Genomic DNA, 56,293 nt, shown 5'->3' with positions numbered 1-56,293 from the left:
CACGTGGGCTGGGCATCGGCAAGATGCTGACGGCCGGCGTCGTGGAGGACCTGGAACCTCTCGGCCTGAAGAGGGTCTTGTTGTCTACCGGTGATGCGCATGGGTTGTATGCCCAATATGGCTTTGCCCCCTTGGCTGAGCCGTCCAAGATGATGGCCCGCGTTCAATAGGGCATCCGCTCTCGCGCGTGGAGCTTGTCAAGCGGATGCTTCGCCAGTGACAGTGCGTAAGCAACTCCTTTACTTGTTAATTCACCTGAGAAGGGGAGTCGCTTGGGTCAGCTGCTGGTGAGGTCGATGTTCATCGTGGAGACAACCGTGGGATTTCCCGCAGTGCCACGTGGCTGCATATCCACGAGAGCAAGCTGATTCAGGTAGATCAGTGCGCCCGGTTCGGCGTGTTCCGCCCGGGTGACAGTTATATGCGGGCGGTAGCCGGCGCGGAAATACTGCGGATTATCCAGCGTCAGCCCACACCGTTCCTCGAGCGTCGTGAGTAGTCGATTGTGAAGCCGAGTGAGCGTGCCGGATTCATCCAGCACAATGTTGGCAGGAATAGACCCTGAGCCGCCAAACATTTCCTCTGCACCAACCCGCACACAAAGCCCGAGTGGCCGTGCGACTTCGATGGTTTTTTCAATCTCGGCAGATGTCGAGCGCGTGTGGAAGTTCGGTACGAGGGTCACGTGCAGAGGCCACTGGTCAACGGGGAATCCTTCTCCGACGGAGAGCGGTTTCACGGGGAGGACGACAACGTAGTGCTGCATGGGTTCACCGTAGCGCTTCACCACAGCACGCCTCTATCGTCCTCCCTCGTCGCGAAAACTTAGTTTGAAAAGCGGGGGTAGCAAACATCCGTTTGAAGGAGCTCAGCGGATGCTGTGAAGCCGTTCCGCACGTATGCGCGTATCGCTCGCGGACTTGAGTGCACCGTGACCCGCTCCAGGTTCATGCCCCGCGCCAGCTCAAGAACGCTGGAGATGAGGGCGCTCCCCACTCCGAACTCACGATTTTCCGCTCGCACATAGACCCCCTGTAGGTCTCCAGATGCACGGATCAGTAATCGTGGGCTCGGGACCCGTTGCACAATTGCCAGCCATGCCATCCCGATGACGGCGCCGTCCCGCAGAGCAACAGTGCATCGGTGGCTTGCACCGTTTTCACCTGCCCAGCGCGTGAAGGATTCGATAAATTCCGGGAGAGTCGTCGTCGGTATTCCGTCCTTCTCGAGAATCGACTCCCAGCGCAAGAGGGCTACCTGAGCCAGTTCAGACGGATTAGCGAGTCGCACCTCTAAATCAATCATGACCTCATCCTGACCCATCACCACGTAAGGTGCGTGGTCTCCTCCGCGGATCCCGCGATGCGAGCAGGTAGTGCAGTGTTTCGCTGCCGCGAGCGACAGAACCCGGTCGGGGGGATTCACCGGAACTTGCTGGAACTGTGAAACGGTCAACGCGATGACCGAAAGCTTCTTCGCAACCTTGAAAACCGAGTTTTACTGCCGCTGACTCCATGTTCACAAACCTGGGGCATGGGCGCTGGTGGCGGTCTCGTAGCCGTCGAGCCCTCGAAACAAAGGAGTTCCGAAATGAAGCGGTGCCGCAATCGCACGCGGGAAGCAGCTTCGTCCCGGCGTGAAAGTGCCCAACCATCGCGACACCGATGGTGTGGCGTCGCCCGCTGCTAACACCCGCGTCACGGCCATCACCGGCATCGTCCTTGGCGTCATCCCGCTGCTGTCCTGAATCGGACTGATTCTCAGCATCGTCGCCCTGGTCGGCTACCGTCGGGCCGGAGATGACGAGCGGCGGGGCAGTAGCGTCGCCACACTCTTGGTAGAAGAGCATCGACGTCTCGAAGGTGACAGGAGGCATGCATTTTCTCCTTCGCGGACCAGGCAACCCGATCCACAAGGATGTTTGCGGTCTGGGCAGGCGCCTGCACAAAAGAAGTGATGTGAGCACCCGACGACCGCGCCGAATCGACCACCCGAAATAAACAGTCGTGAGGGGTGGTTGTGGCTACAGATAACTATTGAGAACCAAACCCTGTTGGGACGAATTTATGACGCAGCACAGAGACACGGCAACCGCCTCCGAACTCATCGACGGTGAGTCTGCGCCCGAGGCGCTGGTTGATGCGGAGCGCAGCCAGCGCTCTCGGGCTGTTATCGCTGGCCAAGGAAACCTGGCACTCGTCAATACCCAGTGGATAACCGGGGAGGTTGAGGCGAGCCAGCCGATCTGGGGAGTTCCCGGCTTGTGGTCGCCGCTGCCGCTCGGATCGTCGGGACTGCTGCTGAGTGCGTCCGCATCGGACGGGATCTTTGTGGACGGTGAGCTCGTTGACGGCGCTATCGTCGTGGCTGGAATGGACGCTGTGTCCCCGTCCCGCATCCGGTTCAGCGAGACCCTCACGGGAACCGTCATCGCGAGCGAGGAGGATGACTATGCCCTGCGGGTGTGGGATGCCGACTCCGAGGGCATCCGGGACTTCGGCGCAATCGACGCGTTCCCCTATGACCCGGCCGCAGTCGTCGAGGCGACATTCACTCCGAATGCCGGCACGTGCGATGTCAGCATTGCCTATCTCAAGGAACAGGGTAAGACCCAAGAGAAAACCCTGCCGGGAGAAATCACCTTTACCCTCGGCGGAGAAGAGCACCGTCTGGTGGTCTACGGAGACGGTCCGAACTGGCTGCTCATTTTCGCCGACGCCACCACCGGGGACACAACCTACAGTGTTGGCCGGTTCCTGAGCGTGGCCCCCGACGCCACGGGGTCGCTGATGTTGGACTTCAACCTGGCCTATCTTCCCCCGTGTGCCTTCAGCTACAACTTCAATTGCCCCATCCCGCCGAAACAAAACCGGCTGGCCATCGCTGTCACTGCGGGGGAGCGCAACGTACTCGCGCGAAACGATGACCTGCTCCACTAATAAGGGGGCAGAGGGGCCGACGTGCCCAGCCGGGACGAGTAGTCGCCAGCCTTAGCGGGCGGATGACGTCCCGGCCGCGGTGATGGCGGAGGTTTGGCCGCGGACACACAACGGCGCAGAACCGAGGCTAGGTCGGTTCTGCGCCGTGGGGGATGGAATCAGATGTCGCTGGCGGTCTCAAACTGTGAGACGTTCGGAGCAGCAGTGAGGAGGTATCCGAGTTCGGTTGCGCCTTCTCCGGTGACGGCCATGACTGCTCCGAATCGTGTGGGTGGGGTGGGGCTTAGAAGTTGATGATCTGGTAGCCCTCGGTCACGAGGTTTCGGACGCTCGCCTCGCCCTTGTAATCGGTGAGTAGGTCCCAGCCGCCCAGGGCAACAGCGTCGGAGACTCCGTGCGAGGCGACGCAGAACCCGCAGGCGCCCCGGATGTTGTCCTTGAGCGCAACGGCAAGAGGGTTCATCTTGTGCGTGGGGTCGGTGATTGCAGCCAGCGTTTCGACGCCCGATCCGTCGAAGACGACGGTGACGTCATCGCCGGCCTGCTTGAATTCGAGGGCGGTCTTGAGACCGCGGTACACGCGTGAGACGTCGGAGGTGATGGGCTCGTAGATGACGACGGCGATCTTAAGGTCTGACATGATGTCCTGCTTTCTGGGTAGACCGATCTGGTCACTATCTACTATACCGATCGGTCTGGTAAAGTCCAATCATGGAAACCATGACCGTTACTCCGGTGCCAAGCGCTCGGGCGCGCCTTCTGGCATCCGCTCGTCGACTGTTCCACGAACACGGCATCAACGCCACGGGAATCGATCTCATCGTTCGTAGTGCGGGGGTGGCCAAGGCGAGCCTGTACAACAACTTCGCCAGCAAGGAAGCGCTTGTGGTGGCGTATCTGGAGGACGAACTCAACGGATGGGTTGATCACGCCCGTGCCGTGGACGACCCCCGGTGGTCGCGGCAGGAGCGCATTGCGACACTTTTCGAGGTGCTCGCGCTCTCTGTGGAAGCGAACACGTTCTTCGGGTGCCCCTTCACGAACGCGGTGATCGAGCTACCGGAATGTGTCGCGGTGCGGCAGATGGCAGATCGCTACCGCGATGAGGTTCGAGCACACATCTCGGTGCTGGTGGGCGAGGCTCCGGGCTCGACGGTTGTGTCCCGCCTCGTCCTTGTATACGACGGTGCGATCACGGCCGCGAAGGTGGCCCGTGACGCTGGCCTGGTTCGCCAGGCTGGAACGCTCGCCCAAGATCTCGTTTAGAGCGTTCAGAAGAACCCAGACAGAGCAGGTGGCACGTCGGGGGAGGCTCGCGTCACCACCGTGTCGTGTGCCGTGCGCGCTGCACACGTCGCAGGGCTTGAATCGCGACCCGCGCGACGCCGGATCCCAGCCGGTAGCGCACGTCGGCGACAGCCACATTCCAGAGGCCATCGTTGTAGGTGGGATACGCATGCGTCGTGCCCGCAATGGCAGTCGTGCTCAGCCGGTTTTTCACCGCGAGGGAAATCTCGCCCAGGGTCTCCCCGGCCCGTGGACCCACGACGGTTCCGCCGAGAACACGTCCGCGTTTGTCGACGATCAGTTGCGTGTAGCCATCGGTGTGCAATTGCGTCACGGCCCGGTCCACGTGTTCGTGCGCACAGGTCACAATGCGGTACCCGGCTTTGACAGCGTCCGCGGCTTGCAAGCCGACAGTCCCCACCTCCGGGTGCGTGAACGTGACCCGGGGAACAGCGGTGGCGTCCAAGCGGCGCGTCAGGCCGAGAACGGCATTCATAGCCGCGACGCTGGCGTTCACGCCCGCAGTGTGGGTGAACTGCGGCAGGCTGGTGACGTCGCCAGCCGCCCAGATACGCGCATTGGAGGTGCGCAAGAGTGAGTTCACCACAATGTTTCCGTGGGCGTCTTGGCGCACCCCAACCCGGTGCAGGTCGAGTCCGGCAGAGTTCGGGCGCCGACCCAAAGCGACAAGGACCCGGTCAAATGGTACGGTTTCGCCGTCGTCGAGGGTGAACGTTCCTGACAGCCGGTTGGCGGAGGTGACCGCCGTGACGGTGGAATTGATGCGCACATCGACTCCGTCAGCGATCAGCGCGGCATGGATGATGGCACTGACCTTGTCGTCTTCTTTGGGGAGCAAACGTGGCCCACGGTGCACCAGTGTCACGGCAGATCCCAGACGCGCCATTGCCTGCGCAATTTTACACCCGATGGCTCCGCCTCCCAGCACTACGAGGCGCGGGGGAAGCACCCGCAGGCTCCAGAACGTTTCGCTGGTCAAGATATCGACTGTGTCGATCCCGGGGAACTCCGGTGCAGCCGGGGATGCCCCGGTTGCGATCAGGGCCTGCCGAAAGCGCAGTTCCCGGCCATCGACATCCACTGTGTTCGGGCCGGTAAATCGGGCCCGGCCGATCATCACCTCAACGCTGTCCGCCTCCAAGGACTCCGCAGAGTCGACGGGAGCGATCTCGAGCATCGCATCCTGCACGTGAGTCATCACCTGCGCGAAATCGATGATGACATCGTGTGAGGTCACGCCGAGGCGCGCCGATGATCGGGCGGTCGTTGCGGCATCAGCTGCGGCGATGAGTGACTTGCTCGGTACGCAGCCGGTCCACAGGCAATCCCCACCGAGCAGGTTGTTCTCGATCAAAACGACTCGAGCACCGAAACCGGCGGCGGTGCGGCTGGCCACGAGACCGGCGGTTCCGCCGCCGATAACAACCAGGTCCCATACGTCTGTTTCCCTCATGACTGTGAGCGTAGACGCTCTTCCTGATGCATCGTTAGGTGGGCGATCGTTAGGCTGACGGGAACGAAAGGCCGCACCATGGCGAACGTGTACGAGACCGGGGCGCGCTTCTACGACGCTCTCTCCGGTGAACGCATCATCTATCGCGCTGGCCGCGAGCGTGGTGTGGCCCTTCTGAACCTCCGCCCCGGGGATACCGTCTTGGACCTGGGCTGCGGCACCGGCCTCAATTTCGATCTGCTCGTTCGGGCCGTGGGCCCGTCGGGACGAGTCATCGGGCTCGATCGCAGCCCGCAGATGCTGAAGGTGGCACGCCGTCGCCTCGAGGTGAAAGGGTGGTCCTGTGTACGCCTGATTGAAGCGGATGCTGCGAGCTTCGATCCCCAGCAGGTCGCTGATCAGCTCCCGGCAGATTCAGGCGACCGTGTGGACGCGGTTTTCTCGAGCTATGCCATGAGCGTCTTTGATGACTGGCGCCCGGCGTGGGAGCGGATGCGCGCAGTCCTCCGCCCGGACGGCCGGGCAGCGATCGTGGATATGCAGTTGCCCAGTGGTGCAGCGCGTGTGTTCAGCCCCCTCGTTCGATTCGTTACTGCGGTGGGCGGTGCCAACCTGGAGGCTCGCCCCTGGACCGTGATTGAACGTCACGCGGTCGACATCCAGTCGTCCTCCCTGCGTGGCGGGCACATTCGCGTCGTTGCGGGAACAATCCCCTGAACCGCAGGGAGAACGCGGTGCGTTCGAGGCCACAGAACCTGTCAGGTTCGGCCTTTAGGCTGAAACCTGTAACCCCATAACTGAAAGGTTCACGCCCATGAAGGCAGTACTCAACGGCACGGTCATCGCCGAAGCCCCCCAAGATGAACTGGTGAAGATCGAAGGCAACTGGTACTTCCCACCCGCCAGCGTCAACTCCGACCTGCTCGTACCCAGTGCCACGCCGTACACCTGCGCGTGGAAAGGCGAATGCCAGTACTTCAACGTGAAGGACGGCGACACCCTGCTCCAGGATCGCGCTTTCAGCTACCCCACGCCGTACCCCGCCTCCTTCGAGCGCGTGGGCCGAGATTACAGTAACTTCGTCACGTTCTGGAAAGAAGTACAGGTCATCAACTAACGACCACGCAGGTGAGGGCGGGGTGGTCACGGTCCACACGTGTCCCCGACAGGGCCACCCCGCTACACCATGCGCATCCGCCACGCCGTGAAATCCCCGAGACGCTGCCGGACATACCTCAGTATGAGAGTTGTGACCGACACCGACCGTGAGAAGCGGATGCGTGACCTCGTTGCGCTCGTCGCCGACCCGGTGCACCGCTATCTGCACCGCCGCGCCGACGCCGCGACGGCCGACGACGTGCTCGGCGACACCCTCCTCGTGTGCTGGCGTCGCCTCGACGAGGTGCCCGCCGACGCCCTCCCGTGGGCGATCGTCGTCGCTCGGCAGTGCCTGAGCAACGCCCGACGGGCCGAGCGCCGCCGCACGCGCCTCATCGGTCGCATCATTGCCATCGACCCGCCACCGGCCGCGGTGCACGACAACACCGCAGCATCCACTGTTGACACTGTCGCCGTGACCACCGCCCTGACCCACCTGCGACGGAACGACGCCGAGATTCTGCGCCTCTGGGCGTGGGACGAACTGACGAGTCCGCAGCTGGCCGTGGTCTTGGGCATCAGCGCGAACGCAGCGGCCATTCGCTTGCATCGGGCGAAAGCGCGCTTCAAGCAGGAACTTCTGAAATCTGACGGCCCCACCGGACATGTATCCCATGACGAAGGGATCACCGATGCGTGACGACGACCGTGCGCTGCGTGATCAGCTGCGCTCCACCGATCCGGCCCGCGAGCTGCTCCCACCCTCGTCAGCCTGGCTCGACCTCAGAATGGAGCAGATCATGACCGACCGACCCGCCACTGGCACTGGCACTCGCACTGCGAAGGCGTCGCGACCTTTCTTCCGCTGGTGGATGCCGGCGGCCGGCATCGCCGCCAGCCTCGCTATCGCCGCCGCGATCATCGTGCCCCTCACCCTCGGGGGACCGGAACCGAGCGTCGAGGTACTGAAGGCTCCCCAGGGCGGAGACCTTGCGAGTGGCAGTTGCCTCATGCTCGAGCCGGCGACCGTCGCCGCGCAGGAGCAGGCATTCGCGGCGAGGGTCCTGCAGATTCAGGGCGACACCGTTGTGCTGGAGGTCACGGAGCGCTTTATTGGTGACGTCGCCGACCGCGTCGAGGTGACGCAGGTCGACGCTCTGACCTCCGACTTCTCCGGTGTGCCTTTTGAGGTCGACCAGAGTTACCTCGTTGGCGCCCTCGACGGAACAATCACCGGCTGCGGCGTCACCGGAGCCGACAGTGCCGAACTCCGCGCGGTCTACGCCGCAGCGTTCCCCGACTGAGCCACGCAGGACGCTTCGTGCCGTGCCGCTCTGAAGCTGCTCCAACATCCAGATTCCGACCGACACGGGGCATCAGGGTTCACTTGGCTTGCCATTCGACTCTGTACTGAGCCGCATGGACGGTGGCCTCTGGGCGTACTTTCTGGGATCCCAGCTGGGCTTGATGAGCCGTTTGGCCACGTCGACGCAGAACTTATCCAGATCGTTGTAGACCTGTGAACGCGTCTCCTTGTACGAGTCTCGGGCGCACGTGCCGGCTCCCCTTCGCCAGTTCTCCTCCTCCCCATTCTCTTGTGCCTGGTCGAAATCGCGGTAGAAATCCTCGGCCTGCTCTAGGGCATGACGAAGATGCAACACCACTTCCCAGGACAAGCCAGCGGCTAGCGAGTTGGGGTGAAGCACTAGCCACACCGCTGCCCGAGCCGACCTCACGTCATCTACCGTCATGCGGCAGCTCTTCATGCGCTCTTGTCTCTCTGTGACATTCGCGAGCAACTCCTCGTTGCGGTGCGGCTTCTCACGCTCGGACACTGAGGGCGGGGTCACATATCGCAGTGCGGCAAGAGCGGCGTGTGCAGCGCGGACGAAAGTCGCGGCCGGCTCCAGGAGGATCGGGCGCGCCTGCTGTTGGCGGTCGTGCCGCCTCGACTCAAGCGCAGCGAATAGTCCAACTGCGAGGCCGACGAGAGCAACGAAGACAGTGACGTTATCACCGACGCTCATCGGGACCTCTTTTCGCAAGGTTTACCTGCTCTACGCATTCTTGCGGTCAGCGTACAACTGGCGTCTCCATTCCGATAGCACGCACCGTCAGCCGCGAAGGAATCACGTCCGAGTGTTGATTTTGTAACAGTGTTCAGTCCTGCGAGCATATTGGTATGGTCACAGAGTCTTTTCTCCCCGAGTTCAGCGCCAGCCGGATTAGCGAGGTGGCCGATCGGCTTTCCGAAGCCGGCGTCGGTATCATCGCAGGAACGCTGGCGAACGCAGCCGGCATCTACCTGGCCAAGACCATCCCGGTTGATCGACTGGCAACGTTTGCTTCCTCTGGTCTCGGTGCCCCGCCGGTGTGGAACATTTTTTGCATCGACGGCGGTATCGCATTCACCCCCGACCTTGGCGTGGTGGGCGATATGCGGCTTCGACTCGATCTTGATGCCCTTCGGATTCTGGATGGCGGTCTGGCCTGGGCGCCAACGGAGATTTTTGACCAGAACGGCGCACCGCTCGCCATCGATCCGCGGGGGCGGCTCCGCCGCATCCAACGCGACATCGAAGATGCCGGGCTTGAGGCGCTCGTGGGGCACGAACTCGAGTTCACCATCACCGCCGCGGATGGAACCCCGCTTCCCCGCGCGAATTGGACACCATACGGGCTCGGCTCGGTACTGGACCACGAGGCCTTTCTCACAGAATTACTCTCCGCCACTACCGCCGCCGGTATCCCGCTCGAGCAACTGCACGCCAAGTTCTTTGCCTCCACGGTCGAGTTCTCGCTGCCACCGACCACACCGCTTGAGGCGGCCGATGCCGCAGTCCTTGCCCGCCTGATCACCGGCAGGGTGGCGCGCAAGCACGGCCTGCGGGCGTCGTTCTCGCCCTTTCCGATCACCGGGGGCGGCGGGAATGCGGCACACGCGCACTACTCGTTCAGCCGCAGGGGGGAATCCCTTTTCTCGGGTAGCGACGGACCCTACGGTATGACCGCCGAGGGAGCCTCGTCCATGGCCGGGGTGATCGCCGCACTACCCGGCATCCAGGGTATTCTCGGCGGCTCGATCCTCTCGGGGATACGGTTGCGGCCTCGACTCTTTTCGGGCGCTTACGCCTGTTGGGGGAGGGAGAATCGCGGGGCGGCGGTTCGTTTCCTCGAGGCCACCCGCGGCAATCCGCATGGCGCCAACGTCGAAGTCAAGATCGTCGATCCGTCGTCAAACCCGTACCTGACGACGGCGGTTATTCTCGGTGCCGCCCTCGAGGGCATCCGGTCATCGACGGTGCTTCCCGCGGAGGTGACCACGAGCCCGGCCGACCAGACCGCCGAGCAGCAGCTCGCCTCGGCAACGGTGATCCTTCCCTCCGCGCTGGGCGAGGTGCTCGCAGCCCTAGCCGCGTCCGAACTCGCTGCCCACATTCTCGGTCCAGACATCATCCAGTCCGTACTGGCAGTTCGCCGCTGGGAACTCGATCACTATGGGTCGAGCGATGCCGACCAGCTTCCAGAAAAATTCCGGTTCGCCTGGTCGATCTAACGGGACGTTCGTCAGGTCTGGCTTCAGGATTAGTCTCGTTGTCCGCCGCATTCGGTTCGAAGATTAGTTCGAACAATGCCTCAAGGTGATGGCGACGATTTCGGCTCAATGACGAGGGGTTGGTAAAATGAGAGGGAGGCCAGCGCGGCACAGGTCCGCGGGCCGGAGGAGATCCCATGAAGATCAATGCCGCTGTCGCCCTGAAAAAAGGCGAACCACTCGTTTTGCGTGAACTCTCGCTCGATGAGCTTCGATCTGATGAAGTTCAGGTTCGACTCGTCGCGACGGGAGTGTGTCACACCGACGCGATCGTGCGCGATCAGGTCTATCCCACTCCACTTCCCGCAGTCCTCGGACACGAAGGAGCCGGCATCGTCGAAGCCGTCGGTACGTCGGTGACGAGTGTTGAGGTGGGCGATCATGTCGTGTTGAGCTTCCCCAGTTGCGGAGTCTGTTCGTCCTGTCTCTCCGGCTACCCCGCTTACTGCCTCGATCTGAACGCTTTGGCATTTGGAGGTGCACGCACCGACGGGTCCACCGCGTTCTCTGACGAAGACGGGTCCCCGGTGTCGTCCCACTTCTTCGGCCAGTCATCGTTCGCCTCGGTATCCAACGTTGCCGAGCGAAGCGTGGTCAAGATTTCCAAGGATGTGCCCCTTGATATCGTGGGGCCTCTCGGCTGTGGCATTCAGACCGGTGCGGGAGCGGTTTTGAACGTGCTCGAGCCCGAAGCTGGCAGCAGCATTGTTATCTTCGGAACCGGAGCGGTCGGCATGTCCGCCCTTCTGGCGGCAGTCCTCGCAAATTCCACCACGATCATTGCCGTTGACATCGTCGACAGCCGACTGGAACGGGCGATGCAGTTGGGAGCTACCCACACCATCAACAGCAAAACTGAGGATGCCGTCGAGCGGGTGAGAGAGATCACTGCCGGTGGTGCCAACTACGCTGTCGATACGACCGGCAACGCCAGAGTGTTTGCCCAGATGACCAAGTCACTTGGAACTTTAGGGCATGGTGCACTCGTGGGTGCGGCCGCACCGGGAACGGAGTCGCCCGTCGACATCGGCAGCTTGCTCCTCACTGGCATCACGATCAGCATGGTCATCGAGGGCGACTCTGTACCACAAACGTTCATCCCGAAGCTCATTTCGCTGTACCAGGCGGGGCGGTTCCCGTTCGACAAATTGGTGAAGAAATACGACTTCGCTGACATCAATACTGCGTTCGCCGACAGCGAGAGCGGCGAGACGCTCAAGCCTGTCGTGGTGTTCTGAGCGAAAAGACCGTGAAGGATGACCTCAAGATCGTGCGTGTCGTGGTTGATGCCACTGATGACTGCACGACGACTTCTAGGGTTCGCGGCTACCGAGCGTATTCCGTGAGAAAACGATCCCGGAATTCATCCATCTGCCACAGGGGTGCGCTCGGCGAGGGGAGCATTCCAGGGTCCCAGCCCCACGATGAGATCCGGTCGATTACCGCGGGGTCTTTGGAAATGATGCTGATGGGGACGTCGTGGTTGGCGTCGTCTCCACTGACCACGGAAGACGGTTGGTGGTCGCCGAGCACAACCACAACCAAGTTGGGGTTGTCGTATGTCGTGAGGAATGAGAACAGGGTACTCATGGAATACTGCACGGATTGTCCGTAGAGCCGCTGAGTATCCTCCCTGCTCTGCAGGACACTCCGCGCGTCCCCCTGAGCTGGCTGCGGATCAAAGATGGAGCCGTCGCCAATAGATGCCCAGGGCACTTCCTGAGGGAGTGGAGTCCACGGTGTATGTGATGAGACGAAGTCGATCTCCGCCATCACCGGCGCATGTGGTTGAGCCAGTTCCTTTTTCTGAAAGTAATCCCACGTGAACTGGTCCGGAATGCGCGCATAGCTAAACTTCGGCCCCTGGTACCCCATGTTCTGAGAGTCGGCCGTGAAGTCGAGATCATAGAACGATTCGCCGATCGACCAGGATCGAGTATTGGAGGGTACGACGTTGAGGGTGCGCCAGCCCGCCTTGTTGAACGCCGAGCTCAGGGTAAGACGGCTACCCGAGGTGACCTGATCGTACTTTGCTTGTGAGTCAATCCACAGGCCGGTCTGGAGGGTTGCATGTGCCAGCCAGCTCACTCCGCCAAAGGTGGAGGACGTGAGAAACGCGCTGCGCTCCGAGTAGCCCTGCACAGCAAGATCCGTGGTCCCTTGCCGGAGCACTTCTGTGACGCCCTCGGAGAAGGCGGTGTCCTGCACAGCAACCTGTCCGTAGCTTTCGATGAACGCGAAGACAACATCTTTCCCCTTCAAACCTCCCAGAAGATCCGCTGCGGGAACCGTCGCGAAGTCGTCGCTGGTGATAGCACTCTCAAACGCAGCTTCCTCCGCCTTCGCGGATGTCACTTCGCCGATTTTCGTCAGGGTCGCACGAAGAGTATCCGCTGCCGCGATCGGTTGTCCCGGCACGACGTGGGCACCAACGAGAGCCAAAACAATCCAACTTGCTGCAACTGCTGAAGCTCCGATGCGGGCCGCGCGGGCATTCTGACGAATGACCACAGCAAGGTGCAGCAGCGCCAAGGTGAGCAAAACAACGAGAGCGGCGGCGATGCCGAGGAGCAGGCCAACGATCACTACTGCGAGCACCGCGCCCGTCGAGTCGCTCAGTACTCCATACCCACTCGCCAATTCCGGCCAACCCGTTACAACATTGAACGGGCGACCCACAGCAGATACGAATCCGCGATCAAGTGCGGCGCTGAGGATTGTGGCGACAAAGAGCACGGCAACTACGCTTGCAGTCACCCGGCGCGCGGCAACCCAGGGCAGACCGGACAGAATCAGCAGAGCGACGAGCGCTTCGAGCGGTACCCGTAGGAGCGCGAGAGCAGAACCAGAACTGATCAGACCGGGTGCGATCACACCGACACACAGAATGACGGCAGACCAGAGCGACCACGTTGACCCGCGTACCGATCGTCGGCGGTTGGCCTTCGAGTCGAGGTTCGTCGACGACGCAGAGGAGGCGTTAGACGCTATCACGGCGTTCTGACTGTAATCGGCGGTCCGGTGAGGTGGTGCCGGCTGTTGGCATTGTGCACGGCGAATCGAGCAGAGAGCGCGTACCGAAGAAGCACAACATCGCCGATCTGTTGCACGTTGGCGAGAGTGGCACGCCGGTTACTGGTCCACGGGAACGCGGCGTCACCCACAAAGCGCGGAGCGCGGGAATCGCCGACGAAGAATGGCGCCACGACTAAATGCAGTTCATCCACAAGATTTGCAGCCAAGAATTGGGTGTGAACGGTCGTGCCTCCTTCAACCATGAGCGCACGAATGCCACGATCAGCAAGGTCAACGATTAGGTCGGTCATGGCGACATCTTCCCCGAGACCCACAACCAGCGCGGCGTGCCCCAGGCGCTGCCGGATGCGTGTCGCCACCGAGGCGGGGCAGTACACCAGCTTGGGTGCATCACCGGTAGTGAAAAAGGCTGCGTTCGGATCCAGATCGCCCGTTTTCGTGACCGTCACTTTCCACGGCGACGGAGGCAAACCCGCAACCTTTCGCTGCGTCTGAAGATCGAGGCTACGGACCAAGAGTCGCGGGTTGTCCCGTCGCACCGTGCGTGCACCAACCAGAATCGCGTCGTTCTCCGCACGCACGACATCCACCCGGTCGCGGTCCGCCTCATTGGAGAGGGTGAGGCGCGGTGGGTCTGTCGTGTCGAGGTAGCCGTCCAGAGAGGTGGCGCTGCTGAGAGTAACGTAAGGCAATTTGCTCACGAGGTTGTCTCCAGATCTTTCGCGATGAGCACCGGGCGTGTGTCTTGCGGAATCGGTCTCTGTCTGCGGGCGGCATAAACGAGTGTCACGACCGCGCCCGGAGCCACGGCGATGATGGTCAAAATACCGAACAGCGCGGAGGCTGCAACCCCCGTCGAGGCGCCAAATCCGGCCACAGCAAAAGCCCAACCTGCGACGCCCTCGCGCGGTCCCCATCCGCCGATGCTGAACGGGATCGACGCACCGAGCAACACCAGCAGGGTGAGAACCAGGAGTTGTCCGGGGGGCACGCTTGCTCCGATCGCAGCGGTCGCAATGGCGAAGGTTGCCACATGGCAGGAGATCACGACGATGGACGCAAGCACGACCTGTACCGCAGTGCGAACTGATCCGATGCCCGAGCGGAGCTCTTGCAGTTCACGACGAATGGCCGCGCCGACGCGCGGCCATTTGGCACCGGCCAGCCCCATCGTGACAGCACCAAAGCCGACAACGCCGAGCCCGATCGCACTCACCACGAGGAGATGGCCGCCAAACTGCGCACCGAGGAATAGACAAATGATGAGCGTGAGCACTATCTGTACAATTTGGCCTGCGGTGCGTTCCAGCACGACGGCACGCGCACTGAGCGCGACACTGCCAGCGCTCTGCCCGTGCGCAACGGCACGGTGCACGTCTCCCACAATTCCCCCAGGGGTGACCGTGTTCAGGAATTGGGACTGGTAGTACCTCCCAATCGCCGTGTGCCAGGAGAGGGGAACTCCGAGCCCGGTGGCAATGATGCACCAACGCCATGCGGCGGCAACGGTCGCGACCGCAGAGAGGAACAGTGCTGCCGCAATTGCCTGCCCATCCACGCTCAGGATGCCGTGAATCAGCGGCCCCGTGCCCACATACGCAATCACACTGGCTAGCAACGCACAGCCGACGACAAGCCGCACAGCCACCTTCACGGAGCGTGAACGCAGGATTTCACGTATTCTCGAGAGTTTCGCTCGGGTCACGGACGAGGCCACGCCAGAACGTCCATATGCTCAACACGCGCACTGAGAGTGCCGAGCTCGATCTGGTTGAGGCGGATCTGCCGGTAGCGGTCGGCTTCAGAACGCAGGTCAGGTTGCGCTTCCACAGCCGCATCAACCCAACCAGAGAACCACTCGCTCAAGAGGCTGGGCTGACGATGGTCGAGCTGCCACACAGTGCTGCTCTGACGTACGTCCCAGCCAGCGGCGGTGAAAAGCTCACTCACCATCGTGGGGGCGTGCCGACCTGACTGCTGGCGACCGTGAGCATTGCGCACCTGATGAGCGTTGAATGCCCCCTCGAACGCCGCATCGTGCTCGTCCTGTGGGGCCAGCTTCACGCCACCGGTCACGCTGAGTGATAACAGCACGGGAACGCGCGTTGCCACACAGGCAGCGACAACGGCGTCAATCTCCTCTGCCGTCAACACGTCGAGCAGCGCGGACGCTGTCACGAGAGAGGCGCCACCGAGGTCGTCCGGGCTTAGATCACCGAGATTACCGGTGCGGCCAAAGACGGAGATGTGGGCGTTGTCGCGGTCGGATGGAAGCACCTGGCTGATGGCCTGTGCGGTGAGGTTGGCGCTCCAGTCGTGGAGAAACCACGTTTGCGGCCCCGGAAGCACAGGGGCGAGCCACCGCATCATTGACCCGGTCCCACTGCCAAGATCGTGCACAACGAGAGGACCATCAGCAAGCAGATCGGCGGCGGCGAGCGCGAGGTCGAGTGAACGAGCTGCAGCGTCCTCGGGTTCGCGCAGCGCCAGCCAGTCGCCGCTCACTTCGAGTATTTCGCTCATGCCCAAACCTTTGTTCCTGTGTGCGTCATTTCGTGGAGCACCAATTCGATCGTGGAAATGGTCGAACTCCATGATCTCACGGTGGTTCGTGCCTCTCGCGCTGCCGTTACCAGGTCGTCACGCAGGGTCTGATTCGACCACCAGTCGCGCAGAACAGATTCGAGTGCGGCGGGATCGTCTGCGGGCACCAGAATTCCCGCCTCGGAACTCGACAACGCCTCGGGCACGCCACCAACGCGGGACGCGACCACCGGGATACCCCGTGCCAGGGCCTCGGCGACCACCATCCCGAAGCTCTCGGCGCGTGACGGCACCACGACGAGGTCTGCTTGACCGTAGGCCTCATCCAAAGCTTGTCCCGTGACGGGGCCAAGGAAACGTACTCGTGCGTCCAAGTGCGCGGCGTGAACGGTGCCCGTGAGGTCGGCAACAAAGTTCGGTTCCGTGGTGAGGGATCCGACGAAGGTGCAGGTCCAATCGCCGACCCCACTGAGGCGTGCTAGAACCCGGACGAGCACGTCTTGACCTTTGTGCGGTGCGACGACTCCAACGCACAAGAGTCTGCGGCCACCTCGGGACACCGTCGTGATCGCTGCTGAATCCGTTCCCGGCTGGGCGATAACAAGGGTTTCCGGCGGCACGAGGAAGCGCCTAACAAGCTCGGACCGAGTCCATGCGCTCGTCGCGACGACACGGTGTGCCGATTTCAGAGCCGCGGCCTCGCGGTTGGCTACATCGTCGAGGTCAGTTCCGTCGGGGGAGAGGCCCGTCGCAAGACTCGCGACCATGTGTGCCAGCACGATCACTCGCAGCCTGTGTGAGTGCGCCGCCAACGCTCCCGGTTCACGCACGGCGATGAGCCCATCGACCAGCACGAGGGCGCCGTCGGGTAGCTCTGACAACGCCCGCACCGTGAACGACTCGCTCCCCGTCGGGGTCTCGACCATCCGCACGTCCCACCCGGTGTTCCGGAGACCGTCTCGCACGTGGCGGTCGTAGACGTTGCCGCCGCTGACTCTCTGTGGGTCGTCGATCGCATCAGGAACGACGAAGTAGAGCGTCTTGTCCGCCGCAACCCTCATAGAGATCTGGAGTAGCTCGCCCATGCAATATGCGATTCATGGAGGGTGACGGAGAGTGCATTCAGCTGCTGACCGCCCGCGAGAGTTCCGTCGCCCACCCGATCGGCCAGGCGGTCCGCAATCACTTGGCAGAGCACTTCGGTGGACGTGTTCCTACCCTGAAAGTCGGGCTCGTCATCCAGGTTGCGATACGTGAGGGCTCCCGTGATCTCGCTCAGGATCTCGGCTGCACGACCAATGTCGACGACGACACCGGACGCATCAAGACCCGGTGCGCTGAATGTGGCATCCACGATGAAGGTTGCTCCGTGGAGCCGCTGGGCCGGGCCAAAGGACTCGCCAGCGAAGCTATGGGCGATCATGATGTGGTCTCGTACGGTTACCGTGAACGTCATTCGGAATCTTTCCAATCAATTGTGTGGCACAGGTCATTAAGGGATCCGTCGGCGAGGCTCGCCATCACCTCAGGCAGAGCTCTCCACGAGGACTCGCCCGTGAGAACCGCATCGAAGGCCGGGTCGCGGAGGAGTTCGAGGGCCAACGTGAGTCGTTCGCGAGTGGTGCGGCTTCCGCGTCGCCCGGCGGCGACAGCGCCAACCTGACTGGACCGGATCGTCAGACGTCGCGAGTGAAAATCGGCTCCGAGCATCAGTGTTGCGGGGCGGTCTCCGTACCAGCTCGCTTCGATCACCGTGCCATCCGTCACCACTGTTTCAAGAGCACTCTGGAGCCCCGAACTCGACCCGCTGGTATTGATGACAATGTCTTGATCGTGAGGCGCGGTCGACACGTCTGAGAAATTGACGCCGAGTTGCCCGGCAACGACCCGTCGGGTGGGGTCGAGGTCGATGAGCGTGACGGTTACTCCGGGAATACCGCGTGCGAGGCGCGCTACGCAGCACCCAATCATCCCCGCGCCGATGACGGTGACTCGGTCGCCGATCATCGGTGCGGCATCCCAGAGCACGTTGATGGCCGTTTCGACCGCACCCGCGAGAACTGCACGCCGAGCTGGTATGCCAACGGGAACGGGCAGGACGGCGTTGGCGGGCACGACAAATGCTGACTGGTGGGGATAGAGCGTGAAAACAGTTGTTCCCACCAGAGACTCTGGACCAGATTCCACGACCCCTACGTTGAGGTAGCCGTACTTGACCGGGCCGGGGAAGTCGCCGTCCTGGAATGGAGCACGCATCCGCTCGCGTTCACTCTCCGGCACGAGCCCGTTGAAGACAGATGCTTCGGTGCCGCGACTCACGCCGGTGTACAGGGTTTTCACCAACACGTCACCCTCGCCCACAGACGGGATCTGCTCGTGGCGTAGGCTACCCACTCCCGCTTTCTCGATCCAGAACGCGGTGGCGTCGAGCATGGGACTCTCGCTTTCGTGAACGCGAACCTCACGGCTAACGTGTCAATAGTCAATGTATAAATTTCTATAAGAACGAGTCACGGATGCCGAGAATTCACGTCGTACCAATTTATCTCGCCGTGGGCGGTGCCATTGTCGTCAGCTTGCTCGGGGCGGCCGCAACTCGGTCGTTGCCGTCGTGGATTGTGGTGGTCGGTTGGGTGGCGACGCTCAGCTATCTGGTGGTTTCGAACATCCTGTTGGTTCGCGGCCTGCGCAAACGAGCTGTCACCCGATTCGGACAGGCCAACATCGTGACGGCGGTGCGGTCAACTATGGTCGGGGTGATTAGCGGCATCGTCACAGCATCTTTTTTCGCGCCCATGCCGGTGTGGATCGTGCTCGCTCTGGTTGTGCCTGCCCTCCTCCTGGACGCGGTCGACGGTTGGGTCGCCCGGCGGACCGGTTCCTCGAGTGAACTCGGCGCGAGTTTTGACATGGAAGTCGACGCCTTCCTGCTGCTGGTGCTGAGTGCGTATGTGTCCCAGTCCCTGGGCATCTGGGTGCTGGCAATAGGACTCATGCGATACGTCTTTGTCGTTGCCGGCTGGATCTTCCCCTGGATGCGTCGACAGCTCCCGTTTCGGTACTGGCGTAAGGTCGTGACGGCCGTGCAAGGCATCGCGTTGACGATCGCTGTCCCCGAGGTGCTGCTCGTGGTCGAAGCCATCGCCGTCGCACTTGCGCTCGCCCTTCTTGTCGAATCTTTTGGTCGCGATGTCGTGTGGTTAGTAGCGCGGCGGACAGCAGAGCTCAAACTCACGTAAGCCGTCGCGCGCGGAACGCAAGCACCGAGGTGCTGGCGAGCACGACTGTGCCGATGCCTTCGATCCAGAACGTCTGGGGCACAAGGGTGAAACTCCACGGGACAGATATACCAAATAACCCAACGGTCAACGCGAACACCAGTGAGAGGAAACTGGCAAGAATAAAGAGCAGGCTGAGAAGTGACGTGAGTTGCAGCAGCTTTCCCCGGGAAACGAGCATTCCGATCCCCAGCACAATGCCCGCAATGGCATTCAGGACGAAAAGCACTCCCACAACCCCTCCGACACCGTCAAAGACCAGAAAGAGATGCAGACCGCCGGCCGCGATGAGCACGAAGGCGCTCAGGATTCTCTTCACCCAGAGAAGGCCGTGTGTTTTATCGGGCATCTGCGTCACCACCTGCTGCGATAGTACGCCCGAGCGCGTCACCCGAGGCCCATGCCGTTGCGACCGACGAGCGTTGCCCCCACGCATCCCCGCATACACCGATCCGGTCGGACAACCAATACGGTTGAGGATGCTGGGCCGCGGGCCGTGCAAACGTCCACCGGTGGGCAAACGCGCGGGTGGGAGCATCGGAAAGGGAGAGCAGGCGGCGCACGGCGGCGGTGACCGACGTAATCGCTCCGTCGGGGTCATCGAGATGCTGCCGGGCCAGTGCTGCTGTGGTGTGAGCGACGAGCACCGGCGCGTCATCACCGCGTCGATCGCCGTCGTCGGCCAACGTCGTGATCTCCGCCACGTCGTTGACGAACGCGGTATGGAAGGACTCCCAGTCGCGCGCTGCCCACTCCAGCACGACGGCAATGCTGGGCTCCCAGTTGGCGTCATCGTTCAACTCCGTGTGTAGAGCGGATCCAACGGTGAGCAAACGCCGCGCCTGCGGGTCGGGCATGGCAAGGACGACCGTGTCATAACGTTCGGTGTCTGCCTCGCCAGCCGTCACGTGCTCTATGGTGACACCCTGATGGATATCGAGATCATGCCCGAGATCTGCGACGAGCCTCTGCAGTCCAGCCGGGGCTGCGTACCTCATCGGACCTGTGCTGACACGGTTGATGCCGTCGGCGCCGGCCACCGCCACGGTATCCGTCCACGGCCGCGCCAGTCCACGTGCCACCCAATCGGACACAACGTCAGCAAACGGTGTCCCAGGCTCAGCGGTGAAGTAGGACGCACCCAGATCAACGGTGCGCGAGTTAATCGTGCGGCTCGTCATTCTGCCGCCGGGCCGACGACCACGATCGACGACGCGGGCTGGTATTCCGGCGCTTTTCAGTGCCTGTGCACAGGCCATTCCCGAGATACCGGCACCGATGATAAGAACCTGAGGTTGCTGCATCCTCCCATCATGTCAGACGGTTATGACGGTCTCCTGGCCGGGCGCTTCACCATCACACCACGGTCCAGCCTCGAGCCCGTGCGACCTCTGCTTGCCGGCCATCGTCTGCCCCGAATCCGCGCTTTTCCTCCGGTTCCGCGAGGAACGCGAAACACATTTCGGCAGCAGCCAGGTGCCAGGAATGCTCGGCCGGGAGCCGCTCGATGGTTGCGAGCGCTGATGCGTCCCGGTCAACCTGGTCGGCATCCTGTTCGACAATTTGTACGAGACCCGTCTGGGCATCGACCAGGTCGGCCAACGCTATCAGAGCCCCCTCGGCCGTCATTCCCCGGTCGAGGCCGTCAGCCACCGCGTCAGCGGTGCACTCAGCAAGAGCCTGCGCGGTGGAGACGAGCTGAACTTCGATCGAGTCCCGAAACGTGTCGGCCTGTCGAGGTTCGAGTAGGCGCACGCAGTGAGGGACCGGCGTAAATAATCACGGGGAACAGATCAGAGGTCGGTGGATGTCAGGTCCTTCGCCCACTCTTCGCTCGGCGCACTAGCAGTGGCCGTGGCGTTGCTATCGGCCGGTTTGGGACGCCGTTGATGAATGGTTTCGACTTCTGGCAGGTAGACGACAGTGGGGATTCCGGCGTCGGATTGCTTGATGGATGAGATCCAGATTGCTTCTTGGTGGATGTCGACGCCAACGCGAACGTCTTCGGCTGTTCGCAATTTGGCCACCCGGTGGATCAGACCGCTGAAGCCGAGTTTGACGACCAAATCGGTGGCACACAACAGAATATACATGGTTGTTGTGGCGGCTCCGCCGGAGAAGAGCACTGGAATCAGATAGGCCACCGGGTACAGTGCCCACCCCGACAGCAGCAAGATTGTCGCATTCCGAAGCAGTACTGCCGCCTCCGGAGTGAGCTGGGGGAGCGACTGGCGGATTGCGCGAATGACGATCGCGGTGGTGATGATCCAAAAAACTGTACTAACGGCACCCCAAAGGAGCAACGACTCCAGGCTGCGGCCATCGCCGATGACAACCGCGCCGAGAAAACCGGTGAAAATCATCAGAAAAGCGCCGGTTACGGCTGCAGCCTCGGTGCGCCTGGCACGACGTCCGATCAGTGCCGATACGGACAACAGTTCGATCGTGAGCAGCGGGACGGCAATAGACCATTCCACATAACGCGGCGCCATGGTCATAATGGCGTGTGAATTTGGTACCCACAGAGCGCCGACCTTGTCATACCCAATGCTGAAGGCTGTGATCAGGAGAATGTACGACAGAACAGCCACGAGCATGATGCCCACTCGAGCGATGACCGCCGTGCGGTAGCGAACACCCACCTCACCTCGGCTGATCCAGGTGCGAACAAACCCAAATGCAAGAGCCGAGCCCGTGAGACCGAGGAAATAGAAAATAAGCGAATGCTCCGACTGAGTCAGAGAGGCTTCCCACGGTGCGGAGATCATGTGGTTCATAGTCGATTCTTCACGAGACTCAGTGACACCGGACAACGTGAACACCTGAAGCTGGTGCAGCTTAGAGACAAGGCTCTCGGCGACAGACTGTTCACGGTCAGCACTGTCTCTACCGTGCTGTCGTCAAGACATCTGGTTCGGCGCTGAAAAACAGTCCGCTGGTGCTGTTGGCCGATTTCATCAGGGCCTCGATCCACTCCCGGTTGATCACCGGGGCTCGGGTATCGGCGTAGCGAAAGGAGAGAGTGCTGCTGGGGTCTAACCAGATACTGATTCGACCGCTGCCACCATTTCGATCAACGACCCAGCTGAAGGTGAAGCTCTCCCCGCGTCGCAACTTTGCCACAATCACGACCTGCAAGTGATACAGCGCACGGTCATCAAAATTTATATCGGTCGCTGACGCGCCATAACGTAAGCTTCCCATGCGCACAGCTTAGTGGCATCGTCTGCCGCCAAAAACGGCGCGTTATCTCGTGGTCTAGACCGCCAGTTTAAGCTGGCGGTCTTCTTCCTCCAGCGCGCGTTCCGCTTCCACTTTGTGATGCGCCACTTGAGCCACATTGGGGAGGAGCATGCTGGCGAGTGCAGCCAGGCTCAGGGCAACAATGGGTACCCAAATGCCCGCAAGGAAGGCATCTCGAAGAACAGCCGGTGTGAAGGTCATTCCCACAACGCCAAAGAAGACAACGCCGACAACTGCGATACCGATTGCTCCGCCCACCTGTTGGAAGGTACCGAGCACACCGGATGCCGCGCCAGCGTTCGAAATGGATGTTTGAGCCAGGGAAACATCTGTCAAGGGAACGACCAACAGGGTGAGTCCCAGACCCGCCACCGCCATCATGGGAACAAGGTCGAAACCAACGAGGGAATCGGCCTGGGCGGCGACAGTGTTCCTGACCCAGACGTAACCACCGATCTGAGTGATGGCACCGACGAAGATCAACCCTTTTCCCAAACGCGGGCCGAAGCGAACCGCGATTCCGGTGCCCACGAGGGCAGCGAGGCTGAAGGGGAGCGTGGTGAGGCCGGCCTCGATTGCCGAGAAGCCGAGTCCGATCTGCAGGTAGAGCACAAGGATGAGGAAGAACCCACCAATAGAGGCACTGAACGAGAACGAGGTGAGTACACCGGCCGAGAAACCGCGACTGTGAAAAAGAGACGGGGGTACCAAGGCGGAGCCAGTCTTCTTATCGAGCCAGTTCTGGTACCAGATGAAGACCGCTAAGAGCACAGGGCTGGCGCCAATCATGAGCCAGATTCCCACAGGCCAATCGAGGGCACGTCCCTCGATCAACCCGAAGACCAGGAGGAACAGGGCGGCCGAGATGAGGACGACACCGACCACGTCCAAGCGCACCCGCTTCGCGGCACGCGACTCCGGGATGCAGAGTGCTGCCGTAATGAACAGGGCGATACCCACGGGCACGTTGATAATAAACACACTGCGCCAGCCGAGGCCGAAAGCGTTCTGTGAGACGAGTATCCCGCCTACGAGGGGCCCCGCGACGGCCGCTAATCCCGTGATCGCACCGAGGGCGCCGAATGCTCCGGCGCGCTCCTTCGGACCGAAAAGCACCTGAATAATGGACAGCACCTGGGGAATCATGATTGCTCCGAAGGCCCCCTGAACCAGACGGGAGATGACGAGCATGTCTCCGCTCGTTGCAAGGGCGCACGACGCCGAGGCCACGGTGAACCCGGCAACCCCAATCAAGAACAGTCGCTTTCGACCGAAGATATCTCCCAGCCGTCCGCCCGTGGTGAGGAGGACCGCGAAGGTGAGCACATAACCCGACACGATCCACTCCAGCTGCTCTGGAGTCGTGCCCAGGTCCTGCTCAATGGCGGGGAGGGCCACGTTCACGATTGTTGTGTCGAGCAGGTCCATAAACGATGCAAAAAGCAGTACCAGGACGGCGAGCCAACGAAGGCGCATAGGTGTTCTCTTCAGTTAGGTGGGCGGCGTGATTGCCCGGTTCCAGGCCGTGAAACTCGTCATCGAGCCCGCGTGAGGTTCGACCAGCCACGGCCAGGGGTGAAGTTCAACAGCGTGCTCAGCATACTTTGCAAAGCTGGGCACGGGGGCCCAGGTCATGGCAGCAGCAAGTTGCGGAGCAATGAGCCGGGGGTCACCCAGATGAACGATCACGTCCCGCCGCCGCGCAAGGTCTTGGAGCGTTTCAACAAAGAACACCAATCTCTTGCTGGAGAGCTGAAGTTTTGTGAGCGCCGGTTCGTCAAAGATAAAAACAACGGGGAGGTCGGGATGAGCCCGAAGCGCGGGATCATCATCGCCGAGCGATTCCACGGTGAGCAGAACCGATTCCGGTGCTGATCGTGCGATTGGCACTCTCGGACCTCGGGTGGTGGCCAGGTCGTCATCTCCCGCAAGTCTCGTCGGTGGAGCGGCAACGGGCTGGAGAACCGTATCCGCCGGAAACTCTTCGATCGGGCATCGGTTCTTGAGAACACACGTGCCGCACAGCTTCGGTGCTCGCTTCTCAACTTGCCAGCGCGCAAATCCATACTGTTTTCCTGTACCGGCGCCGACCGTCCACTGCCACCCCAGCAGGTTGGCCGCGCGAGAGCCATCGAGCAGATGGCGATGGAAATACTCTTGAGCCGCCATCCACCCTGCCCCGGAGCGCACGGTGTACTGCGAAGCCAGCCACAGGCGAGTTTGATTCACGAGCCAGCCGTGCGTTTCCAAGTCAGAGACCGCCCCGTCCACGCAGGCCATGTCGCGCGGCCACGCCGACGGTGTGAAATCTCCGGACCACGGCACGTCGAACCGCAAGTTCTGGTGCAGGTCCATCCCCACACGTGCGTAGAGGTGCCGTGCGTATTCCTGTCACAGAAGTTCATTCCGAAACTTTGTAACATCGCGCGCTGGGCCGGTCACGGCGTCCCAGACTTCCCGCAGTGTGAGCAGTCCGTGTCGAATATAGGGCGAAAGCCCCGACGCTCCGCGATCCGCTTCGGGAAGTACCTGGCTACGTGTGGCCGCGTATCCCGTTACATCAAACGCGTTGAGTGCGGCGTGTGCGGGCATGTGGCCACCACGAAAGGTGGGACTGGCGCTGATTCGATCAGATACCAAGTGGGAGAAGTACTGCTGAACTGCGGCTTCCGGCGTGACGCCCTCAAGCGAGATGATCATGCACCAACTCTAGGCCGACGTCACCACTGGGCCGATCAGCTGGTGGTGTCCGCAGAGGGCTCGACGACTGCCATAGTCAGCGGGCAGAGCCGAGGCTACATTGTCAGCACGAAGCAGTAGAGGAAAGGCGGCGGTGATGATCTTTCAGAATCGAACCGAGGCTGGTCGGTTGTTGGCAGAGCGGGTTGCGGAACTCGAATTGTTCGAGCCGATCGTCTTTGCGCTTCCGCGCGGGGGCGTCCCGGTGGCTGTTGAGGTCGCGAAGACACTCGCGGCACCGCTCGATCTGCTCATCGTGCGTAAGATCGGCGCTCCCCGTTTTCCCGAGTTGGCTCTTGGGGCCGTTGTCGGCGGCGCTCATCCGCAGCTTGTGGTCAATGATGACGTGTATGGGGCTACGGGGCGGGACGCAGCTGGCCTTGAACGGGCGCGACGCCGAGAACTGGCCGAGATCGCTCGCCGCCGAGAGCGTTACCTCGGCAACCGGCCGTCCCAGGACCCCACGGGTCGCGTTGTCATTGTTGTCGATGACGGAATTGCTACGGGTGCCACGGCCAGAGTTGCTGTGGCAGCCCTTCGAAGTCAGGGCGCAGCCACAGTGGTGCTGGCAGTTCCTGTGGCGCCACCGACGGCCGTGGACGATCTACGCCGGGACGTAGACATTCTTGTCGTGCTGCATGCACCGCAGGATTTCTGGGCTATCGGGCAGTTCTATCGCGACTTTCACCAGCTGACCGACGAAGAGACAGCGGGGTACCTGCGCACGAGCTGGGACTCTGAGTGAGCACCCGCGGCCTCACAAGGCCACAATTGAAGTGTGTACTACGTGGTCAGTCAATCCGGCAAAGCCGTCGTCGTTCAACCCTGTGACAGCCACGGACGGCAGATGCGACCGGCACGTGTCCTCTCCGCCCGCGACTTCGCTGAGTTTGTGGCTCACGAGGAACCCGGAGAGCCGCGCTGGGTCTGGGCAGACACCTCCCGCGTCTATGCACTTTTGCTGGCGCAGGGAAGGCGCGTACGCCGATGTCATGATCTAAGACTCTGCCATGTCATTCTTCGTAATTCGGCGCTCCCTGTCCACAGTGCGGTGGGCACTCGCGAGGCGGATCAGTGGCACAGTGAGCAGTTGGGTGACGATAACAACGCAGACAACGCTGGCGCCGCGCCAACGCTCTTTGACTTCGGCGAGCTCGCTGGAGCGCCGGAAGCCTCCGTTGCGTCCGATGACCGAGAAGAACTTGTGCGCCAATTAGAAGCCGTGGCTTCGGCATCGGAACCCGGACGGTTGCGCCTGTTGCTCGCAGCGGAATCGGTCGGTGCTCTCATTGCGGCCGAAATGACCTATGCCGGATTGCCCTGGCGAACGGACATTCATGACCAGCTGCTGACGGAACAACTCGGACCGCGAGTGGTGCACGGCCGGCGCCCGGAACGCCTGGAAAAGTTAGCGGAGGAGATCCGGACCCTCCTCGGCGACTCGCAACTGAACCCCGATTCACCCGCTGACGTGCTCCGGGCGCTGCAGCGTGTGGGTCTCACCGTCACGTCCACGCGTGCGTGGGTGCTTCGTGAACTTGAGCATCCCGTGGTTGAACCACTCCTGCTCTACAAAAAGCTCTTTCGACTGCTGAGCGCCAACGGTTGGGTGTGGATGGACACCTGGATTGTCAACGGTCGCTTTCATCCGGAATATCTTCCCGGCGGAGTCGTCACCGGCCGGTGGGCGGCACGGGGCGGTGGAGCGCTTCAACTACCCAAACAGGTTCGCGGTGCCGTTGTCGCCGACGAAGGGTGGGCCTTTGTCGTGGCGGATGCGTCCCAGCTGGAACCGAGGATCCTCGCCGCACTGTCCCGTGACCTGCAGATGGCCGATGCAGGGCGGGGTGCAGATCTCTATGACGGCATTGTGGCCAGCGGTGTCATCGATACTCGCGCCCATGCAAAGGTTGCGATGCTCGGTGCAATGTATGGGGCGACAACCGGAGAAAGTGGTCGTCTCCTGCCGCGGCTGGCCAAAGCGTATCCGCGCGCCATTGGTCTCACCGAGGCGGCGGCTCGCACGGGTGAACGGGGCGAGGTCGTCACGACACGGCTCGGTCGGTCCTCTCCATTGCCGGCACGCGAGTGGCATGATGTGCAGGCACGGGCGTACGAGCCGGGGGCAACGAGCACCGACGAGCGGCGCGCGCGCAGCCAGTCGCGGGATTGGGGACGTTTCACACGGAATTTTATCGTTCAGGGCACCGCCGCAGAATGGGCGCTCTGCTGGATGGCCGAAGTGCGCAAGCAGCTCTGGTTGCTACAGTCCGTCGACGCTCGATTCGATCGCGCACCCCACCTTGTGTTCTTCCTGCACGACGAGGTGATCGTGCACACTCCCGTTGCACTGGCACAGCAGGTTGCCGGCATTGTCACGGCTGCGGCGGCGACCGCCGGGCGGCTCCTGTTCGGTGACTTCCCCGTTGATTTTCTCCTGACAGTGGCCACGGTCACGAGCTACGCCGACGCCAAATAGGGCTCCCGTCTGGTTCAGTGCGGGGCATGGTTGCCCAAATTTCCCGAATGTCCAACGCCATTGCGATTTATCAGCAGAGTGCGGCATAATTCACGTAATGACAGCAGTGTCGTGATTTTCGTTCAGAGGTCGTTGGGGAAGACGCACCTCACAGGAACGGAGATGAAAAATGGTTGACACACAAACCCGTCGGGCACCAACCGCGCGGGGTGTGCTTTACGTGCACTCCTCACCCCGCGCGCTGTGTCCACATGTTGAATGGGCCGCCGGTCGCGCCCTCGGAGAGGCTGTGAACTTTGACTGGGCCGACCAGCCCATGCTCATGGGGTCCCAGCGTGCCGAATATTACTGGGAAGGTGACCGGGGAACCGGGGCCGCACTCGCCTCTGCCCTGCACGGTTGGAAGCATCTGCGCTTCGAAGTCACGGAGGACGCCGGTTTCGGCACCGATGGTGGACGGTGGCTGAACACCCCGGATCTCGGCATTTTTTATGCACAGACCGACACTGCCGGAAACTTCGTTATTCCGGAGGATCGGATTCGCTATGCCTTAGAGATCGCGGGAACGAATGCCCTCGAGCTGCACCGCGAACTGCGCCTCGCACTGGGTCAGGCCTGGGACGACGAACTTGAGCCCTTCCGTCAGGCCAGTGATGCCAATTCAGTGGTGTGGCTGCACAAAGTGGGCTGATCTGAAGCTTCTCGCGGTTGCCCGCCAGTTTGGCCTGACCGATATGGAGCAATTGCTCAGCTAACGGCCAGGCCAGTCGTGGCTCTAGACCGAGCGGAAGGCGACGACAGCGTTATGGCCGCCGAATCCGAACGAGTTGCTCAGGGCAAGCAGGTCTCCGGCCGGGAGGACTCGAGGTGACGTTACGACGTCGAGGGGGATTGCCGGATCCTGATCCACGAGGTTGATCGTCGGGGGAGCGGTGCGCTCCGCCAGTGCCTTCACGGTGAAGAAGGCCTCGAGAGCACCTGCTCCTCCCAGGAGGTGACCGGTCGACGCCTTGGTAGCAGACACCGGAATACCATCAAGAAGGTCACCGAAGACGCGGCGCAGAGCGTTGTACTCGGCAATGTCTCCCACAGGCGTGCTGGTGGCGTGCGCATTAATGTGTGACACGTCGGACAGCTCAGCACCCGCACGCTGCACAGTCGTGATCATGGCACGTGCGGCGGCAGTGCCCTCCGGATCCGGGGCTGTGATGTGATAGGCATCGCTGTTGACGGCGCCACCGACGAGTTCAGCATAGATGTGAGCGCCACGCGCCTTCGCATGCTCTTCGGTCTCGACGATGAGCGCGGCCGCACCCTCGCCAAGCACAAATCCGTCTCGAGACACGTCATAGGGACGACTCGCGGTGGCAGGGTCATCGTTACGGGTGGAGAGTGCGTGCATGGCCGCGAAGGCCGCGATGGGTAACGGGTGAATGGCCGCCTCGGACCCGCCGGCAATCACGATGTCGGCCAGACCCGCCTGAAGGCGGTTATAGGCGTTGACCAATGCTTCCGTGCTCGAGGCACAGGCAGAAACGACGGTGGTGATGCCAGCACGAGCGTGCAGATCCATACCGACGGCAGCTGCCGGCCCATTGGGCATCAGCATGGGGACGGTCATGGGAAGAACTCGGCGGGGGCCGCGTTCTCGCAACGTATCCCACGCATCGAGCAGGGTCCACACGCCGCCAATTCCGGTGGCCCAGTCCACAGCAACTCGATCGGGTTCTGCCTCGGGGGATCCTGCATCCGCCCAGGCTTCGCGGCCTGCGATCAGTGCGAATTGGCTTGAGGGATCGAGACGCTTGATCTCGAAACGTTCGAGAATGGTGCTCGAGTGTACTTTTGCTTGAGCCGCAAAAGTGACGGGTATTTGGGTTTGGGCAACCCATCCCTGTTTCAGGGTGGTTGCACCCGATTCACCGGCGAGCAGCGCTGCCCAGGTGTCGGAGGCGGTACCGCCGAGTGGCGTGGTTGCGCCGATTCCAGTAATAACAATCTTCTTGGTCATAAGTCAACTCTCCATGAACGACAAACTCGAGAGCCGGAGGTGACTTGCCTGCGTAAGCGCGAGCGACCACGACTGGCCCAATGTCACAACCCAGTGATCAGGCCGGTCGACGGGTGTCGGCCGGCCTGGTCGCAGGCTGGTGTTCTAGTCCTGGGCCTTCACAATGAAGTCAACGGCATCGCCAACGGACTTGAGGTTCTTGACCTCTTCGTCGGGGATCTTCACGTCGAACTTCTCTTCTGCGTTGACGACGATGGTCATCATCGAGATCGAGTCGATGTCGAGGTCGTCGGTGAACGACTTGCCGAGTTCAACCGTGTCGGTTGCGATTCCGGTCTCGTCGTTGATGAGTTCGGCCAGGCCGGCAAGAACTTCTTCGGTAGACAATGCCATGATATTTTCTCCTTGGGGGGTTGACTCGGTTGACCGAGACTTAGTTTAGAGGGGTGGGGAGCAAGAGTCGCGCAGCGAGGCTGTGCGGCGTGGCCTTAGGGCAGGACGACGACCTGAGCCCCGAAGACGAGGCCGGCACCAAACCCAATCTGCAGGGCGAGGCCGCCACTGAGTTCTGGGTGCTCTTCGAGAAGGCGGTGTGTGGCCAGCGGGATGGACGCCGACGAGGTGTTGCCCGTGTTTGCGACGTCGCGTGCAATCACCACCGATTCCGGCAGCTTGAGCTGCTTGGCGAATTCATCGATGATGCGCATGTTGGCCTGGTGGGGGATGAAGGCATCGAGCTGGTCGCTGGTGATCCCCGCAACCTCGAGAGCCTTCTTTGCAACCTTGGCCATGTCCCAGACGGCCCAGCGGAAAACGGCTGGGCCTTCCTGGCGCAAGGTGGGCCATTCGGCCTCGCCGCGCCGGTACTCCTGCAGAGTGGCGTTGGTAGAAATCGTGTCAGCCTTGGACCCGTCGGACCCCCACACCGTGGTAGAGATTCCAGCGAATTCGCTCGGGCCGATGACGACCGCGCCGGCGCCATCGCCGAGGAGAAACGAGATGCTGCGGTCGGTGGGGTCCACCAGATCCGAGAGCTTCTCAGCACCGATTACGAGAGCGTAGTGCGCTGCACCGGCGCGAATAAGGGCATCCGCTTGGGCGATGGCGTAGGCATAGCCAGCGCACGCGGCGTTCACGTCATACGCTGCGGCCGGGTTGGATCCCACACGGTCGGCGACAACGGCCGCGATCGACGGTGTTTGACGACCGTTGCTGATGGTGGCCACGATGACAGCATCGATGAGGGCGGGGTCAATGCCGCTTCTCTCGATGGCTTCGCGAGCGGCATCCGTAGCCAGGTCGACGGCCTCGATGTCGCGGCTGGCACGGGTACGGGTGATGATTCCGGTGCGCTGCTGAATCCACTCGTCGGAGGAATCGATGGCCTCAATCAGCTCATCATTCGCCACGAGTCGATCACCGCGGGCGGCTCCGATCGAGAGAATGCGGGTGTACTTCGGTCCGTGGGACTGCTGAAGCGTTGGCTTGCTCATTCATCTCTCTCTAACTCGCTGCTGCGTACAGCGCGATTTATCACTGCTGGTCGATCAGGTCGAATGCGGCGGACAGATCGTCCGGTGTTTTGATGGCGACGCTGGGAATTCCCTTGAGGCCTCGTTTTGCGAGCCCAACGAGGGCCCCGGCTGGTGCGACCTCGATGATTCCCGTGACCCCAGCAGCGGCGAAGGACGCCATGCACTGGTCCCACCGTACCGGGGAGGACACCTGCCCCACGAGTAACTCGACAAATCGAGCACCATCGGTAACGGTGGCTCCGTCGGAATTAGACCAAATAGGTACGGTCGGCGCGTGAACCTGAAGAGACTGAGCCACAGCGCTCAGGTGGCTTCGGGCCGGACGCATGTAGCGCGTGTGGAAGGCGCCTGCTACCTGAAGGGGAATGACCCGGGCTCGGGTTGGTGGAGCCTCGGCAAGGCGAGCGAGGGCCGGGAGGGATCCGGCAACCACAATCTGTCCGCCACCATTGAAATTCGCGGGCTCAAGGTCTAAGTCCGACAGAATCTCGAGAAGCTCGTTCTCATCGGCACCGATGACCGCGCTCATCCCGGTGGGTTCAAGAGCCGCAGCAGCCTGCATGGCCAAACCGCGCTCCCGAACGAAACGCAGGGCATCCGTGGAGCTGAGAATGCCAGCACCCGCGCTGGCGGTAATTTCACCGACTGAGTGGCCGGCAATGCCCGAGATCCGTTCACGGCGACCGTTCGCGAGTAGGGCCTTCAGCGTGAGTAAGCCTGAGGCAACGATGAGCGGCTGCGCAACGGCAGTGTCACGGATGACGTCGGCTGAACTCGTTGTTCCGTGCGTCAGAAGGTTGATCCCCACGGCGTCGGACATCTCGGTGAGCTCGGCTTCGAAACCGGGAACGGACAGCCACGGAGTGAGGAATCCGGGGGTTTGGGAGCCCTGACCTGGGCAGACGACGACAATCACCTAATTAGTCTTCCAATCTCCAGTTGATGACGAGCATAGATAATGCATGAAGAATCACAGAAACCTTTGTACCATTACGCAAAACGGATGCCGTCACCGACGACGAGACGACCCGTCATGGTCACTAATCGACCCGAGAATGAGGGCGGACTGCAAAATAAGAGCCTCTCGAGCACCGGTTGCGTCGTACCCGATGACTTCCGAAACCCGCTTCAGACGATAGCGCACGGTGTTCGGGTGCACGAAGAGTTCGCGCGCCGTCGCTTCGAGGGAACGCCCGTTGTCGAGGTAGCACCACAAGGTGGTGAGAAGCTCGGTCGAGTGCGCCTGAAGCGGACGGTAGATGCGGTGGATCAGGGTCGCCCGGGCCAGGGGATCCCCGGCCAGTGCCCGCTCGGGGAGCAGATCGTCGGCCTGCACAGGGCGGGGTGCATTGCGCCAGGATCGTGCAACAGCAAAGCCTGCGAGGGCGGCCTTGGCGCTCTTGGAGGCGTCGACCAGATTGGGCACTTCGTGCCCGAGAACCAGATGGCCTGTTCCAAAACTCGGTTCCAGCTGAACGGCAATTTCCATGAATGTGAGCGCTGCTGCAGTACCCACGGTGTCGTCGGTTTCCGCTTGAGCCGGGCGAGCACGACCGATTACGAGAACAAGTCGGTTGCCCTGAACGCCGATGAGGACATCCGCTGCCATGTGTCGAGCGGATCGACGCAGCTGGTCCACGTCCAGCATCTTCGGTGTGGTGCCCACGAGCACGCACACCTCACCGTGACCGTGCCAACCGAGGGCGGCGATTCTGCTCGGCAGCTCGTCGTCATATTCTCCGCTGAGAATGGAGTCGACGACGAGGGCCTCGAGGCGCGCGTCCCACAGGCCGCGCGCCTCGGCCGCGCGTGCGTAGACGTCCGCTGCACCGAACGCAATTTCGCGCGAATAGAGCAGAATGGCCTCACGGAGGAGTTCGCCACCGTCTTTCACGCGTTCTTCAACGACTTCGACCGTGACCCGAATCAGCTGCAGCGTCTGCTGCAGACTGACGGACCGCAAAAGTTCACGCGGCGCGGCGCCAAAAACATCAGCCGCGATCCAGGGGGTGGATCGCGGGTCCTCGAACCACGAGATGAAAGACGTGATACCCGCCTGGGCGACGAGGCCCACGGCGGACCGCCGACCTGGTGGCATGTCGCCATACCAGGTCAGCGTGTCCTCGAGTTTCTTGAGTGTGGCCGTAGACAGCTCGCCCGAAATCGTTCGAAGCCAGTTGAGCGTCTGTTCTTTTGTTTTGGGCGCCGGTGCCACGAGGTTTTAGCTCTCGCCCCCAGCAGAGCCGGTGGTACCGGCTGTGACATCGTGAAGCTGATACTTCTCAATGGCCTGACCCACGAGGCTCCGATCAATCTCGCCGCGTCGAGCGAGCAGCTCGAGCGCACGCACGACCATCGACGGGCTGTCGATCTTGAAGAAACGTCGGGCGGCCGGGCGGGTGTCGGAGAAACCGAACGTGTCAGCACCGAGCGTTGCGAAGTCGCCGGGAACAAACTGACGGATCTGGTCAGGAACGGCGTGCATGAAGTCCGACACGGCAATGAACGGGCCGGTTGCACCGGCAAGTTTCGACGTGACGTACGGGGTGCGCTGTTCGGCGTCCGGGTTCAGGAAGTTGTGCTCCTCGGCGGCGAGACCGTCGCGGCGCAACTCGTTCCAGGAGGTGACAGACCACACGTCGGCGGAGATGCCCCAGTCGTCGGCAAGAAGCTGTTGTGCCTCCAGCGCCCACGGCACGGCTACTCCCGAGGCCAGCAACTGCGCCTTGGGGCCCACCGTTGTGGACTCGCTTACCCGGTGGATTCCGTGCAGGATGCCGTCGACATCCACATTCTCGGGCTCAACGGGCTGCACAGCCGGCTCGTTGTACACGGTGATGTAGTACATGACGTTCGGGTCGGTGTGAGTGCCACCGTACATCCGCTCGAGTCCTGCCCGAACGATGTGTCCAATTTCGTAACCGTAGGCCGGGTCGTAGGACACGACGGCCGGGTTGGTCGAGGCCAGCAGGGGAGAGTGACCGTCAGCGTGCTGAAGTCCCTCGCCGGTGAGGGTGGTGCGCCCGGCGGTGGCACCAATGATGAACCCGCGGGTCATCATGTCGCCGGCCGCCCAGAACGCGTCGCCCGTGCGCTGGAATCCGAACATGGAGTAAAACACGTACACCGGAATGAGCGGCTCGCCCTGCGTGGAGTACGACGTTCCCACGTTGGTGAATGCGGCTGCGGCTCCGGCCTCGTTGATTCCCACGTGCAGGATCTGGCCCTGCGGGCTCTCCTTGTACGCCAGCAGCTGGGCGTGGTCAACGGAGGTGTAGTGCTGACCGTTGGGGTTGTAAATCTTGGCATTCGGGAAGAACGCGTCGATACCGAAGGTGCGGGCTTCATCGGGAATGATCGGCACGATTCGGTTGCCGAAGTCGGGGGAGCGCAGGAGTTCCTTGAGCAGGCGAACGAACGACATGGTCGTCGCAATCTCCTGGGTTCCTGAACCCTTCTTGGCGATGGCGTACGTCTTGTCGGTCGGAAGGGTGAGTTTGGTGTGCGTGGTGCGACGCTCAGGCAGGTACCCTCCGAGCGCGCGACGGCGCTCGTGCATGTACTGGATCGCCTCGTCCTTGTCGCCGGGGGTGTAGTACGGCGGCAGGTACGGGTTTTCCTCGAGCTGAGCATCCGTGATGGGCACATGCATGCTGTCACGGAAGGTCTTGAGGTTCTCGAGGGTCATCTTCTTCATCTGGTGGGTCGCGTTGCGTCCCTCGAAGCTCGGTCCGAGGCCGTAGCCCTTGATAGTCTTCGCCAGAATGACAGTGGGCTGACCCTTGTGCTCCGCCGCTGCCTTGAAGGCGGCGTACACCTTGCGGTAGTCGTGCCCGCCGCGCTTGAGGTTCCAGACCTCGTCGTCGGTGTAACCCTCAACGAGCTTGAGCGCGCGGGGGTCACGACCGAAGAAGTTTTCGCGCACGTAGGCGCCGCTCTCGGCCTTGTACGTCTGGTAGTCACCGTCTGCGGTGACGTTCATCAGGTTGAGCAGAGCGCCCTCGGTGTCGCGCTTGAGGAGTTCGTCCCACTCGCGGCCCCAGACAACCTTGATGACGTTCCAGCCGGCGCCGCGGAAGAAGCTCTCCAGCTCCTGGATGATCTTGCCGTTACCGCGAACAGGGCCGTCGAGGCGCTGAAGGTTGCAGTTGATGATGAAGTTCAGGTTGTCGAGGCCCTCGTTGGCGGCGACCTGCAGTTGGCCGCGGCTTTCCACCTCGTCCATTTCGCCGTCGCCAAGGAATGCCCACACCTGCTGGTCACTCGCGTCCTTGATGCCTCGGTTGGTGAGGTAGCGGTTCAGCTGTGCCTGGTAGATCGCGTTGATCGGGCCCAGGCCCATGGACACGGTGGGGAATTGCCAGAACTCCGGCATGAGACGCGGGTGCGGGTATGACGAAATTCCGTTCGGCCCATGGGACTTCTCCTGACGGAACCCATCGAGCTGGTCGGTGGTGAGGCGACCTTCTAGGAATGCGCGTGCGTAGGTACCGGGGGAGGCGTGACCCTGAATGAAGATCTGGTCTCCACCACCGGGGTGATCCTGTCCGCGGAAGAAGTGGTTGAAGCCGACCTCGTAGAGGGCAGCGGATGAAGCGTAGGTGGAAATGTGTCCACCAACAGCGATCCCTGGACGCTGCGCGCGGTGCACGAGGACCGCGGCGTTCCAACGAATCCAGGCACGGTAGCGACGCTCAATGTCTTCATCGCCGGGGAAGTCTGGTTCGTTTTCCGGAGCAATGGTATTGATGTAGTCCGTGGTGGGAACCATCGGAACGTTGAGGTGAAGCTCTTTCGAGCGCTTCAGCAGGCTCAGCATGATTTCACGAGCACGCTCGTGACCATGTGTCGCAACGAGCGAATCGAGCGATTCCGCCCACTCCAGTGTCTCGTCGGGATCGGAGTCGGCGTTGTTCGTCGAGTACGGGTCCTGGTCGTTGACCGTCACGGTCGACCTCTCTCTGTTGTTCACACATCACTGTTATGCACGGCGCGGTTATTGTGACCGAGCTATCGCAGGTCGTGTCTGATTCGGCGTGCCAGCAGAGGACGGGTCGGATTACGACCATCGGCACCCCGCAAGCCTACAGATTCTCTCTGCACTCTGCGTGCGAGACACACGCGGGGTTAGGCTGGTGCATTGTTACTCCCGCGAACTTTCGCGGCGGAAGGGAAGCGCACCATGGCTCTGGAGAATGACACCCAGGCACCGGATTTTCAACTCGTCAATCAATTTGGTGAGACCATTCAGCTGAGCCAGTTTCGTGGGTCGAAGTCGGTGGCTCTCGTGTTCTTTCCGCTGGCGTTTTCTGGAATCTGCAGTGGAGAGCTGTGTGAACTCCGCGACAATCTGAACCTGTTCAGCGATAACGAAGTGGAACTCATCGGAATATCGGTGGATTCCAAGCACGCCCTGCGAGTTTGGGGTGAGGAGGAGGGGTACACGTTCAACCTCCTGGCCGACTTCTGGCCGCACGGCGGCGTCGCCAAGGAATATGGCGTGTTTCTCGAGAAGAAGGGCTTCGCAAATCGTGCGACGTTCCTCATCGATCAAAACGGGATCATTCGCGCCAGCTTCATCACCGCTCCCGGTGAAGCGCGGTCACTCGAGGCGTATCGCGCGGCGCTTGAGGAGCTTCAGCCGGCCTAGAGTTGCAGGCGGCCTCTGCGGATCAGCTACAGTAGAAACATCCTGACCGGTGCAACACCCGGTGCGGGGGCCTTTAGCTCAGTTGGTAGAGCGCCACGTTTACACCGTGGATGTCATCGGTTCGAGCCCGGTAGGGCCCACAGTATTAGTCCACGAAGCGTCGCTATCGCCGTGCATCCAATCCATGTAGATTCGGAGGGTCACCGCGGTGTCACTGTGGCCCCGCCGCACGGAAACTGTATTGATATCCACGTGGGGTCGATCGGGCATTCTTCGATGCAGGCTCGATCCTTCACGTCGACGCAGGGAAGAGCAGCCATTGAGCCTGCGACAACCGGGTGATCACATCCAGATTACGTTGTCGGGGCCGCTCTCCGCTCGTGCAGCCAGGCAATAAGTCCGCCCGCGAGCAGCATGTCGATCTGCCGCTGCGAGAAGTTCTGCCGGGCGGCGTAGTCCTCACTGCGAGTCTTATTGTGCACAGTGATCTCGGTGCCCGCAACGAGGGAATCGCGAATGCCGGTGAGCACGAGCACGTCGCCCTGCTGCACTCGATCGTGATCGGACGGATCCCTGAATTCGAGCGCGAGCACACCGAAGTTGGCAAGATTCTGCCAGTGGATCCGAGCGAAGGACACGGCGAGCACCGCACGCAAGCCTAGGAAACGTGGCGTGATGGCGGCGTGTTCGCGTGAGGAACCCTGCCCGTAATTAGCGCCCGCTACGATGATGTGTCCGGTCGCCTCGCGCGTTTCTTCCGCGCGAGTCGGGTAGGACTCATCGACCTGGTCGAAGGTGAATTGGGCGAGCTTGGGAATGTTGCTGCGGTACGGCAAAACCCTCGCGCCGGCCGGCAGAATCTCATCCGTTGAAATGTCATCGCCCACCTTGAGAATTACCGGGGCCGCGATGGTTTCGTCTAGGGGGGTGAACATGGGCAGCGACGAGATGTTCTCGCCCTTGACCAGCTCCACCTTCAGCGCCTCGGCGAGCGGCAAGGGCGCTTCTAACATGGCCAGGTTGACACTGGATGTCGCCGGAAAATCGAGGGTGGGGTAGGTCAGATCGAACAGCTCCTCGAGATCTCGGGGGTCAGTGATCTTTCCGGTGAGCGCGGCGGCCGCGGCCGTCTCCGGTGAACACAGGTAGACCGAATCCTCCTTGGTGCCGGAGCGGCCGGGAAAATTGCGCGGCATCGTGCGCAGGCTGATGCTCCCGTTCGCCGGCGCCTGGCCCATTCCAATGCAGCCCATGCAACCCGACTGGTGTAGCCGCGCGCCGGCCCCAATCAAGTCCAGAGTGGATCCCATACGCGTCAGATCCTGCAGAATCTGCCGGGAGCTGGGGTTGACGTCGAAAGAGACTCCGACGTGGGACTGGCGCCCCTTGACGATGGCGCCTACTATCGCGAAGTCGCGCAGCCCCGGGTTAGCCGAGGAGCCGATGACAACCTGCGCCACCGGCCTGCCGGCAACTTCGCTCACCGGAACGACATTGCCCGGCGAACTGGGCAGCGCGATCAGCGGCACGATTGTGGACAGGTCGATCTCTTCGTTGACGTCGTAGGTTGCGCCCTCATCGGCCAAAAGTTCGACGAAGTCGTCTGCGCGGGCCTCGGCGGTCAGGAACGCACGCACCTGCCCGTCAGCGGGGAAAACCGTTGTCGTTGCGCCGAGTTCAGCGCCCATATTGGCGATCACGTGTCGGTCCATCGCGGTGAGGTTCGACAGGCCCGGACCGTAGTATTCGACGATGCGATTCACGCCACCCTTGACGCCGTGACGACGCAACATCTCGAGAATGACGTCTTTGGCGCTTGTCCACGGCGGGAGCTGACCGGTGAGGTGCACGCCCCAGATTTCGGGCATGCGAATATACAGTGGCTCCCCGGCGATGGCGAGAGCAACCTCGATGCCGCCAACGCCAATGGCCAGCATTCCAAGCGAACCCGCAGCCGGAGTGTGGCTGTCCGAGCCGACCATCGTCTTGCCGGGAATGCCGAAACGCTGCATGTGCGTGGGGTGCGAGACGCCGTTCCCGGCCTTGGAATACCACAGACCGAATCGTTGGCAGGCCGAACGGAGAAAGTCGTGGTCCTCGGCATTCTTGCTGTCGGACTGCAACAGGTTGTGGTCTACGTACTGAACTGACACTTCGGTGCGGGCGCGATCCAGACCCAGCGCTTCCAGTTCCAGCATGACGAGAGTTCCCGTCGCATCCTGAGTAAGGGTCTGATCGATGCGCAGACCAATCTCGGACCCCGGCGTCATCTCCCCACTGAGCAAATGAGAAGCAATGAGTTTCTGAGCAACGTTGTATGCCACCGCGAACCGCCTTTTCGAATGCCGCCGAGAGAATATCGATGTGCAGCGATCCTGCGAAGAGTTCCGCGGCAATTCCAAATCTAGGTCACCACTCCACGAACCACCACTCTTTTGTCCTGACGACCGATGCCCGAGCAACAAGCGGCCAAAGTGATGCAGACCTTCCTCGGTCGTGCCTCCAAGGTTGAGGACGGGTCGGTTCGCCTGGTTGCGGGCTCTGGAGTGCTTGCTGTCGATGTTGCAGTGCTGTACCCGGTGGGGCTGTTCGATGCCAGTCTGATCGTGCTCGGCCTGCGCACGTTTGCGCTCGCAGCGGGGGACGACTTCGACGTCGTGGTTCCACTCGATTCGCTGCAGCAGCAGCTGAGTCGTCTGCAGAGCACGATTGAAGACCCTGCTGGTCCCGTGTCCGTCGCCCTGCCGACCGAGGTGCACACCGTGATCCGGTCGGCAATTTTGCCGCCGAGGGCAGGATGGCGGATGCTGGGTGACGTCGACCACGGCCGTTTCGAATCCGTCGCCAAGGCTGGCATCGCAGAGATCGCCTCCGCTATCCCCGCCGGCTTGGGCGAGAAGTTGGTGCGCCGGGTTCGCACCGAAGTGTGGGGTCGGCCCATCGACGGTCTCGAGCACATTCCGGCCGGTGGCGCATTTGCGGCGCACGCCCTCGGCTTTCTGGCCGCCGACGATGTCGTGTGGGTCTATGAGACCGGGCCGTGGGCGAGGCTCACGACCAAGCGCGGCCATGTGCTCATCAAGCGCAGGGGACTGCCTCCGGTTTAGTTGACGGGCTTTTCTTACATGCAATCGAGGTAGACCGCGTGACCGAAAACCATATCGACGTGTTGCCGGACCGGCGTCGTCATCCGGCCAGCACCTAAGACAACTTTGCCTCCACCCACCGATTGGCTTCCTTGGAGCTGCACCGAGATGAAGTCGTTCGGCAGGACAGGCCCCCGACGAATGCTGTCGGGGGCCTGTCCATGTTGCCGAGCCTCAGCGCGGCAACTTGGAGTCCAACCGGGCTACAGCGCCGCCCGAATAGCCGTCGCATAGGCCTGATACCCGGCGGATGTCGGGTGAAAGGCATCCGTGCCGGTGACAATGACCCAGGAATCGACGTCGCCGATGGCGTGGCCGGCGAAAGCTGCGGTCACGTCCACGTATTCGATGCTGGAGTTCGGGCGCACGATCTGGGCCTGAGCCACGACACCCGCGATGGTCTGGTTCAGCAGAACGGTGGCCCCATTTAGTTGGGCGATCAGTGGGTCAGCCGAGGGGGCGAACAGCAGGGGATAGCCTGTGACGACCACGTGCGCGTTCGGGGCCGCCGCAGCGACCTGAGCGTAGGTGCTGGCCAGACGGACTGCCAGCTCACCTGAGTAGAGCAGAGCACCGGCGGCAGAGATGGCGTTCCCGCACGCGATTGGATCCGCCGACGCGCACGCCGCCGCCACACCGGCCACATTCAGGTCGTTGCCGCCGACGGTCAGGGTGACCAGGGTGGTTCCCCGGTTCAGCGCCGACAGTTGCGTGGCGCTGACGTCCCCGGTCGTGGCGAGACTGCAGCTAACGTTGCGCAGCAGATTGGTGCCCTTCACCGCATCCAGCAGGGCCGGGTAGCCATTCGGGCTCCGCAGGCAGCTGTCCACATAGCCACCGCCGCCCTGCCCGGCCGCGTAGGAGTCGCCCAGGGCGACGTATTTATTCACCGGGGCCGTGGGTGCGGCGGATGCCGGTAGGGCACCGGCAACAAGCACGCCCGAAGCGGCGAGGACGGCGGCGATGACGCTGGACAGGAGTCGGGTTCGTGATTTCATGGCCCGACCCTACTCGCATTCGCGTACCGGGCACAGGACCATTTTGGGCGGGACCTCGGCGACGCCATGCGATTGCTGCGCCGCCGCACCGGTTCTGGTGAGGCTCGCAGACGCCGTCTCGATGCCCCCCGCAGCCGTGTCTGTAGGATGAAGCACGGAAAGAGATATTCCCTCTTCGCGTGTTGGTGAGGTGTTGGTGCACAACCTGAAACGGTCGAGACCTCGAGGAATCATCAGCACGCAAATGCAACTGGTTGTTCATCGGAAACCGCGCCATCTTGAGGATTTTGATTGGAATCGGAGCTGACCTAACGTTTACACCGTGCAGGTCATCCGTTCGAGTTTTTTCGTGCGCCCACTATTCACAGTCACGCCGCTTGATTTGGGAAGCGCTCGGTCGACATTTTGTCGACATCGGAATCGTAGTGGGGAACATTTTGTGCAAAGAATGTTAGAGATTCGTCCGGCACCGGGGGATACACATGACCGATAGAGGAAATTTTGGCCGTGCGGTCGATGAGCTGATGGTCGCCCACGAACGACAGACGAGCCTCTGCGATCCCTTTCTGAGCGTGGTCCGCGCTGACAGTGCCGTGGTCTCCACCTTCGGTGAAGCCTTTGGGGTGGAAACAGTGTGTGCCAGTGATCCCCGAGCCGCTCGATTTGATGAGCTGCAATTCGATTTGGGGGAAGGGCCGGGGTGGGACGCTCTCAGCAGCCGCGCACCGGTTGGTGTCCACGATCTGCGTTCCCCGAACGCCGCCCTCTGGCCCGCCCTTCTGAAGGCCGTCGATGGGGATGCAGTGCGTGGTGTCAGTGCCTTCCCGCTCATGTTGGGATCTCTCCTGATCGGTGCCGTGGGGCTGTATTCCTGGCGGCCCGCCAGCCTCACCGAGCCGGAGAAAGTCGACGTGAGCATGCTGGCAAGCATTGTTGCCAAACAAGTCTTGCGCCGCGCGCTGTCGACACAGACACTTAAGGTGGGCGCAGGGGATAATGAGGGTTATTCCCGTCGCGTCGTGCATCAGGCGACTGGGATGGTTTTAGCTCAGTTAAACCTTTCGGCTGCAGACGCACTACTGATTATTCACGGTCATGCTTTTTCGAGCGGTCGCACCGTTCGTGAAGTGGCCGGTGATGTTGTGGCGCGACGACTGAACCTCTCGTCGGCGCTGGATTTGTGAGATTGGATTATCGTGACCCAGACTCGTGAAGGTCAGCTCTTAGAGACCTTTGTCACCCTCGCCGACACGCTTGTGGCTGACTATGACGTTGTTGACCTCCTCTGTACCCTCGTGGACAAGTGCGCGGTACTGCTCGACGCGGCAGCTGCAGGCATCATTCTCTCGGCCGGGAACGGTGAGCTTGAGGTCGTCGCATCGACGAACGAACGCAGCCGTCTCGTTGAAATCTTGCAACTGCGGGAAGGCCGCGGCCCCTGCGTAGAAAGCTTTCTCACCGGTCAGGCCGTGGCCGTCCCGGACATCACCGCTGTCGGTGAGAAGTGGCCGGAATTTCGCGAGGGTGCGTTGGAACAGGGTTTCGCTTCCATGCACGCCGTGCCCCTGAGGCTTCGCGCAACGACAATCGGGTCGCTTAACCTCTTCTGGGATCGAAAAGGTGGGCTCACCCAGACCGACTCACACACCGTGCAGGCCCTCGCGGACGTTGCCACCATTGGCATTCTGCAGGAACGAGCTATTCGTGAGAGCGACGTGGTGCGACAGCAGCTTCAGCATGCGCTGAACAGCCGAATTCTGATCGAACAGGCAAAGGGTGTGCTCGCGTACACGCACGACGTTCACATGGGGGCGGCGTTCGACCTGATCAGGAATTATGCGCGGAGCAATTCCACGACCCTGGCGGATGTTGCTGAGCGCATTGTGAAGCGCGAACTCGACCTGTAGTCGAGAAGGACCGCTCACGGTAGATGTCCAGTTTCGCTGAAAGTTTCCTGCACAAAGAAGACCGTCGGGCGTACACTGACAGAGCACCCCAGACCCCGGTAGCACACATAATTCGTGAGCTCTGTAGGGGACACCATGAAGCAACTTTTTTATCCAGGCGGTTCCGTCGTTACCGGAAGCCAACTCGCTGACGCAGTTATGCTGTACGCCGAAGCTCTATGTAATCGTCGTCAAGTGGATGTCATTGATATCCCCGTGGCCGGTGAGGGTGGCCGGCTTCTCCGTGCGCAATTCTTAATTGGTACGGCGAGCCAGCTCGTCAGCGTGACGATTCCGCACCTCGTACCAGAATTGGTCGAGCCGGAGACGCTGGACTTTCTCAATCGCAAGGCGCAGTCCGGAGCCATGATTCCCGCATCGTGGACGCGTGAAGACGTTGTGCCGGCCCAATTCGACGATTTCGATTACTAACAGCACGATCCCCGTCGTTGAATGGTCTGCCTGATCACCGCGCAGGCTGTTCGGTGTCGACATGCCGCTGTGTGGCTGGTGCCGGGGCGACACGGCCCCGTCGCGGTAGGCTGTTCCTGTGTCTTTCTCGCTCGCCGACGTCAACCGTGTCGCTCACGAACTGTGGCCGCTCTCAGGTGCCGAAGCATGGGACGCCCCGGGTCTTGTCACCGGCGATCTGTCCCGAAATATTACCGCCATACACCTGGCTGTTGACGCTGTTTCCGACACCGTTGAGGAAGCCATCGCGGGTTCAGCAGACCTGCTGCTGGTGCACCACCCACTGCTTCTCCGCGGGGTAACTTCCATCGCTGAGGACCGCTACAAGGGGTCACTGCTCGCTCGTCTCGTGCGCGCCAATTGCGCTCTGCTGTCCGCTCACACCAACGCGGACATTGTCAGTGGCGGAGTGTCCGACACCCTGGCGACGCTGCTCGGACTTGTGGATGCCCGGCCCATCGTTGTCGGCGCCACGCCCCGTATCGGTCTGGGCCGGGTGGGTGAGCTGCCTGAAGCGGTTTCACTCGGGCATCTGGCGCATCTGCTCAGCAAGATTCTTCCGGCTACCGCGTCCGGGATTCGAGTGTCGGGCGACTACACCATGCCGGTAAAACGCGTTGCACTGTGCGGGGGAGCCGGTGATTCCCTCCTCCGTGAGGCGGCAGTGCTTCAGTCAGACGTGTACATCACGTCGGATCTGCGTCATCATCCGGCCTCTGAAGCCCGGGAAGAGGCCCGGCTCGCTCACGGTGCGCCGGCACTCATCGACGTGTCACACTGGGCGAGCGAATGGTTATGGCTGGATGGTGCCGCCAACCAGCTGCGAACCGCCTTGCCCGGTGTCGTCGTGACGGTGAGTGACCTTCGCACCGACCCGTGGGATTTCGTTGTCATGCACTGACATGCTCTCCACACTTCTTTTTCTTCCCACTACCCCACATAAACAAAGGTCACACACGTGAAGGCAACGCCCCTCCAGCAGCAGGAGCTTCTCCGGCTCCAGGCCCTCGACACCAAGGTGCTCCAGGTCGCTCACCAGACAACGTCGCTTCCTCAGCATGCTGAAGTCTTGAGCCTCAAGCGTGAAGCGGATGCTGTTCGCGCGAGAATGACGACGGAGGGTGGAGCTCTCGGCGACGTGCGTACCGAGCTTGGCCGCATCGAATCTGATGTCGGGGTGGTCGAGAAGCGCATTGCCCGCGACACGGAGCGCGTGCAGAGCACCTCGTCCATCAAGGACGTTCAGGCGCTCGAGACAGAACTCACCTCGCTGCGTAAACGTCTCTTCGACCTCGAGGAGATCGAGATCGCCGTGATGGAGCGGCTTGAGCAGCACGAGGCATCCGTTGCCGTCGTCGTCCGTGAGCGTGACGCTGTGGCGGAGCGAATGATCGCAGCGGAGACGGGCCGCGATGAGCTTCTTGCAGACCTCGAGCGTCAGATCGGTGAACTTCGACGTGATCGTCTCACGGTTGCGGGAACCATTGACGGGGAGCTTGTTACCCTGTACGAGAAGCGGCTCGTCACCGGGCGCGGAAATGCGGCAGCGCTGCTGCGTGCCCGCACCTGCAGCGGCTGCACGATGACCCTCACCGGGAGCGACCTGGCTGAGGTGCGCCAGGCTGCCGCAAACGAGGTCATCTTTTGCCCCGACTGCGGCGCTATTCTGGTGCGCACGGAGGAGTCCGGCATTTAGGACAGCTGCGGGGCTGTAGAGTTAGCTTCCGGAATGGGTCGGCAAGACGGTCGCGTCGTTCATAGTTTGAGGGCTTGCCCATAAACGGTGGGCGCCGAGGAACGTCCGGGCTCCATAGAGCAGGACGGTGGGTAACACCCACCCGGGGTAACCCGCGAGACAGTGCCACAGAAAGTAAACCGCCACCAGGCTTCTCCTTCGGGTGAGGCCAGGGGGTAAGGGTGAAACGGTGGTGTAAGAGACCACCAGAGGCCAGGGTGACCTGGTCGGCTAGGTAAACCTCGTCCGGAGCAAGGTCAGACAGAAAGCGCTAAGGCGGCTCGCCGAGCTTTCGGGTAGACCGCTAGAGGGCTGCGGTAACGTAGTCCCAAGATAGATGGCCGTCCACGGTGCCTCGGCACCGGGACAGAACCCGGCGTAATAGCCGGCCCATTCCACACCCGTAATCGAAGCGGGATGCCGGCATCGGCGCTCTCTCAGCGGGGTTGCACCAGGTCGGTTGTGACCGTGAGTGTTTGCACACGTGGTGGGTGTTGCGGTGTCAATCGAATCTCTACCCGCAACCGGCCGGCCACACCCGGAACGAACCACACAAGGTGCGCCAGCCCGGTCGATACCTCACCGGTATCGAGGCGGTGAGCATGCGTTGGCATGTCCTGTGGCGCAAGCCCGCCCACGAGGTCAACGGCGCGCGCGATGGCGGACCGTCGGCGCTCAAGAGAATCATCAAGCTCCACGTTGGGGGCAAACAGGTCGCGCGCCGCGTCGTCACTCCACTGGCGAATCAAACGGGTGAGCGCGTGCTGGGCGACCCGCGTGGCCGGAAGAACAGTTACGGGTGCCGGGCTCTGCTCGGCGTCGAGACGGTTAAACGCCAACGTTGTGGCCACCGATAGCCGCGAGTGGGTGGCGTTACCGAAGGCGACGATACCGTGGCCTCGCTCGGCCGACCAACGCATGTGGGCAGAGAACCCCGGATAGCCGCCCGAGTGGGAGACGACCGTCCCCCTGCGCGCATCGTGTTCAACGAAGAGCCCGAAACCATACCCCGTCGGATGCTGCGGCAGCGCGGGAACGAAACGATACGCCTGCTGCATCTCGCGTCTGCTGGCGCGGGAGAGTGGAGACGCCGGCTCGTCGGCTCCGGCCGGGTCGAACGCCGACGCAAGCCACGCCGCCCACGCGCTGAGGTCGGTGACGGTGCTGAAGAGGCCGCCGATGGGGGAGAAGACGCCGGGTGCGGAGAACGGCAGGGAGTGCCAGGTACTGTCGAGCCAGCGCGTGCCCACGGCTACGCCTCCCGCGGCCGGCACCGACGCATCCCAGCCCGTGCCGGTCAGCCCCAGAGGTTCGAGGAAAAGTTCGGTGACGAGGTCACGGTAGCTGCGCCCGCTCGCCTGTTCGATCACCCGGCCCAGCAGTGCAAAGCCGAGGTTGGAGTACGCGAACGCCGTGCCGGGGATTGACTCGAAGGTGAGACCGGTGCGCAGAAGTGTATCGAACTCATCCCGGCTCATCGCCTCCTGACGGTCGGCCCACGGGTCATCGGTGGGGAACCCGGCCGACATCGTGAGGAGCATCCGCAGGGTCGGCACCGGGGCATCCGCTGTGGGCAGCACAACCTCAGCAAATGCCGGGACGAAGCGCGTCACCCTGTCGTCGAGGCTGAGCTGACCCGCATCGCGCAGCGCAAGAAGCGTGGCGGCAGTGAAGCTTTTGGTGCAGGACGCAATGCGGTAGGCCGTGTCCGGCCCGGGTTCCATGCCGTCGTGACCCCGCCCGACCGCCCCAACGTGCATGAGACCACGACGATCGAAGGTTCCCCACACCAGGCTCGGGGCAGAACCACGAGCAAAGTGGGTGGAGAAGACCTCATCGATGTGGTCGAACACCGCAGACACCGTTAGTCCTGGTGCTTGACCGCGAGCGCGGCGGCGCCCAGGATGCCCGCATTGTTGCGGTGCACGGCCGGAATAATGCGTGTCTTCAACCGTAAGAGCGGGAGGAAGTCCTCGTGGTGCTTGGAGACGCCGCCCCCCACGATGAACAGGTCAGGGGAGAAGAGTGCTTCAAGGGTGCTGTAGTACTTCTGCAGACGTGTCGCCCACTTGTCCCAGCTGAGGTCTTCTCGTTCCTTCGCCGAGTATGCGGCCTTGCTCTCGTAGTCCTTGCCCTCGATTTGCAGATGCCCGAGCTCTGTATTTGGTACCAGCACGCCGTTGTTGAGAAGGGCGGTCCCAATTCCGGTGCCGAGAGTGGTGAGCAGGACAACGCCCGACACATTCTGTGCCGCGCCAAATTGCGATTCGGCGTAACCGGCGGCATCCGCATCGTTGACAAAGTGAATGGGGCGTTTCAGAGCCTTTTCAAAGACGGACTCGGCCGCGAGTCCAATCCACTTGTCCGACACGTTTGCCGCTGACATGGTGTGACCGTTCTTGATGACGGCGGGAAAGCAGATGCCGACCGGCAGATCATCGGTACCCGTAGCGACGCGAGCGAGGAGCTCGGTGGTCGTGTCGATGATGTCCTGCGGGCGTCCACCCTTGGGCGTGGGTATTTTGATCCGGTCCGTCAGCAAAGCACCGGTTGTCAAATTGATAACCGCCCCCTTTATGCCGGTTCCGCCAATGTCAATGCCGATGGCCGTTGTTGCGCTCATTGTTAAAACCTACCCGCTAGGGCAGCGTGAGAACTTCTGCGCCACGCTCGGTCACGACAAGCGTGTGCTCAAACTGGGCGGTCACGCTGCGGTCCTTGGTGAGAACGGTCCAGTCATCGTTCCACATGTCCCAGTCAGCGGAGCCGCCAAGAGTCAGCATGGGTTCAATGGTGAAGACCATACCCACCTCCATGACGGTGTCGTACTGAGGTGCGTCATAGTGGGGAATGATGAGGCCGGAATGAAAAGCTGCGCCCACGCCGTGACCGGTGTAGTCGCGGACGACACCGTAGTTGAAGCGTTTGGCGTAGGACTCGATTGCACGGCCAATGACGTTCACCTGGCGCCCGGGGGCCACTGCCTTGATGCCGCGATTGAGCGCTTCTCGGGTGCGGTCAACGAGAAGGGTTACGTCTTCACTCGCCTCGCCAACGATGAAGGTGACATTGGTATCACCGTGCACACCGTTTTTGAATGCGGTGATGTCGATGTTCACAATGTCCCCGTCTTCGAGAACCGTATTGTCGGGGATTCCGTGGCAAATGACCTCGTTGACCGAACTGCACAGGGATTTTGGGTAGCCGCGATAACCGAGGGTCGAGGGGTACGCATCATGGGCAACCATGTAGTCGTGCGCGATGATGTCGAGTTCTTCGGTGGTGATGCCGGGGCGGATAGACCGGCCCACGAGCTCAATGGCTCGGGCCGCTATCTGACCGGATTCGCGAATGAGCGCAATCGAGTCGCTTGAATACACGTCCGATCCGGTGAACGGACTCGGACCTTTCTTGCCCACGTATTCGGGGCGCGCAATGTGAGAGGGAACGGAACGCATCGACGACACGCTTCCAGGGACGAGGTGACCGGTTGAATCCTTAGGCATATGATCAACCCTATGGCCGAGGACACGGAAAACCAGTACTGGTACAACATGCGCACCGGAGCCGTCGAAAAAGGGTTCCAGTCACCCTCCCTCGACCGCGTCGGTCCTTTTCCCACTCATTATGAAGCGACTCACGCGCTCGAGAAGCTGCGTGCCAACAGCGCCAAGTGGTCCGAGGACGACGCCCGCGACAACCGTTAGGACAGCGGCCGAGGCGCCAGGCTATTCGTAGTTGTGCTCCGGGGCGGGGTAGGCGCCAGAGTTCACGTCATCACGAAAGCTGTGGACGGCATCCGTGAGCACCTGGCGAACGTTGGCGTACTGGCGCACAAAGCGCGGAACGCGGCCGTCGGTCATGCCGGCAAAGTCGGTCCAGACCAGTAGCTGGCCATTGACGGACGGCCCGGCACCCACGCCAATGGTTGGGATGTCCAACGCCGCCGTCACCTGAGCGGCAACCGAACCGGGAACCATTTCCAGCACCACAGCGAAAGCGCCCGCCTCTTGAACAGCGAGGGCGTCGTTGATGAGGTTCTGGGCGGCGTCGCCACGTCCCTGAATGATGTGCCCACCAAGACCGTGTTCGCTTTGGGGCGTAAAACCTACGTGCCCCATCACAGGAATGCCGGCAGACACAATGCGCTTAATCTGCTTGTGGCTTCGAACGCCACCCTCAAGTTTTACGGCATGGGCCTGCGACTCCTTCATGAATCGCACGGCCGTGGACAGCGCCTGATCCGCGCCGCTCTCGTACGAACCGAAAGGCATATCGGCCACGACGAGCGCACGCTTCACCGCGCGGGCAACGGCACGGGTTAGAGGAATGAGTTCATCCACGGTGACCGGAAGGGTTGTCTCGTAGCCGAACACATTGTTGCCCGCGGAATCACCCACGAGCAGGAAGTCGATGCCGGCCTGATCGAAGATTTGCGCGGTGAGCATGTCATAACTGGTGAGTCCCGTGATGGGGATTCCCTGCTGCTTTGCATTGTGAAAATGGCGCGTACGAACCCGCTTGGGACCGTCCGGCGCGTGTCCGTAGGGGTGTTGTTCCGGCGCGGGAAGAGACGAGTCGGGTGCAGTCGCGTTCGACGCGGACGATTCTGACATGCCACAAGTGTAGTCAAGCCATCAATATCTACGCCGAGCCAGTAACCTTGGAGGGAACCAGAAGGGGCTGAATGGACAAGCAGCGCGATTTCGTTCTTCGTACCATCGAGGAGCGAGGAATCAAGTTCGTTCGACTATGGTTCACCGACGTGGTCGGCACCCTCAAGTCGGTGGCCATTGCGCCCGCCGAGGTGGAGGGCGCCTTCAACGAGGGACTCGGGTTTGACGGCTCGGCCATCGAGGGACTGACCCGTTCGTTCGAAGCGGATGTGCTGGCCCACCCGGACCCCACCACCTTCCAGATCCTCCCGTGGCGCGGCGAAGTTGACCCGACCGCACGCATGTTTTGCGACATCACGACGCCCGACGGTCAGCCCGCCGTCGCCGACCCGCGCAACGTGCTCAAGCGCACGCTCGCGAAGGCCGCCGATCGCGGCTTCACCTTCTACACACACCCCGAGATTGAGTTCTACCTCCTCAAGTCGTCGAAGTATGGCAAGAATGGGCCGGTACCGGTCGATTCGGCCGGCTACTTTGATAACGTCCCGGGTGGCACGGCTCACGATTTTCGCCGTCGCTCCGTTCGGATGCTCGAAGACCTCGGCATCTCGGTCGAGTTCAGCCACCACGAGGCTGGCCCCGGCCAGAACGAGATCGATCTGCGCTATGCCGATGCCCTCACCACGGCCGACAACATTATGACCTTCCGCACCGTCGTGAAGGAGGTGGCGATCGAGCAGGGTGTGTACGCCACCTTCATGCCCAAGCCCATGTCCGAGCACCCGGGTTCTGGCATGCACACGCACATGTCACTCTTCGAGGGGGATACGAATGCCTTCTTCGAAGCTGGTGCCCAGTACCAGCTCTCAACAATCGGTCGTCAGTTCATTGCCGGGCTGCTCAAGCACGCGCCGGAGATCACCGCCGTCACCAACCAGTTCGTGAACTCCTACAAGCGCCTTTGGGGCGGCGACGAAGCCCCGAGCTTCGTGTGCTGGGGCCACAACAACCGCTCGGCGCTCATCCGCGTTCCGCTGTACAAGCCCAACAAGGGACAGAGCGCCCGAGTGGAGTACCGAGCCATCGACTCCGCAGCAAACCCGTACCTCGCGTACTCGCTCATGCTTGCTGCTGGCCTCAAGGGAATCGAAGAGGGCTACGAGCTACCGCCCGAGGCGGAAGACAACGTCTGGAGTCTCAGCGACACGGAGCGTCGAGCACTCGGATACACCCAGCTCCCCGCAAGCCTTGACCACGCGATTCAATACATGGAAGAGTCGGAGCTTGTTGCGGAGACGCTCGGCGAGCAGGTTTTTAACTACGTTCTGTTGAACAAGCGACAGGAGTGGAAGGACTACCGCTCTCAGGTCACCCCGTTTGAGCTGCGCAAAAACCTCGAGATGCTCTAGGAGTTATGGGGGACCGGGCAATGGAGCGCGAACCCCTGACTCTGACCGAACTGGCCAGAGTTGGTTTTGTTGATCTCGGTGAGGTGCGCCTGCGTCTCACCGAGACCGAAGAACTCGGGGGACCACCCAGCCGTGAACTGATCCCGCTGCTGTCGAAAGCGGCAAACCCTGATGCTGCGCTCGGTGCTCTTGTGGCGCTGCTGCGGCAAGGTTCCGTTGAGATTTTTGCCATTCTCTCCGCCACGGATGCTGCCCTACGGCTCATTCGTGTGCTGGGAGCCTCGCAGGGCCTCGCTGACTTCTTTTTGCGCCACCCCGATGAGCTCCCCATCCTGGCCGCACCCATCCTCACTCTGCCCACGGTTGACGAGCTCACCACGGATCTGCTGGAATCCGTGGGCGCAGTGCAGGGATTCTCCACCCTCACTGACGACGCTGCCTGGGTGGCACTCCGGGTGCGGTATCGCCGACGCCTCGCCACGGTGGCGGCATTCGACCTTGAACAGGCCGATCCTGTGGCGGGCGTGGATGGAATTGCGGACGCCCTGGCCGACCTCGCCACGGCGGCGCTCGAAGCCGCCCTGGCGGTCGCACGCAGCATGACCAGCGGAGACGTGGCAGGGCGAGGCGTCTTTCCTCGGGACGAGGTGCGTGCAACGCGACTCGCAGTGATCGGAATGGGCAAAGCCGGCGCCCGGGAACTCAATTATGTGAGCGACGTGGACGTCATCTTTGTCGCCGACGGTAATCCCGAGCGCGGTCTCGAATCTACCCGGGCAGTGGAAATCGCCATTCGGCTCGCCATCCTCATGATGCGCGGCATGAACGAAACAGGAATCGAACCGGAGCTCTGGGAGGTCGATCCGAACCTCCGGCCAGAGGGCAAAAGCGGGGCCCTCGTGCGGTCGATCGAATCTCATCTTGCGTATTACGACCGGTGGGCAAAAAGCTGGGAGTTTCAGGCGCTGCTCAAAGCCCGCACCCTGGCTGGCGACAGCGAACTCGGGGCGCGCTACATCGACGCTGTCACCCCCAAGGTGTGGAGCAGCGCGAGCCGAGAAAATTTTGTGGAGTCTGTTCAGCGGATGCGGGAACGCGTCACAGACAACATCCCTGACGATGAGGTGGACTTTCAGCTCAAGCTCGGCCCCGGAGGGCTGCGTGACATTGAATTCACCGTTCAGCTGTTGCAGCTCGTTCATGGGCAGTCAGATCCGTCCGTGCGACAGAGCGGCACTTTGCCAGCGCTTGTTGCCCTCGCCCAGGGTGGCTACGTTGGTCGCGCAGAGGCGGCTGAGTTCTCCCACGACTACCGCATGCTGCGCCTCATGGAGCACCGACTCCAGCTCGAGAAGCTCCGACGGACCCACCTCGTTCCTCGGGACGAAGCGAACATGCGGGTGCTGGCCCGAGCCACCGGTCTGGCTACGAGTGCAGCCGGGCTGTCGACTCGCTGGGCGCAAACGAAACAGCGCGTGCGGGGGCTGCACGAGCGACTGTTCTACCGGCCGCTGCTGAGTGCCGTCGCGGCCCTGCCCGCCGAAGGCCTCAACCTCACCAGCGCCCAAGCGGAGGCACGCCTCGCCGCAATTGGTTTCCTCAACCCGCGAGGAGCTCTCGGACACATCGCGGCGCTCTCCGGAGGTGTGTCCCGCCGCGCAACCATCCAGCGGCATCTGCTCCCTGTTCTCCTTCAATGGTTCTCTCAGGGAGCCGACCCAGATTACGGGCTACTGGCTTTTCGACGGTTGAGCGACAACCTCGGCTCCACCTACTGGTTCCTGCGCATGCTTCGAGACTCCTCGGGCGCCGCAGAACGCCTCACCCGCGTGCTCTCCGGTTCTCGGTATGTGGGGGAACTGCTCGAGAAGATCCCCGAAGCGGTGGCCTGGCTGGAGAACGAAGAGGACCTTCGTCCGCGCCCCCTCAGTGCGTTACTCGATGAGACGCGAGCGGTGCTGGCCCGCCACGAGAGCCCGGATGCGGCGGCATCGATCCTGCGCACCGCGCGTCGCCGGGAGCTGCTGCGCCTGGCCTTCGGGTCCATGCTGGGTCGCATCACCATCGACGAACTCGCCGTGGGTCTCACCGACGTCACCTCCAACTTCATTCGTGGCGTCATCGCCGCCATTCGTGGTCGAGAGCTGAACGAGCCCGGAATTGCAACCCCCGTTGGTCCGAAGACCCCGGACGGCATTGAATTCGCCGTCATCGCCATGGGACGTTTTGGGGGATCCGAACTCGGCTTTGGCTCGGACGCCGACGTCATGTACGTCTTCCGCAACGGGAAGCTCGAGGGGGAGCCAGCCCACGATCGAGCGAGATTCATCGTCCGCGAGCTGAATCGGCTCACAGACGATGATCGTCTGCCCCTCGACCTTGATATTGGCTTGCGGCCCGAGGGGAGCAATGGAGCGATCGTGCGCTCACTCGACTCCTTCACCGCGTACTACAGTCGTTGGTCGCTCACCTGGGAGGCACAGGCCCTCCTGCGTGGCCGTGGTGTGGCCGGCGATGTGAGTCTGCAACGAGATTTTGAGCGACTGGCCGACTCCGTGCGGTATCCAGCCGCTATCGCCGAGAAGGAAGTTCGGGAGATTAAGCGCATCAAGGCCAGGGTCGAGAAGGAGCGTCTGCCTCAGGGAGCCGATCCCAACCGACACCTCAAACTGGGCCGTGGCTCGCTCAGTGATGTGGAGTGGTTCGTGCAACTCCTGCAACTGCAAAACGCCGCACGCGTGCCGGGGCTGAGAACCACATCTACTCTGGTGGCGCTCACCGGCGCCTCCGACGCGGGCCTGGTCAGTGCAGCGGATGCCGCGACTCTGCGATCGGCATGGCTGTTCGCGTCGCGTGCGCGGTCCGCTATTACCCTGTGGACCAACCGCACATCGGATGTCTTGCCCGTTGATCGAGCACAGCTCGAGGGAATTGCCCGGATTCTGGAATATTCGCCCGGGTCTGCCACGGAGCTTCAGGGAGATTATCTCTCGGTGACCAGACGCTCACGGGCCGTCTTTGAACGGCTCTTCTACGGTCCGGTCGAGCGGTCGGGCGCCAGCGCCGGCTGATCTGGCACTGTCTCTCGCACACTGAAGAAGGACCAAGAAAAAGGACCACACCAGAAGGTGTGGTCCTTTTCTCGGTTTGTTACCCGACGGTGGGCTTAGACGCCGTAGTAGAGCTCGAACAAATAACCCCTAATCGCGGGGTGTTGGCAAGTGCTGTTTACCGCATGAATTCAACGATCTAGGGGTTGTTGGTAATGGTCGGTAATCGGGCCTTTTCGGACTTCTTGCGGACTGGCTGCGGACTGGGGCACCTGCACCCGACCATTTTAGGTGAGTCCCTAAAATGGTCGGGGGGTGCGAACTTTGCACACCCTCGGCGGTGGGGTCGGTAGTGCCGACATCATCGAGGGGCTAAGCACTACTTAGGCCATGTCCGTGTGTTTCCGTCGTCCAGGGCTACGCATTTCTGAGTACCCAGCGAGTTGCATTGCCGCGTGTCGGCCATATCTGATATAGTTTATATTGTCAACTAACTAGCCGCGTTCTCCCGTGTGGTGGCCTTATCCCACGCCAGGAGAACGAATGTCGAATGCCATGTACCAAGCTTTTATTGAGGTACTGCCCGACGCCCGCAATCTTCGGCGGTCGCTTGCGCGTGAGTTCGACGCGGCAGGTCCAGAAGCTGGACGTGCTGCGGGACGTGGGGTAAAGAGTGGCGTACTGGGGTCGGTAAGTAAGCTTGCCGGCCCCCTTGCCGCTGCCTTCGCAGGTCTCGGTATCGGCAAGATCATCAAAGACTCGATCAGCAATGCATCCGATTTCGTGGAGGCTGGCACGGCTATTTCTGCCGTGTTCGGTGATGCTGATAAGACCGTTCAGGAGTTCGCGGCTAGTGCTACGACATCGGCGGGCCTGTCCACTAACGCGGCATTGCAGGCGGCGCAGACCTTCGGCATCTTTGGTAAAGCTGCGGGGCTGGGCGGGGAAGATCTCGCTGGGTTCTCGACTGAGTTCCTAACTCTCGCGGGTGACCTCGCATCATTCAACAACACGACACCAGAGCAGGCAATTCAGGCGCTCGGTGCTGGCCTCCGTGGTGAGTCTGAACCGTTGCGGCAGTATGGCGTTCTGCTCGATGACGCAGCCCTTAAGGCGCGCGCTACCGAGATGGGCATCTACTCAGGTACGGGCGCTCTCACGCAGCAGCAGAAGGTCTTGGCTGCTCAGGCCGAGATCATGGCTCAGACGACGGTGCAGCAGGGCGACCTCGGGCGCACATCGGAGGGCCTCGCCAATCAGCAGCGTCAACTCTCGAACAACATGGAGAACCTGTCCACCACGTTCGGCGCGATCTTCCTGCCGATCGCTACAACGGTTGTTGGGTTCCTGAATAAGTCGGTCGTGCCTGCGTTTCAGGGCCTCGCCGGGATGCTTTCAGGCGGAGAGATGCCCGCGGGCGTTGCTAAGCTCACGGGCGCATTCCAGCCGCTTGTGTCGTTCTTCCAGACCATCGGGTCGGCCTTCGCGCCCGTGCTCGGGAGTCTCCTCGGCCCGTTGCTCGAATTGGCCGCTGCACTATCACCGGCACAGCTAATCTTCACCGCGCTTCTACCCGTGCTGCCACAGATTGCCACGCTATTCGCAAGTCTCGCTGAGCCGATTGGCGCGCTTCTGGTCGGTGCGTTCACGGCACTGAGTGGCATCCTCGGCTTCGTCATCCCGGCGCTCACGAGCCTGGCAACATTCATCAGTGACAACCTGACACTGGTCCTGGGGTTCGCTGTGGCGATCGGTGGCGCCGTTCTGGCGTTCCAGCTGTACACGGCCACTATGGCCGTTGTGAAGGCCGTCACGGTGGCCTGGGCTGCGGTGCAGGTCGTCATGAATGCGGTGCTCACAGCTAATCCGATTGGCTTGGTCGTAATCGCGATCGGCGCACTCGTCGCCGGGATTATCTGGGTTGCCACACAGACAACATTCTTCCAAGACACCTGGGCCATGCTGGTCGCCGTGTTCATCAGCTCCATCGGCATGTTCTCGGATTTCTTCAAGA

Annotated in this window: 56 protein-coding genes, 1 tRNA gene and 1 other RNA gene (2 of these 58 cut by a window edge); 26 read left to right on the top strand and 32 right to left on the bottom strand. The window is 61.8% G+C overall.

The features are described from left to right. On the top strand, positions 1-170 hold the final stretch of the coding sequence (locus tag H4V99_RS09205; protein ID WP_280677570.1) for a GNAT family N-acetyltransferase. The gene continues 247 nt to the left of window position 1, outside the view; only the last 170 of its 417 coding nucleotides appear in the window; its start codon lies off the left edge, out of view; it ends in the stop codon at positions 168-170. A 107-nt stretch (positions 171-277) separates the two neighbouring features. On the opposite strand, the gene H4V99_RS09200 is transcribed toward H4V99_RS09205, so the two are convergent. Both H4V99_RS09200 and H4V99_RS09195 read right to left on the bottom strand, forming a co-directional pair. After that, positions 278-766, bottom strand: a complete 489-nt coding sequence (locus H4V99_RS09200) for a 2'-5' RNA ligase family protein (RefSeq protein WP_280677568.1) — start codon at positions 764-766, stop codon at positions 278-280. Positions 767-825: 59 nt separating this feature from the next. Beyond that, positions 826-1,305 (bottom strand): GNAT family N-acetyltransferase, encoded by a 480-nt coding sequence (locus H4V99_RS09195; protein ID WP_280677566.1) that lies wholly within the window; start codon positions 1,303-1,305, stop codon positions 826-828. Between the two features lie 761 nt (positions 1,306-2,066). On the opposite strand from H4V99_RS09195, the gene H4V99_RS09190 reads away from it, so the two are divergent. Beyond that, the gene (locus H4V99_RS09190; RefSeq protein WP_280677564.1) at positions 2,067-2,939 is read left to right on the top strand and encodes a DUF1684 domain-containing protein; all 873 of its coding nucleotides are present in this window, start codon (positions 2,067-2,069) and stop codon (positions 2,937-2,939) included. A gap of 283 nt (positions 2,940-3,222) precedes the next feature. Here H4V99_RS09190 and H4V99_RS09185 read toward each other — a convergent pair whose 3' ends face one another. Further along, the gene (locus H4V99_RS09185) at positions 3,223-3,579 is read right to left on the bottom strand and encodes a sulfur reduction protein DsrE (protein ID WP_280677562.1); all 357 of its coding nucleotides are present in this window, start codon (positions 3,577-3,579) and stop codon (positions 3,223-3,225) included. A gap of 71 nt (positions 3,580-3,650) precedes the next feature. Between H4V99_RS09185 and H4V99_RS09180 the strand changes: the two genes are divergently transcribed. Continuing rightward, on the top strand, positions 3,651-4,205 hold the full coding sequence (locus H4V99_RS09180; RefSeq protein ID WP_280677560.1) for a helix-turn-helix domain-containing protein: 555 nt from the start codon (positions 3,651-3,653) through the stop codon (positions 4,203-4,205). A 52-nt stretch (positions 4,206-4,257) separates the two neighbouring features. Here the strand turns inward: H4V99_RS09180 and H4V99_RS09175 are convergent, their stop codons facing one another. Further along, positions 4,258-5,700: an FAD-dependent oxidoreductase gene (locus tag H4V99_RS09175; RefSeq protein WP_280677558.1), complete on the bottom strand. Its 1,443-nt coding sequence runs from the start codon at positions 5,698-5,700 to the stop codon at positions 4,258-4,260. Between the two features lie 78 nt (positions 5,701-5,778). Here H4V99_RS09175 and H4V99_RS09170 point away from each other — a divergent pair, with 78 nt between their 5' ends. From H4V99_RS09170 to H4V99_RS09155, 4 genes are all read left to right on the top strand, one after another. Continuing rightward, complete coding sequence (locus tag H4V99_RS09170; RefSeq protein WP_280677556.1) at positions 5,779-6,417, top strand: methyltransferase domain-containing protein; 639 nt, start codon at positions 5,779-5,781, stop codon at positions 6,415-6,417. A 97-nt stretch (positions 6,418-6,514) separates the two neighbouring features. Further along, positions 6,515-6,817: a DUF427 domain-containing protein gene (locus tag H4V99_RS09165; RefSeq protein ID WP_280677554.1), complete on the top strand. Its 303-nt coding sequence runs from the start codon at positions 6,515-6,517 to the stop codon at positions 6,815-6,817. Between the two features lie 132 nt (positions 6,818-6,949). Continuing rightward, positions 6,950-7,498 carry a sigma-70 family RNA polymerase sigma factor gene (locus H4V99_RS09160; protein ID WP_280677552.1) on the top strand — a complete coding sequence of 183 codons (549 nt, stop codon included), beginning with the start codon at positions 6,950-6,952 and terminating at the stop codon, positions 7,496-7,498. Then, entirely contained in the window at positions 7,491-8,102 is a 612-nt protein-coding gene (locus tag H4V99_RS09155; RefSeq protein ID WP_280677550.1) for a hypothetical protein, read from the top strand. Before H4V99_RS09160 ends, H4V99_RS09155 begins: the two co-directional genes overlap by 8 nt. A 72-nt stretch (positions 8,103-8,174) precedes the next feature. Here H4V99_RS09155 and H4V99_RS09150 read toward each other — a convergent pair whose 3' ends face one another. Then, positions 8,175-8,825, bottom strand: a complete 651-nt coding sequence (locus H4V99_RS09150) for a hypothetical protein (protein WP_280677548.1) — start codon at positions 8,823-8,825, stop codon at positions 8,175-8,177. Between the two features lie 155 nt (positions 8,826-8,980). Between H4V99_RS09150 and H4V99_RS09145 the strand changes: the two genes are divergently transcribed. After that, positions 8,981-10,354 (top strand): glutamine synthetase family protein, encoded by a 1,374-nt coding sequence (locus H4V99_RS09145; protein ID WP_280677546.1) that lies wholly within the window; start codon positions 8,981-8,983, stop codon positions 10,352-10,354. A 176-nt stretch (positions 10,355-10,530) separates the two neighbouring features. Then, positions 10,531-11,631, top strand: coding sequence for an NAD(P)-dependent alcohol dehydrogenase (locus H4V99_RS09140; RefSeq protein ID WP_280677544.1), 1,101 nt, complete (start codon positions 10,531-10,533; stop codon positions 11,629-11,631). Positions 11,632-11,719: 88 nt separating this feature from the next. Here H4V99_RS09140 and H4V99_RS09135 read toward each other — a convergent pair whose 3' ends face one another. The 7 genes from H4V99_RS09135 to H4V99_RS09105 are packed head-to-tail and all read right to left on the bottom strand — an operon-like array spanning position 11,720 to position 18,406. Beyond that, entirely contained in the window at positions 11,720-13,387 is a 1,668-nt protein-coding gene (locus H4V99_RS09135) for a CDP-alcohol phosphatidyltransferase (RefSeq protein WP_280677542.1), read from the bottom strand. Continuing rightward, on the bottom strand, positions 13,384-14,130 hold the full coding sequence (locus H4V99_RS09130) for a dihydrofolate reductase family protein (RefSeq protein WP_280677540.1): 747 nt from the start codon (positions 14,128-14,130) through the stop codon (positions 13,384-13,386). Before H4V99_RS09130 ends, H4V99_RS09135 begins: the two co-directional genes overlap by 4 nt. Beyond that, positions 14,127-15,071, bottom strand: coding sequence for a lysylphosphatidylglycerol synthase transmembrane domain-containing protein (locus H4V99_RS09125; protein WP_280677538.1), 945 nt, complete (start codon positions 15,069-15,071; stop codon positions 14,127-14,129). Before H4V99_RS09125 ends, H4V99_RS09130 begins: the two co-directional genes overlap by 4 nt. Before the next feature lie 59 nt (positions 15,072-15,130). Beyond that, a complete protein-coding gene (locus tag H4V99_RS09120) occupies positions 15,131-15,952 on the bottom strand; it encodes an SAM-dependent methyltransferase (RefSeq protein ID WP_280677536.1) in 822 nt (273 codons plus the stop codon). Then, positions 15,949-17,058, bottom strand: a complete 1,110-nt coding sequence (locus H4V99_RS09115) for a glycosyltransferase family 4 protein (protein ID WP_280677534.1) — start codon at positions 17,056-17,058, stop codon at positions 15,949-15,951. The genes H4V99_RS09120 and H4V99_RS09115 overlap by 4 nt, the downstream gene beginning before the upstream one ends. Further along, positions 17,031-17,429, bottom strand: coding sequence for a 6-carboxytetrahydropterin synthase (locus tag H4V99_RS09110; protein WP_280677532.1), 399 nt, complete (start codon positions 17,427-17,429; stop codon positions 17,031-17,033). Before H4V99_RS09110 ends, H4V99_RS09115 begins: the two co-directional genes overlap by 28 nt. Next, the gene (locus H4V99_RS09105; RefSeq protein WP_280677530.1) at positions 17,426-18,406 is read right to left on the bottom strand and encodes a zinc-binding alcohol dehydrogenase; all 981 of its coding nucleotides are present in this window, start codon (positions 18,404-18,406) and stop codon (positions 17,426-17,428) included. Before H4V99_RS09105 ends, H4V99_RS09110 begins: the two co-directional genes overlap by 4 nt. Positions 18,407-18,489: 83 nt before the next feature. Between H4V99_RS09105 and H4V99_RS09100 the strand changes: the two genes are divergently transcribed. Continuing rightward, positions 18,490-19,212: a CDP-alcohol phosphatidyltransferase family protein gene (locus H4V99_RS09100; RefSeq protein WP_280677528.1), complete on the top strand. Its 723-nt coding sequence runs from the start codon at positions 18,490-18,492 to the stop codon at positions 19,210-19,212. Here the strand turns inward: H4V99_RS09100 and H4V99_RS09095 are convergent. From H4V99_RS09095 to H4V99_RS09060, 8 genes are all read right to left on the bottom strand, one after another. After that, positions 19,205-19,600, bottom strand: a complete 396-nt coding sequence (locus H4V99_RS09095; protein ID WP_280677526.1) for a hypothetical protein — start codon at positions 19,598-19,600, stop codon at positions 19,205-19,207. The two genes, H4V99_RS09100 and H4V99_RS09095, sit on opposite strands and share 8 nt — an antisense overlap. After that, positions 19,590-20,555 carry an NAD(P)-binding protein gene (locus tag H4V99_RS09090; protein ID WP_280677524.1) on the bottom strand — a complete coding sequence of 322 codons (966 nt, stop codon included), beginning with the start codon at positions 20,553-20,555 and terminating at the stop codon, positions 19,590-19,592. The genes H4V99_RS09095 and H4V99_RS09090 overlap by 11 nt, the downstream gene beginning before the upstream one ends. A gap of 52 nt (positions 20,556-20,607) precedes the next feature. Then, positions 20,608-21,006, bottom strand: a complete 399-nt coding sequence (locus tag H4V99_RS09085) for a hypothetical protein (protein WP_280677522.1) — start codon at positions 21,004-21,006, stop codon at positions 20,608-20,610. A 38-nt stretch (positions 21,007-21,044) separates the two neighbouring features. Continuing rightward, on the bottom strand, positions 21,045-22,028 hold the full coding sequence (locus H4V99_RS09080) for a bacteriorhodopsin (protein WP_280677520.1): 984 nt from the start codon (positions 22,026-22,028) through the stop codon (positions 21,045-21,047). A gap of 109 nt (positions 22,029-22,137) precedes the next feature. Beyond that, the gene (locus H4V99_RS09075; RefSeq protein WP_280677518.1) at positions 22,138-22,455 is read right to left on the bottom strand and encodes an ATP-dependent DNA ligase; all 318 of its coding nucleotides are present in this window, start codon (positions 22,453-22,455) and stop codon (positions 22,138-22,140) included. Between the two features lie 54 nt (positions 22,456-22,509). Continuing rightward, complete coding sequence (locus tag H4V99_RS09070; protein ID WP_280677516.1) at positions 22,510-23,970, bottom strand: DHA2 family efflux MFS transporter permease subunit; 1,461 nt, start codon at positions 23,968-23,970, stop codon at positions 22,510-22,512. Positions 23,971-23,985: 15 nt separating this feature from the next. Beyond that, positions 23,986-24,849, bottom strand: a complete 864-nt coding sequence (locus H4V99_RS09065) for an FAD-binding domain-containing protein (protein ID WP_280677513.1) — start codon at positions 24,847-24,849, stop codon at positions 23,986-23,988. Between the two features lie 36 nt (positions 24,850-24,885). Next, the gene (locus tag H4V99_RS09060; protein WP_280677511.1) at positions 24,886-25,194 is read right to left on the bottom strand and encodes a hypothetical protein; all 309 of its coding nucleotides are present in this window, start codon (positions 25,192-25,194) and stop codon (positions 24,886-24,888) included. A gap of 136 nt (positions 25,195-25,330) precedes the next feature. Here H4V99_RS09060 and H4V99_RS09055 point away from each other — a divergent pair, with 136 nt between their 5' ends. From H4V99_RS09055 to H4V99_RS09045, 3 genes are all read left to right on the top strand, one after another. Next, entirely contained in the window at positions 25,331-25,978 is a 648-nt protein-coding gene (locus H4V99_RS09055) for a phosphoribosyltransferase family protein (RefSeq protein WP_280677508.1), read from the top strand. 33 nt (positions 25,979-26,011) lie between these two features. After that, the gene (locus tag H4V99_RS09050; protein ID WP_348522360.1) at positions 26,012-27,712 is read left to right on the top strand and encodes a bifunctional 3'-5' exonuclease/DNA polymerase; all 1,701 of its coding nucleotides are present in this window, start codon (positions 26,012-26,014) and stop codon (positions 27,710-27,712) included. A gap of 169 nt (positions 27,713-27,881) precedes the next feature. Further along, positions 27,882-28,403: a DUF3145 domain-containing protein gene (locus tag H4V99_RS09045; RefSeq protein WP_280677506.1), complete on the top strand. Its 522-nt coding sequence runs from the start codon at positions 27,882-27,884 to the stop codon at positions 28,401-28,403. 84 nt (positions 28,404-28,487) lie between these two features. On the opposite strand, the gene H4V99_RS09040 is transcribed toward H4V99_RS09045, so the two are convergent. The 6 genes from H4V99_RS09040 to aceE all read right to left on the bottom strand — a co-directional run bounded on the left by H4V99_RS09040 (position 28,488) and on the right by aceE (position 36,206). After that, a complete protein-coding gene (locus H4V99_RS09040) occupies positions 28,488-29,723 on the bottom strand; it encodes a beta-ketoacyl-[acyl-carrier-protein] synthase family protein (protein WP_280677504.1) in 1,236 nt (411 codons plus the stop codon). A 144-nt stretch (positions 29,724-29,867) separates the two neighbouring features. Next, positions 29,868-30,116, bottom strand: a complete 249-nt coding sequence (locus tag H4V99_RS09035; protein WP_134171507.1) for an acyl carrier protein — start codon at positions 30,114-30,116, stop codon at positions 29,868-29,870. A gap of 95 nt (positions 30,117-30,211) precedes the next feature. Further along, on the bottom strand, positions 30,212-31,216 hold the full coding sequence (locus tag H4V99_RS09030; RefSeq protein ID WP_280677498.1) for a beta-ketoacyl-ACP synthase III: 1,005 nt from the start codon (positions 31,214-31,216) through the stop codon (positions 30,212-30,214). Positions 31,217-31,256: 40 nt separating this feature from the next. Then, on the bottom strand, positions 31,257-32,174 hold the full coding sequence (locus H4V99_RS09025) for an ACP S-malonyltransferase (RefSeq protein ID WP_280677496.1): 918 nt from the start codon (positions 32,172-32,174) through the stop codon (positions 31,257-31,259). A gap of 93 nt (positions 32,175-32,267) precedes the next feature. Next, entirely contained in the window at positions 32,268-33,356 is a 1,089-nt protein-coding gene (locus H4V99_RS09020) for a helix-turn-helix domain-containing protein (RefSeq protein ID WP_280677493.1), read from the bottom strand. A gap of 123 nt (positions 33,357-33,479) precedes the next feature. After that, positions 33,480-36,206 carry a pyruvate dehydrogenase (acetyl-transferring), homodimeric type gene (aceE, locus tag H4V99_RS09015; RefSeq protein WP_280677491.1) on the bottom strand — a complete coding sequence of 909 codons (2,727 nt, stop codon included), beginning with the start codon at positions 36,204-36,206 and terminating at the stop codon, positions 33,480-33,482. 234 nt (positions 36,207-36,440) lie between these two features. On the opposite strand from aceE, the gene H4V99_RS09010 reads away from it, so the two are divergent. Further along, positions 36,441-36,908 carry a peroxiredoxin gene (locus tag H4V99_RS09010; protein WP_280677489.1) on the top strand — a complete coding sequence of 156 codons (468 nt, stop codon included), beginning with the start codon at positions 36,441-36,443 and terminating at the stop codon, positions 36,906-36,908. Positions 36,909-36,975: 67 nt separating this feature from the next. Then, a tRNA-Val gene (locus tag H4V99_RS09005) sits at positions 36,976-37,048 on the top strand. A gap of 213 nt (positions 37,049-37,261) precedes the next feature. On the opposite strand, the gene H4V99_RS09000 is transcribed toward H4V99_RS09005, so the two are convergent. Then, on the bottom strand, positions 37,262-39,232 hold the full coding sequence (locus tag H4V99_RS09000; RefSeq protein WP_280677487.1) for an aconitate hydratase: 1,971 nt from the start codon (positions 39,230-39,232) through the stop codon (positions 37,262-37,264). 126 nt (positions 39,233-39,358) lie between these two features. Between H4V99_RS09000 and H4V99_RS08995 the strand changes: the two genes are divergently transcribed. Then, complete coding sequence (locus H4V99_RS08995; RefSeq protein ID WP_280677484.1) at positions 39,359-40,015, top strand: hypothetical protein; 657 nt, start codon at positions 39,359-39,361, stop codon at positions 40,013-40,015. 242 nt (positions 40,016-40,257) lie between these two features. On the opposite strand, the gene H4V99_RS08990 is transcribed toward H4V99_RS08995, so the two are convergent. After that, positions 40,258-41,052, bottom strand: coding sequence for an SGNH/GDSL hydrolase family protein (locus tag H4V99_RS08990; protein ID WP_280677478.1), 795 nt, complete (start codon positions 41,050-41,052; stop codon positions 40,258-40,260). 482 nt (positions 41,053-41,534) lie between these two features. Here H4V99_RS08990 and H4V99_RS08985 point away from each other — a divergent pair, with 482 nt between their 5' ends. The 6 genes from H4V99_RS08985 to rnpB all read left to right on the top strand — a co-directional run bounded on the left by H4V99_RS08985 (position 41,535) and on the right by rnpB (position 45,601). Then, on the top strand, positions 41,535-42,236 hold the full coding sequence (locus H4V99_RS08985; RefSeq protein ID WP_280677476.1) for a GAF and ANTAR domain-containing protein: 702 nt from the start codon (positions 41,535-41,537) through the stop codon (positions 42,234-42,236). 12 nt (positions 42,237-42,248) lie between these two features. Further along, the gene (locus H4V99_RS08980; protein WP_280677474.1) at positions 42,249-42,959 is read left to right on the top strand and encodes a GAF and ANTAR domain-containing protein; all 711 of its coding nucleotides are present in this window, start codon (positions 42,249-42,251) and stop codon (positions 42,957-42,959) included. 135 nt (positions 42,960-43,094) lie between these two features. Then, a complete protein-coding gene (locus tag H4V99_RS08975; protein WP_280677472.1) occupies positions 43,095-43,430 on the top strand; it encodes a hypothetical protein in 336 nt (111 codons plus the stop codon). A 118-nt stretch (positions 43,431-43,548) separates the two neighbouring features. Beyond that, positions 43,549-44,370: a Nif3-like dinuclear metal center hexameric protein gene (locus tag H4V99_RS08970; RefSeq protein WP_280677470.1), complete on the top strand. Its 822-nt coding sequence runs from the start codon at positions 43,549-43,551 to the stop codon at positions 44,368-44,370. Positions 44,371-44,427: 57 nt separating this feature from the next. After that, the gene (locus H4V99_RS08965; protein ID WP_280677468.1) at positions 44,428-45,165 is read left to right on the top strand and encodes a C4-type zinc ribbon domain-containing protein; all 738 of its coding nucleotides are present in this window, start codon (positions 44,428-44,430) and stop codon (positions 45,163-45,165) included. A 34-nt stretch (positions 45,166-45,199) separates the two neighbouring features. Further along, positions 45,200-45,601: RNase P RNA component class A (gene rnpB, locus H4V99_RS08960), an RNA gene on the top strand. A 40-nt stretch (positions 45,602-45,641) separates the two neighbouring features. Here rnpB and H4V99_RS08955 read toward each other — a convergent pair. The 3 genes from H4V99_RS08955 to map are packed head-to-tail and all read right to left on the bottom strand — an operon-like array spanning position 45,642 to position 48,710. Continuing rightward, positions 45,642-47,057 (bottom strand): serine hydrolase domain-containing protein, encoded by a 1,416-nt coding sequence (locus tag H4V99_RS08955; protein ID WP_280677466.1) that lies wholly within the window; start codon positions 47,055-47,057, stop codon positions 45,642-45,644. 11 nt (positions 47,058-47,068) lie between these two features. Further along, a complete protein-coding gene (gene ppgK, locus H4V99_RS08950) occupies positions 47,069-47,827 on the bottom strand; it encodes a polyphosphate--glucose phosphotransferase (RefSeq protein WP_280677464.1) in 759 nt (252 codons plus the stop codon). Positions 47,828-47,843: 16 nt separating this feature from the next. Further along, a complete protein-coding gene (map, locus tag H4V99_RS08945) occupies positions 47,844-48,710 on the bottom strand; it encodes a type I methionyl aminopeptidase (protein ID WP_280677462.1) in 867 nt (288 codons plus the stop codon). A gap of 12 nt (positions 48,711-48,722) precedes the next feature. On the opposite strand from map, the gene H4V99_RS08940 reads away from it, so the two are divergent. Continuing rightward, a complete protein-coding gene (locus H4V99_RS08940; protein WP_280677460.1) occupies positions 48,723-48,911 on the top strand; it encodes an SPOR domain-containing protein in 189 nt (62 codons plus the stop codon). Positions 48,912-48,932: 21 nt separating this feature from the next. Here the strand turns inward: H4V99_RS08940 and panB are convergent, their stop codons facing one another. Then, on the bottom strand, positions 48,933-49,820 hold the full coding sequence (gene panB, locus H4V99_RS08935) for a 3-methyl-2-oxobutanoate hydroxymethyltransferase (RefSeq protein WP_280677458.1): 888 nt from the start codon (positions 49,818-49,820) through the stop codon (positions 48,933-48,935). A 71-nt stretch (positions 49,821-49,891) separates the two neighbouring features. On the opposite strand from panB, the gene H4V99_RS08930 reads away from it, so the two are divergent. The 3 genes from H4V99_RS08930 to H4V99_RS08920 all read left to right on the top strand — a co-directional run. Next, positions 49,892-51,229, top strand: coding sequence for a glutamine synthetase family protein (locus H4V99_RS08930; protein WP_280677456.1), 1,338 nt, complete (start codon positions 49,892-49,894; stop codon positions 51,227-51,229). Positions 51,230-51,249: 20 nt separating this feature from the next. Next, complete coding sequence (locus H4V99_RS08925) at positions 51,250-54,300, top strand: bifunctional [glutamine synthetase] adenylyltransferase/[glutamine synthetase]-adenylyl-L-tyrosine phosphorylase (RefSeq protein WP_280677454.1); 3,051 nt, start codon at positions 51,250-51,252, stop codon at positions 54,298-54,300. A 522-nt stretch (positions 54,301-54,822) separates the two neighbouring features. Next, positions 54,823-56,293: the 5' portion of a hypothetical protein gene (locus tag H4V99_RS08920; protein WP_280677452.1), read on the top strand. It continues 653 nt past the right edge of the window; the window shows 1,471 of its 2,124 coding nt (coding positions 1-1,471); the start codon lies at positions 54,823-54,825; its stop codon lies off the right edge, out of view.

Origin of the sequence: Cryobacterium sp. CG_9.6, assembly GCF_029893365.1 — a bacterium.
In the GTDB taxonomy this organism is placed as follows: domain Bacteria; phylum Actinomycetota; class Actinomycetes; order Actinomycetales; family Microbacteriaceae; genus Cryobacterium.
This window is presented reverse-complemented; position numbering and strand designations above follow the sequence as displayed.

Coding starts and splice junctions, on each gene's coding strand:
- H4V99_RS09200 (WP_280677568.1), bottom strand. CDS start 766: ATGCAGCACTACGTTGTCGTCCTCCCCGTGAAACCGCTCTCCGTCGGA.
- H4V99_RS09195 (WP_280677566.1), bottom strand. CDS start 1,305: ATGATTGATTTAGAGGTGCGACTCGCTAATCCGTCTGAACTGGCTCAG.
- H4V99_RS09190 (WP_280677564.1), top strand. CDS start 2,067: ATGACGCAGCACAGAGACACGGCAACCGCCTCCGAACTCATCGACGGT.
- H4V99_RS09185 (WP_280677562.1), bottom strand. CDS start 3,579: ATGTCAGACCTTAAGATCGCCGTCGTCATCTACGAGCCCATCACCTCC.
- H4V99_RS09180 (WP_280677560.1), top strand. CDS start 3,651: ATGGAAACCATGACCGTTACTCCGGTGCCAAGCGCTCGGGCGCGCCTT.
- H4V99_RS09175 (WP_280677558.1), bottom strand. CDS start 5,700: ATGAGGGAAACAGACGTATGGGACCTGGTTGTTATCGGCGGCGGAACC.
- H4V99_RS09170 (WP_280677556.1), top strand. CDS start 5,779: ATGGCGAACGTGTACGAGACCGGGGCGCGCTTCTACGACGCTCTCTCC.
- H4V99_RS09165 (WP_280677554.1), top strand. CDS start 6,515: ATGAAGGCAGTACTCAACGGCACGGTCATCGCCGAAGCCCCCCAAGAT.
- H4V99_RS09155 (WP_280677550.1), top strand. CDS start 7,491: ATGCGTGACGACGACCGTGCGCTGCGTGATCAGCTGCGCTCCACCGAT.
- H4V99_RS09150 (WP_280677548.1), bottom strand. CDS start 8,825: ATGAGCGTCGGTGATAACGTCACTGTCTTCGTTGCTCTCGTCGGCCTC.
- H4V99_RS09145 (WP_280677546.1), top strand. CDS start 8,981: ATGGTCACAGAGTCTTTTCTCCCCGAGTTCAGCGCCAGCCGGATTAGC.
- H4V99_RS09140 (WP_280677544.1), top strand. CDS start 10,531: ATGAAGATCAATGCCGCTGTCGCCCTGAAAAAAGGCGAACCACTCGTT.
- H4V99_RS09120 (WP_280677536.1), bottom strand. CDS start 15,952: ATGAGCGAAATACTCGAAGTGAGCGGCGACTGGCTGGCGCTGCGCGAA.
- H4V99_RS09115 (WP_280677534.1), bottom strand. CDS start 17,058: ATGGGCGAGCTACTCCAGATCTCTATGAGGGTTGCGGCGGACAAGACG.
- H4V99_RS09110 (WP_280677532.1), bottom strand. CDS start 17,429: ATGACGTTCACGGTAACCGTACGAGACCACATCATGATCGCCCATAGC.
- H4V99_RS09105 (WP_280677530.1), bottom strand. CDS start 18,406: ATGCTCGACGCCACCGCGTTCTGGATCGAGAAAGCGGGAGTGGGTAGC.
- H4V99_RS09100 (WP_280677528.1), top strand. CDS start 18,490: ATGCCGAGAATTCACGTCGTACCAATTTATCTCGCCGTGGGCGGTGCC.
- H4V99_RS09095 (WP_280677526.1), bottom strand. CDS start 19,600: ATGCCCGATAAAACACACGGCCTTCTCTGGGTGAAGAGAATCCTGAGC.
- H4V99_RS09090 (WP_280677524.1), bottom strand. CDS start 20,555: ATGCAGCAACCTCAGGTTCTTATCATCGGTGCCGGTATCTCGGGAATG.
- H4V99_RS09080 (WP_280677520.1), bottom strand. CDS start 22,028: ATGAACCACATGATCTCCGCACCGTGGGAAGCCTCTCTGACTCAGTCG.
- H4V99_RS09075 (WP_280677518.1), bottom strand. CDS start 22,455: ATGGGAAGCTTACGTTATGGCGCGTCAGCGACCGATATAAATTTTGAT.
- H4V99_RS09070 (WP_280677516.1), bottom strand. CDS start 23,970: ATGCGCCTTCGTTGGCTCGCCGTCCTGGTACTGCTTTTTGCATCGTTT.
- H4V99_RS09065 (WP_280677513.1), bottom strand. CDS start 24,849: ATGGACCTGCACCAGAACTTGCGGTTCGACGTGCCGTGGTCCGGAGAT.
- H4V99_RS09060 (WP_280677511.1), bottom strand. CDS start 25,194: ATGATCATCTCGCTTGAGGGCGTCACGCCGGAAGCCGCAGTTCAGCAG.
- H4V99_RS09055 (WP_280677508.1), top strand. CDS start 25,331: ATGATCTTTCAGAATCGAACCGAGGCTGGTCGGTTGTTGGCAGAGCGG.
- H4V99_RS09045 (WP_280677506.1), top strand. CDS start 27,882: ATGGTTGACACACAAACCCGTCGGGCACCAACCGCGCGGGGTGTGCTT.
- H4V99_RS09040 (WP_280677504.1), bottom strand. CDS start 29,723: ATGACCAAGAAGATTGTTATTACTGGAATCGGCGCAACCACGCCACTC.
- H4V99_RS09035 (WP_134171507.1), bottom strand. CDS start 30,116: ATGGCATTGTCTACCGAAGAAGTTCTTGCCGGCCTGGCCGAACTCATC.
- H4V99_RS09030 (WP_280677498.1), bottom strand. CDS start 31,216: ATGAGCAAGCCAACGCTTCAGCAGTCCCACGGACCGAAGTACACCCGC.
- H4V99_RS09020 (WP_280677493.1), bottom strand. CDS start 33,356: ATGCCACCAGGTCGGCGGTCCGCCGTGGGCCTCGTCGCCCAGGCGGGT.
- H4V99_RS09010 (WP_280677489.1), top strand. CDS start 36,441: ATGGCTCTGGAGAATGACACCCAGGCACCGGATTTTCAACTCGTCAAT.
- H4V99_RS08995 (WP_280677484.1), top strand. CDS start 39,359: ATGCCCGAGCAACAAGCGGCCAAAGTGATGCAGACCTTCCTCGGTCGT.
- H4V99_RS08990 (WP_280677478.1), bottom strand. CDS start 41,052: ATGAAATCACGAACCCGACTCCTGTCCAGCGTCATCGCCGCCGTCCTC.
- H4V99_RS08985 (WP_280677476.1), top strand. CDS start 41,535: ATGACCGATAGAGGAAATTTTGGCCGTGCGGTCGATGAGCTGATGGTC.
- H4V99_RS08975 (WP_280677472.1), top strand. CDS start 43,095: ATGAAGCAACTTTTTTATCCAGGCGGTTCCGTCGTTACCGGAAGCCAA.
- ppgK (WP_280677464.1), bottom strand. CDS start 47,827: ATGAGCGCAACAACGGCCATCGGCATTGACATTGGCGGAACCGGCATA.
- map (WP_280677462.1), bottom strand. CDS start 48,710: ATGCCTAAGGATTCAACCGGTCACCTCGTCCCTGGAAGCGTGTCGTCG.
- H4V99_RS08940 (WP_280677460.1), top strand. CDS start 48,723: ATGGCCGAGGACACGGAAAACCAGTACTGGTACAACATGCGCACCGGA.
- panB (WP_280677458.1), bottom strand. CDS start 49,820: ATGTCAGAATCGTCCGCGTCGAACGCGACTGCACCCGACTCGTCTCTT.
- H4V99_RS08930 (WP_280677456.1), top strand. CDS start 49,892: ATGGACAAGCAGCGCGATTTCGTTCTTCGTACCATCGAGGAGCGAGGA.
- H4V99_RS08925 (WP_280677454.1), top strand. CDS start 51,250: ATGGAGCGCGAACCCCTGACTCTGACCGAACTGGCCAGAGTTGGTTTT.